The 57671-nt window shown below is 42.1% G+C and carries 55 protein-coding genes, 2 rRNA genes, 1 pseudogene and 2 riboswitches (2 of these 60 cut by a window edge); of the genes and pseudogenes, 45 read left to right on the forward strand and 13 right to left on the reverse strand.

Going from position 1 to position 57671, the window contains the following annotated elements:
• From ABC374_RS00040 to purD, 15 genes are all read left to right on the forward strand, one after another.
• A 23S ribosomal RNA gene (locus ABC374_RS00040) occupies positions 1-150 on the forward strand (it extends 2783 nt beyond the left edge of the window).
• Between the two features lie 64 nt (positions 151-214).
• Positions 215-330 (forward strand): 5S ribosomal RNA (gene rrf / locus ABC374_RS00045).
• 578 nt (positions 331-908) lie between these two features.
• Positions 909-1109: an NETI motif-containing protein gene (locus ABC374_RS00050; protein WP_095390347.1), complete on the forward strand. Its 201-nt coding sequence runs from the start codon at positions 909-911 to the stop codon at positions 1107-1109.
• A 74-nt stretch (positions 1110-1183) separates the two neighbouring features.
• A riboswitch (purine riboswitch) is annotated at positions 1184-1285 on the forward strand.
• A 180-nt stretch (positions 1286-1465) separates the two neighbouring features.
• A complete protein-coding gene (gene purE, locus ABC374_RS00055; protein ID WP_101225050.1) occupies positions 1466-1954 on the forward strand; it encodes a 5-(carboxyamino)imidazole ribonucleotide mutase in 489 nt (162 codons plus the stop codon).
• Positions 1938-3098, forward strand: a complete 1161-nt coding sequence (gene purK, locus ABC374_RS00060; protein ID WP_413015099.1) for a 5-(carboxyamino)imidazole ribonucleotide synthase — start codon at positions 1938-1940, stop codon at positions 3096-3098. The genes purE and purK overlap by 17 nt, the downstream gene beginning before the upstream one ends.
• Positions 3095-4387 carry an adenylosuccinate lyase gene (gene purB / locus ABC374_RS00065; protein ID WP_034306123.1) on the forward strand — a complete coding sequence of 431 codons (1293 nt, stop codon included), beginning with the start codon at positions 3095-3097 and terminating at the stop codon, positions 4385-4387. The genes purK and purB overlap by 4 nt, the downstream gene beginning before the upstream one ends.
• Positions 4388-4490: 103 nt before the next feature.
• The gene (gene purC, locus ABC374_RS00070) at positions 4491-5210 is read left to right on the forward strand and encodes a phosphoribosylaminoimidazolesuccinocarboxamide synthase (RefSeq protein ID WP_048680630.1); all 720 of its coding nucleotides are present in this window, start codon (positions 4491-4493) and stop codon (positions 5208-5210) included.
• On the forward strand, positions 5203-5457 hold the full coding sequence (purS, locus tag ABC374_RS00075) for a phosphoribosylformylglycinamidine synthase subunit PurS (protein ID WP_034306118.1): 255 nt from the start codon (positions 5203-5205) through the stop codon (positions 5455-5457). Before purC ends, purS begins: the two co-directional genes overlap by 8 nt.
• Complete coding sequence (gene purQ, locus ABC374_RS00080) at positions 5454-6140, forward strand: phosphoribosylformylglycinamidine synthase subunit PurQ (protein ID WP_048680628.1); 687 nt, start codon at positions 5454-5456, stop codon at positions 6138-6140. The genes purS and purQ overlap by 4 nt, the downstream gene beginning before the upstream one ends.
• Positions 6124-8343: a phosphoribosylformylglycinamidine synthase subunit PurL gene (purL, locus tag ABC374_RS00085; protein ID WP_413015101.1), complete on the forward strand. Its 2220-nt coding sequence runs from the start codon at positions 6124-6126 to the stop codon at positions 8341-8343. Before purQ ends, purL begins: the two co-directional genes overlap by 17 nt.
• Positions 8328-9743 (forward strand): amidophosphoribosyltransferase, encoded by a 1416-nt coding sequence (gene purF, locus ABC374_RS00090; RefSeq protein ID WP_350301011.1) that lies wholly within the window; start codon positions 8328-8330, stop codon positions 9741-9743. Before purL ends, purF begins: the two co-directional genes overlap by 16 nt.
• Before the next feature lie 42 nt (positions 9744-9785).
• Positions 9786-10811, forward strand: coding sequence for a phosphoribosylformylglycinamidine cyclo-ligase (purM, locus tag ABC374_RS00095; protein ID WP_034306111.1), 1026 nt, complete (start codon positions 9786-9788; stop codon positions 10809-10811).
• Positions 10811-11386: a phosphoribosylglycinamide formyltransferase gene (gene purN / locus ABC374_RS00100; protein ID WP_063595368.1), complete on the forward strand. Its 576-nt coding sequence runs from the start codon at positions 10811-10813 to the stop codon at positions 11384-11386. Before purM ends, purN begins: the two co-directional genes overlap by 1 nt.
• 18 nt (positions 11387-11404) lie before the next feature.
• Entirely contained in the window at positions 11405-12940 is a 1536-nt protein-coding gene (gene purH / locus ABC374_RS00105; RefSeq protein ID WP_413015103.1) for a bifunctional phosphoribosylaminoimidazolecarboxamide formyltransferase/IMP cyclohydrolase, read from the forward strand.
• 19 nt (positions 12941-12959) lie between these two features.
• Entirely contained in the window at positions 12960-14234 is a 1275-nt protein-coding gene (purD, locus tag ABC374_RS00110) for a phosphoribosylamine--glycine ligase (protein ID WP_413015105.1), read from the forward strand.
• Between the two features lie 49 nt (positions 14235-14283).
• Here the strand turns inward: purD and ABC374_RS00115 are convergent, their stop codons facing one another.
• On the reverse strand, positions 14284-14550 hold the full coding sequence (locus ABC374_RS00115; protein WP_350301015.1) for a YgaP-like transmembrane domain: 267 nt from the start codon (positions 14548-14550) through the stop codon (positions 14284-14286).
• Between the two features lie 146 nt (positions 14551-14696).
• Here ABC374_RS00115 and ABC374_RS00120 point away from each other — a divergent pair, with 146 nt between their 5' ends.
• The 18 genes from ABC374_RS00120 to ABC374_RS00205 all read left to right on the forward strand — a co-directional run bounded on the left by ABC374_RS00120 (position 14697) and on the right by ABC374_RS00205 (position 35453).
• On the forward strand, positions 14697-16442 hold the full coding sequence (locus ABC374_RS00120) for an adenine deaminase C-terminal domain-containing protein (protein ID WP_350301016.1): 1746 nt from the start codon (positions 14697-14699) through the stop codon (positions 16440-16442).
• A gap of 43 nt (positions 16443-16485) precedes the next feature.
• Entirely contained in the window at positions 16486-17523 is a 1038-nt protein-coding gene (locus tag ABC374_RS00125; RefSeq protein WP_413015108.1) for a DUF3048 domain-containing protein, read from the forward strand.
• A 26-nt stretch (positions 17524-17549) separates the two neighbouring features.
• On the forward strand, positions 17550-17864 hold the full coding sequence (locus ABC374_RS00130; RefSeq protein ID WP_034306094.1) for a YerC/YecD family TrpR-related protein: 315 nt from the start codon (positions 17550-17552) through the stop codon (positions 17862-17864).
• A 215-nt stretch (positions 17865-18079) separates the two neighbouring features.
• Entirely contained in the window at positions 18080-18763 is a 684-nt protein-coding gene (gene pcrB, locus ABC374_RS00135; protein WP_413015110.1) for a heptaprenylglyceryl phosphate synthase, read from the forward strand.
• Positions 18764-18824: 61 nt separating this feature from the next.
• Positions 18825-21071 carry a DNA helicase PcrA gene (gene pcrA, locus ABC374_RS00140; RefSeq protein WP_350301018.1) on the forward strand — a complete coding sequence of 749 codons (2247 nt, stop codon included), beginning with the start codon at positions 18825-18827 and terminating at the stop codon, positions 21069-21071.
• Between the two features lie 101 nt (positions 21072-21172).
• On the forward strand, positions 21173-23179 hold the full coding sequence (gene ligA, locus ABC374_RS00145; protein WP_350301019.1) for an NAD-dependent DNA ligase LigA: 2007 nt from the start codon (positions 21173-21175) through the stop codon (positions 23177-23179).
• An 11-nt stretch (positions 23180-23190) separates the two neighbouring features.
• Complete coding sequence (locus tag ABC374_RS00150; RefSeq protein ID WP_350301020.1) at positions 23191-24360, forward strand: CamS family sex pheromone protein; 1170 nt, start codon at positions 23191-23193, stop codon at positions 24358-24360.
• 351 nt (positions 24361-24711) lie between these two features.
• The gene (gatC, locus tag ABC374_RS00155; protein WP_350301021.1) at positions 24712-25002 is read left to right on the forward strand and encodes an Asp-tRNA(Asn)/Glu-tRNA(Gln) amidotransferase subunit GatC; all 291 of its coding nucleotides are present in this window, start codon (positions 24712-24714) and stop codon (positions 25000-25002) included.
• 12 nt (positions 25003-25014) lie between these two features.
• A complete protein-coding gene (gatA, locus tag ABC374_RS00160) occupies positions 25015-26475 on the forward strand; it encodes an Asp-tRNA(Asn)/Glu-tRNA(Gln) amidotransferase subunit GatA (RefSeq protein WP_350302768.1) in 1461 nt (486 codons plus the stop codon).
• Positions 26476-26487: 12 nt separating this feature from the next.
• Complete coding sequence (gene gatB, locus ABC374_RS00165) at positions 26488-27915, forward strand: Asp-tRNA(Asn)/Glu-tRNA(Gln) amidotransferase subunit GatB (RefSeq protein ID WP_076372752.1); 1428 nt, start codon at positions 26488-26490, stop codon at positions 27913-27915.
• Positions 27916-28068: 153 nt separating this feature from the next.
• Positions 28069-28611, forward strand: a complete 543-nt coding sequence (locus ABC374_RS00170; protein ID WP_350301022.1) for an RNA polymerase sigma factor — start codon at positions 28069-28071, stop codon at positions 28609-28611.
• The gene (locus ABC374_RS00175; RefSeq protein ID WP_350301023.1) at positions 28608-29075 is read left to right on the forward strand and encodes a hypothetical protein; all 468 of its coding nucleotides are present in this window, start codon (positions 28608-28610) and stop codon (positions 29073-29075) included. The genes ABC374_RS00170 and ABC374_RS00175 overlap by 4 nt, the downstream gene beginning before the upstream one ends.
• Positions 29068-30132 carry a hypothetical protein gene (locus ABC374_RS00180; RefSeq protein WP_413015114.1) on the forward strand — a complete coding sequence of 355 codons (1065 nt, stop codon included), beginning with the start codon at positions 29068-29070 and terminating at the stop codon, positions 30130-30132. Before ABC374_RS00175 ends, ABC374_RS00180 begins: the two co-directional genes overlap by 8 nt.
• A complete protein-coding gene (locus ABC374_RS00185) occupies positions 30129-31055 on the forward strand; it encodes a LiaF transmembrane domain-containing protein (RefSeq protein WP_350301025.1) in 927 nt (308 codons plus the stop codon). Before ABC374_RS00180 ends, ABC374_RS00185 begins: the two co-directional genes overlap by 4 nt.
• A 180-nt stretch (positions 31056-31235) precedes the next feature.
• Positions 31236-32150 (forward strand): diacylglycerol kinase, encoded by a 915-nt coding sequence (locus ABC374_RS00190; RefSeq protein ID WP_241590133.1) that lies wholly within the window; start codon positions 31236-31238, stop codon positions 32148-32150.
• A gap of 62 nt (positions 32151-32212) precedes the next feature.
• A complete protein-coding gene (locus tag ABC374_RS00195) occupies positions 32213-32788 on the forward strand; it encodes a GNAT family N-acetyltransferase (RefSeq protein WP_413015117.1) in 576 nt (191 codons plus the stop codon).
• A gap of 452 nt (positions 32789-33240) precedes the next feature.
• The gene (rlmD, locus tag ABC374_RS00200) at positions 33241-34611 is read left to right on the forward strand and encodes a 23S rRNA (uracil(1939)-C(5))-methyltransferase RlmD (protein ID WP_350301027.1); all 1371 of its coding nucleotides are present in this window, start codon (positions 33241-33243) and stop codon (positions 34609-34611) included.
• Positions 34612-34931: 320 nt separating this feature from the next.
• Positions 34932-35453: a YitT family protein gene (locus ABC374_RS00205; RefSeq protein WP_413015119.1), complete on the forward strand. Its 522-nt coding sequence runs from the start codon at positions 34932-34934 to the stop codon at positions 35451-35453.
• Between the two features lie 9 nt (positions 35454-35462).
• Here ABC374_RS00205 and ABC374_RS00210 read toward each other — a convergent pair whose 3' ends face one another.
• The 4 genes from ABC374_RS00210 to ABC374_RS00225 all read right to left on the reverse strand — a co-directional run bounded on the left by ABC374_RS00210 (position 35463) and on the right by ABC374_RS00225 (position 38238).
• Positions 35463-36323, reverse strand: a complete 861-nt coding sequence (locus ABC374_RS00210) for a DUF421 domain-containing protein (RefSeq protein WP_413015121.1) — start codon at positions 36321-36323, stop codon at positions 35463-35465.
• Between the two features lie 30 nt (positions 36324-36353).
• Positions 36354-36560 (reverse strand): DUF1657 domain-containing protein, encoded by a 207-nt coding sequence (locus ABC374_RS00215; protein ID WP_101225000.1) that lies wholly within the window; start codon positions 36558-36560, stop codon positions 36354-36356.
• 235 nt (positions 36561-36795) lie between these two features.
• Complete coding sequence (spoVAD, locus tag ABC374_RS00220; protein ID WP_413015124.1) at positions 36796-37800, reverse strand: stage V sporulation protein AD; 1005 nt, start codon at positions 37798-37800, stop codon at positions 36796-36798.
• A gap of 234 nt (positions 37801-38034) precedes the next feature.
• A complete protein-coding gene (locus tag ABC374_RS00225; protein WP_101224998.1) occupies positions 38035-38238 on the reverse strand; it encodes a DUF1657 domain-containing protein in 204 nt (67 codons plus the stop codon).
• 528 nt (positions 38239-38766) lie between these two features.
• Between ABC374_RS00225 and ABC374_RS00230 the strand changes: the two genes are divergently transcribed.
• From ABC374_RS00230 to ABC374_RS00240, 3 genes are read left to right on the forward strand one after another with little or no spacing between them, the layout of a single operon-like run.
• Positions 38767-38943 (forward strand): hypothetical protein, encoded by a 177-nt coding sequence (locus tag ABC374_RS00230; protein ID WP_241663407.1) that lies wholly within the window; start codon positions 38767-38769, stop codon positions 38941-38943.
• A complete protein-coding gene (locus ABC374_RS00235) occupies positions 38940-40217 on the forward strand; it encodes an ammonium transporter (RefSeq protein WP_413015127.1) in 1278 nt (425 codons plus the stop codon). The genes ABC374_RS00230 and ABC374_RS00235 overlap by 4 nt, the downstream gene beginning before the upstream one ends.
• A gap of 48 nt (positions 40218-40265) precedes the next feature.
• Positions 40266-40493: a hypothetical protein gene (locus ABC374_RS00240; RefSeq protein ID WP_350301032.1), complete on the forward strand. Its 228-nt coding sequence runs from the start codon at positions 40266-40268 to the stop codon at positions 40491-40493.
• 328 nt (positions 40494-40821) lie between these two features.
• On the opposite strand, the gene ABC374_RS00245 is transcribed toward ABC374_RS00240, so the two are convergent.
• Positions 40822-41154, reverse strand: coding sequence for a hypothetical protein (locus ABC374_RS00245; protein ID WP_350302769.1), 333 nt, complete (start codon positions 41152-41154; stop codon positions 40822-40824).
• Positions 41155-41508: 354 nt separating this feature from the next.
• On the opposite strand from ABC374_RS00245, the gene ABC374_RS00250 reads away from it, so the two are divergent.
• The 5 genes and pseudogenes from ABC374_RS00250 (at position 41509) to ABC374_RS00270 (ending at position 45947) form a co-directional block, all read left to right on the forward strand.
• Positions 41509-42165: a 5-bromo-4-chloroindolyl phosphate hydrolysis family protein gene (locus ABC374_RS00250; protein WP_350301033.1), complete on the forward strand. Its 657-nt coding sequence runs from the start codon at positions 41509-41511 to the stop codon at positions 42163-42165.
• Entirely contained in the window at positions 42162-43334 is a 1173-nt protein-coding gene (locus ABC374_RS00255; RefSeq protein WP_309079306.1) for a toxic anion resistance protein, read from the forward strand. Before ABC374_RS00250 ends, ABC374_RS00255 begins: the two co-directional genes overlap by 4 nt.
• An 11-nt stretch (positions 43335-43345) precedes the next feature.
• On the forward strand, positions 43346-43915 hold the full coding sequence (locus ABC374_RS00260; protein WP_350301034.1) for a nitroreductase family protein: 570 nt from the start codon (positions 43346-43348) through the stop codon (positions 43913-43915).
• A gap of 623 nt (positions 43916-44538) precedes the next feature.
• Positions 44539-44616 (forward strand): annotated as a pseudogene (locus ABC374_RS00265) (SEC-C metal-binding domain-containing protein); the annotation flags it as partial.
• A gap of 332 nt (positions 44617-44948) precedes the next feature.
• Positions 44949-45947, forward strand: a complete 999-nt coding sequence (locus ABC374_RS00270; RefSeq protein ID WP_034306043.1) for a S8 family peptidase — start codon at positions 44949-44951, stop codon at positions 45945-45947.
• 46 nt (positions 45948-45993) lie between these two features.
• Here ABC374_RS00270 and ABC374_RS00275 read toward each other — a convergent pair whose 3' ends face one another.
• Together ABC374_RS00275 and ABC374_RS00280 are read right to left on the reverse strand one after the other, a co-directional pair.
• Positions 45994-46656 carry a YcnI family copper-binding membrane protein gene (locus ABC374_RS00275; protein ID WP_350301036.1) on the reverse strand — a complete coding sequence of 221 codons (663 nt, stop codon included), beginning with the start codon at positions 46654-46656 and terminating at the stop codon, positions 45994-45996.
• An 18-nt stretch (positions 46657-46674) separates the two neighbouring features.
• Positions 46675-48309, reverse strand: coding sequence for a copper resistance CopC/CopD family protein (locus ABC374_RS00280; RefSeq protein ID WP_413015131.1), 1635 nt, complete (start codon positions 48307-48309; stop codon positions 46675-46677).
• A gap of 301 nt (positions 48310-48610) precedes the next feature.
• Here ABC374_RS00280 and ABC374_RS00285 point away from each other — a divergent pair, with 301 nt between their 5' ends.
• Complete coding sequence (locus tag ABC374_RS00285) at positions 48611-50101, forward strand: cadherin-like beta sandwich domain-containing protein (RefSeq protein WP_413015133.1); 1491 nt, start codon at positions 48611-48613, stop codon at positions 50099-50101.
• Between the two features lie 51 nt (positions 50102-50152).
• Here the strand turns inward: ABC374_RS00285 and ABC374_RS00290 are convergent, their stop codons facing one another.
• From ABC374_RS00290 to ABC374_RS00300, 3 genes are all read right to left on the reverse strand, one after another.
• The gene (locus tag ABC374_RS00290; RefSeq protein WP_413015135.1) at positions 50153-51784 is read right to left on the reverse strand and encodes a PAS domain S-box protein; all 1632 of its coding nucleotides are present in this window, start codon (positions 51782-51784) and stop codon (positions 50153-50155) included.
• A 114-nt stretch (positions 51785-51898) separates the two neighbouring features.
• Complete coding sequence (locus tag ABC374_RS00295) at positions 51899-52555, reverse strand: TVP38/TMEM64 family protein (RefSeq protein ID WP_413015137.1); 657 nt, start codon at positions 52553-52555, stop codon at positions 51899-51901.
• A gap of 123 nt (positions 52556-52678) precedes the next feature.
• A complete protein-coding gene (locus tag ABC374_RS00300; protein ID WP_048686195.1) occupies positions 52679-53164 on the reverse strand; it encodes a QueT transporter family protein in 486 nt (161 codons plus the stop codon).
• A 6-nt stretch (positions 53165-53170) separates the two neighbouring features.
• Positions 53171-53215: riboswitch (PreQ1 riboswitch) on the reverse strand.
• A gap of 170 nt (positions 53216-53385) precedes the next feature.
• Between ABC374_RS00300 and ABC374_RS00305 the strand changes: the two genes are divergently transcribed.
• Positions 53386-53907 (forward strand): YbaK/EbsC family protein, encoded by a 522-nt coding sequence (locus ABC374_RS00305; RefSeq protein ID WP_413015139.1) that lies wholly within the window; start codon positions 53386-53388, stop codon positions 53905-53907.
• A gap of 137 nt (positions 53908-54044) precedes the next feature.
• Positions 54045-54857, forward strand: a complete 813-nt coding sequence (locus ABC374_RS00310; protein WP_350301042.1) for a hypothetical protein — start codon at positions 54045-54047, stop codon at positions 54855-54857.
• Positions 54858-54938: 81 nt separating this feature from the next.
• Here ABC374_RS00310 and ABC374_RS00315 read toward each other — a convergent pair whose 3' ends face one another.
• Positions 54939-55235 (reverse strand): DUF3892 domain-containing protein, encoded by a 297-nt coding sequence (locus ABC374_RS00315; protein WP_101224982.1) that lies wholly within the window; start codon positions 55233-55235, stop codon positions 54939-54941.
• 275 nt (positions 55236-55510) lie between these two features.
• Between ABC374_RS00315 and adhP the strand changes: the two genes are divergently transcribed.
• Complete coding sequence (adhP, locus tag ABC374_RS00320; RefSeq protein ID WP_413020205.1) at positions 55511-56524, forward strand: alcohol dehydrogenase AdhP; 1014 nt, start codon at positions 55511-55513, stop codon at positions 56522-56524.
• A 42-nt stretch (positions 56525-56566) separates the two neighbouring features.
• Here adhP and ABC374_RS00325 read toward each other — a convergent pair whose 3' ends face one another.
• A protein-coding gene (locus ABC374_RS00325; protein WP_413015142.1) for a sigma-54-dependent transcriptional regulator crosses the window boundary here: on the reverse strand, positions 56567-57671 show its 3' portion. The gene runs 326 nt beyond the window's last position; the window shows 1105 of its 1431 coding nt (coding positions 327-1431); its start codon lies beyond the right edge, outside the window; it ends in the stop codon at positions 56567-56569.

Below are 57671 nucleotides of genomic sequence, written 5' to 3' on the forward strand. Positions count from 1 at the left end.
AGCATCTAAGCATGAAGCCCCCCTCAAGATGAGATTTCCCATGGCGCAAGCTAGTAAGATCCCTGAAAGATGATCAGGTTGATAGGTCAGAGGTGGAAGCATGGTGACATGTGGAGCTGACTGATACTAATAGATCGAGGACTTAACCAACGCTTTTAAAAAAATGAAATACCTTCTTATTATCTAGTTTTGAAGGAACAACGTTCCTCATATGTTTGGTGGCGATAGCGAAGAGGTCACACCCGTTCCCATTCCGAACACGGCAGTTAAGCTCTTCAGCGCCGATGGTAGTTGGGGGTTTCCCCCTGTGAGAGTAGGACGCCGCCAAGCCATTTATTAAGATCAGCCATTCGGCTGGTCTTTTTTTGTATTGCAATATTTTCAGCTTTCAGGCAGGAGTGACGTAAATTAACATCTAATCGACCTGCAGCCTAACTTTTTCGACCTAAAATGAAATAAATCGACCCACAGGCTAATTAATTCGACCTAAAATGAAATAAATCGACCCATAAGCCAATTAATTCGACCTTCGTTAAATCCTCTCAAATTACAACAGCTGACTTATATAATCGTTCTTACTTGAATTGAAATAGTTCGCGAGAGCAAGATACGAATATGGAGCAGAGTTTAATTTCAAGAATCAGGCTATAGTAATTCAGAGGGGAAGAAGGGTAGGATATTGAAGGGGATGTATAATTTATGGGTGCAGGTGCTTTTACGGAAGAAAGGAATATCATAATCTGAGACATTGTGGAATTTCCATTATAAAGTAATCGATTTTATTTACATGCATTGTTGTCTTTACTTATTCTTTTCATTATAATAGGAAGAATTTATTATTGATAATATGCAAGTTGGATGGGTAAGGAAGAAGGCAGGCAAAATAGAACCATGAAGGGATCGGTATTGTGAGTAAAAAGAGTAAGGAAAAGTTTGAAGTTATCGAAGGCGAGACGATCGATGCATGTTTAGATCGAATTAAAGCGGCAGGTTACTTTCCTGTAAGGCGAACGGAAGAGCCTATCTTTGCCGAGAGAATCGAGAATGGTAAAGTCCATTATGTGCCAGTAGATCGAAAAATTGTATTCGAAGCAAAGTTAATCGAGTAAAACACGAACGATTAATTAATATCATGTAAAAATATTCGATTTTAACTTGACATTAAAATGGCCGGAAGGTAAGATGAAGTTACATTAATACATCTCATATAATCATGGGGATATGGCCCAAAAGTTTCTACCTGATGACCGTAAATCATCGGACTATGAGAAAAGCATCTGACTATTTCGGAAACTAGCCAAGTCTTTTTGTGATTTTCAAAAGGGCTTTCTTTTCCGGACAGGTTGCTTTCTCGATGAGGAAGCAACCTGTCCGGTTTTTTAATTTACATGTTATAGATAAAAATGATAAGCGTCCGTCTGCATACCCGGGACGCCATAATATGAGTGTTGGAGGGAATGATGATATGAAACCGCAAGTTGGGGTTATTATGGGAAGTGTCTCGGATTGGGAAACGATGAAATACGCTTGTGAATCATTGGAACAGCTTGAGATTCCCTATGAAAAAAGAGTCGTTTCCGCCCACCGGACGCCGGATTTACTATTTGAATATGCAGAGAGTGCAAAAGATAGAGATATTAAAGTGATTATTGCCGGAGCAGGCGGGGCTGCACATCTTCCAGGTATGACCGCCGCTAAAACGATTGTCCCTGTGATAGGCGTGCCAATACAGTCGAAGGCATTAAATGGAATGGATTCGTTATTATCGATTGTTCAAATGCCTGGTGGCGTACCGGTTGCAACGGTTGCTATCGGAAAAGCGGGCGCAGTCAATGCCGGTTTGTTTGCGGCTCAAATATTAGCAGCTTTTGATTCTGACATTGCTGATAGGTTAGAGGCTTTACGAGACGAAACGAGAGAAAAGGTGTTACAGAGCAGTGAACAACTTAAATAATACAATCATTTTACCGGGACAGACCATTGGAATAATCGGCGGTGGACAATTGGGCAGGATGATGGCCTTATCGGCTAAGGCATCGGGCTTTAAAATAGCGGTCCTTGAGCCGACTGCAGAAGGCCCATGTGCTCAAGTGGCGGATATTGAAATCATTGGTGCTTATGATGATATCGAAGCATTGAAAAGGTTGGCTGACGTCAGTGATGTCATAACATATGAGTTTGAAAATATCAGTTCAGAAGCACTGGATTGGTTAAAGCAACATGCATTTCTTCCACAGGGCTCAGAATTATTAAAGCTGACACAGGATAGGCTGACGGAAAAAAAAGCCATATCAGATGCAGGAGCTTCCGTTGCTCCATATCAGGAAATACAGGATATTTCAGAAATTTACCTTCATATAGAGAAATTAGGGTACCCTAGTGTGTTAAAAACGACGCGGGGCGGTTATGATGGAAAAGGGCAGTTGGTCATTAAGGAAGAAGCCGACATCAAAAAGGCTGAATCCCTGCTCAAAACAGGTATATGTGTGCTGGAAGCCTGGATTCCTTTCGTAAAAGAAATATCCATTATCGTGACGCGTAAGGCAGATGGCGAGACAAGTCATTTTCCGATTGCAGAAAACATTCATGTTGAAAACATTCTTCATAAAAGCATTGTTCCCGCCCGTATTAGTCAACAAGCTGAACGGAAAGCTATTAATGAAGCTTTACAGCTTGCAGAGAAACTTGATTTGGTGGGGACATTGGCGGTCGAGATGTTTTTAACCGCTCAGGATGATATCATCATTAATGAATTAGCGCCAAGACCTCATAACTCAGGTCATTATACAATGGAAGCATGTGAGACTTCACAGTTCGAACAGCATATAAGGGCTGTCTGCAATTGGCCGCTCGGAAATACGGAGTTATTGAAGCCTGTGGTAATGATAAACATCCTAGGTGAGCATGTCAGGCCCTTAATGGATGAAATTCCGACGCTTTCAGATTGGAAGGTTCACCTTTACGGTAAGAAAGAAGCCAAGCTTAAGCGGAAAATGGGTCATGTGAATATTTTACGTCCAACGATTGAGGAAGCTCTTTTGGAAAGTGATCGAAGCAAAATATGGAATCAACAGGTTGAAACGGAGGAAGTAAAATGATTGAACGTTATACCCGCCCAGAGATGGGAAACATTTGGACAGAAAAGAACCGCTTTAATGCGTGGTTGGAAGTTGAAATCTTAGCTTGTGAAGCATGGTCTGAGCTAGGTGTCATTCCTAAAGAAGATGTGAAGCTTCTTCGTGAAAATGCTACATTCGATGTAGACCGTATCAATGAAATCGAAAAAGATACACGCCACGATGTTGTTGCTTTTACACGTGCGGTTTCTGAAACGTTGGGTGAAGAACGGAAATGGGTCCATTACGGACTGACTTCCACTGATGTGGTGGATACAGCTCTTTCATATGTGATAAAGCAAGCGAATGAGATACTTGCCAAGGATTTAAATAACTTCGTGGAGATCCTGAAAAATAAAGCGAAAGAACATAAATACACGGTTCAAATGGGACGTACACATGGAGTTCATGCTGAACCGACCACTTTTGGGTTGAAACTGGCTCTTTGGTATCAAGAAATGAAACGCAATGTCGAACGTTTTGAAGAAGCTAGAAAGAACATTGAGGTTGGGAAAATCTCTGGAGCTGTCGGAACTTACGCGAACATCGACCCGTTCGTTGAAAAATTCGTTTGTGAAAAGCTTGGCCTTGAAGCAGCGCCAATTTCAACACAAACATTGCAGCGCGATCGCCACGCACATTATATGAGCACATTGGCTTTAATTGCGACATCAATTGAAAAATTCGCAGTGGAAATTCGCGGCTTGCAAAAAAGTGAAACACGCGAAGTGGAAGAATTCTTTGCAAAAGGACAAAAAGGATCTTCGGCAATGCCTCATAAACGGAATCCAATCGGTTCTGAAAATATGACGGGTATGGCTCGTGTCATCCGCGGTTACATGATGACAGCATATGAGAATGTGCCATTATGGCATGAACGTGACATTTCGCATTCTTCTGCTGAGCGCATCATCTTGCCGGATGCAACGATCGCATTAAACTACATGCTGAACCGTTTCAGCAACATAGTGAAGAACTTGACCGTTTATCCAGAAAATATGAAACGCAATATGGACCGTACGCTTGGATTGATTTTCTCACAACGTGTACTGCTTTCCCTTATCGATAAAGGACTTGTCCGTGAAGAAGCTTATGATACGGTTCAGCCGAAAGCGATGGAAGCATGGGAGCTTCAGGTTCCATTCAGAAGCCTGATCGAAAAGGATGATAAAATCACAAGCTTGCTTACGAAAGAAGAACTTGATGATTGTTTCGATCCTACACATCACCTGAAAAATGTTGATGTAATCTTTGATCGTTTAGGTTTATAAAAGTGAAGGCGGCAAACATGGCACCTCTAAACGGTGATATGTTTGCCAAGCCTGATCAATGGCAGGAAGATTCATAATATTCACAATGTGGGGGTCTGGACAGATGGAAAAACGAGAATTGTTGTATGAAGGAAAAGCGAAACAGATTTTTGCAACGGACAACAGTGAAATAGTTTGGGTGGAATACAAGGATTCGGCAACAGCATTCAATGGTGAGAAGAAGTCAGAGATTGCCGGAAAAGGTAAGTTGAATAATCAAATTACTAGCTTACTATTTTCAAAGCTTGCCCAAGAGAATATCCCGTCCCATTTTATTGAAATGCTTTCCGAACGGGAGCAACTGGTCAAAAGGGTATCCATCATTCCGCTAGAAGTCGTTGTCAGAAATACGGCTGCCGGCAGTTTTTCTAAAAGAACTGGCATTGAAGAAGGCCAGCCGCTCAAGAAAACGCTGATTGAGTTTTACTATAAAGACGACGAGCTCGGCGATCCTCTGTTAACGGAAGACCATATTGAAGAATTGGAACTTGCAAGCAAGGAAGATGTAGCGATTTTAAAAGAAAAGGCACAAGAAATCAGTATCGTCTTAACGTCTTTCTTTAAAGAGTTGGACATTAAATTGATTGATTTTAAATTAGAGTTCGGCAAAACCCCGAATGGAGACATTCTGCTGGCAGATGAAATTTCACCTGATACCTGCCGATTATGGGATATTAACACGAACGAAAAATTAGACAAAGATGTATTCCGCCGTGATTTAGGAAGTTTAACAGATGCTTACGAAAAAATACTAGCAAAGTTGGAGGGCACTCAACATGTATAAGGTTAAAGTATATATCACACTACGCGAAAGTGTATTAGATCCACAGGGAGCAGCAGTGCAACAATCACTTCATAGCTTGACTTATAACGAAGTTAGTGATGTTCGAGTGGGGAAATACATTGAACTTACAATTAAGGATACGGATCGTGATTTAGATCAACTTGTGAAGGAAATGTGTGAAAAACTATTGGCCAATACGGTAATTGAAGCTTACCGTTATGATGTTGAGGAGGTTATCACCCAATGAAATTTGCTGTCATAGTTTTCCCTGGCTCCAATTGTGATGTCGATATGTACCATGCGATAAAGGATGCATTGGGGGAAGAAGTGGAGTATGTTTGGCACTCTACAGACAATCTAGATCAGTATGATGGGATTCTCCTTCCTGGAGGTTTCTCTTATGGAGACTATTTACGCTCTGGAGCAATTGCACGCTTTTCGAATGTAATGGCTGAAGTCGTAAAAGCGGCACAAGCAGGAAAGCCTGTCTTGGGTGTCTGCAATGGTTTTCAGATTTTACTTGAAGCAGGACTTTTACCTGGAGCGATGCGCCGTAATGAAGGCTTGAAATTCATTTGCCGCAATGTAGGACTGAAGGTTGAAAATAACCAATCGATGTTCACGACAGGATATGAATTAAATGAAACGATTACGATCCCTGTGGCACATGGTGAAGGGAATTACTACTGCGATGATGAGACATTGGCTGAATTAAAACAAAATAACCGCATCTTGTTCACGTATGATGGTGAAAATCCAAACGGAAGCTTGGAGCAAATAGCGGGAATTACAAATGAACAAGGAAATGTCCTCGGAATGATGCCTCATCCCGAACGTGCTGTTGATTCGCTGCTTGGCAGTAAAGACGGCTTAAAGATTTTTCAATCCATCGTGAAAAACTGGAGGGAATCACATGTTATTACAGCTTGAACCAAGTCCGGAAAAAATTAAATCGGATCGATTGTACGCAACAATGGGACTATCCGATGATGAATTTGCAATGGTGGAGAAAATCTTAGGCAGACTGCCGAATTATACGGAAACTGGATTGTTTTCGGTTATGTGGTCAGAGCATTGTTCCTACAAAAATTCAAAACCCATCTTAAGGAAGTTCCCGATTACAGGGGAGAAAGTGCTGCAAGGTCCTGGTGAAGGAGCAGGTATCGTTGATATCGGTGACGATCAGGCTGTCGTTTTTAAAATAGAAAGTCATAACCACCCTTCGGCAATTGAACCTTATCAAGGTGCTGCTACTGGTGTCGGCGGTATTATCCGTGATGTTTTCTCCATGGGTGCCCGTCCAATCGCGATGTTGAACTCGCTTCGCTTCGGTGAGCTAGATAATGATCGTGTGAAATATTTATTTAAAGAAGTGGTTGCAGGGATTGCAGGATACGGGAATTGTATCGGCATTCCGACTGTCGGCGGAGAAATTCAATTTGATCCATCGTATGAAGGAAACCCTCTAGTCAATGCCATGTGTGTCGGTTTGATCGACCATAAGGACATAAAAAAAGGCCAAGCGCATGGAGTGGGCAACACAGTGATGTATGTGGGTGCCAAAACAGGACGTGATGGCATTCATGGAGCAACATTTGCATCTGAAGAGCTATCAGAGTCTTCTGAAGAAAAACGCCCAGCCGTACAAGTAGGCGATCCATTCATGGAGAAACTGCTTTTGGAAGCATGCCTTGAATTGATTCAAAATGATGCCCTTGTCGGCATTCAGGATATGGGAGCAGCGGGTCTTACAAGCTCATCTGCCGAGATGGCGAGTAAAGCTGGCTCAGGAATAAAAATGAACCTTGATTTGGTACCGCAGCGTGAAACGGGAATGACAGCATATGAAATGATGCTTTCTGAATCACAAGAGCGGATGCTGATCGTTGTCACTAAAGGACGCGAGCAGGAAATCGTTGACTTGTTTACGAAATATGACCTAGAAGCGGTTGCTGTTGGAGAAGTAACGGATGATAAAAACCTAACACTTTCCCATCAAGGTGAAATCGTTGCTGAGGTTCCTGTTGATGCACTGGCTGAAGAAGCTCCGATTTATCACAAGCCATCTGCAGAACCGCAATATTTCCGTGACTTCCAAAGCATGACGGCAGAAGTGCCGGTCATTGAAGATTATACAGAAACATTGGTATCACTATTGAAGCAACCGACAATTTCGAGCAAGGAATGGGTCTACGACCAATATGATTACATGGTCCGCACGAATACAGTCGTTTCACCTGGATCGGATGCGGCGGTAGTGCGTGTACGGGGTACAAATAAGGCTCTTGCCATGACGACGGATTGCAACTCCCGCTTTATTTATTTAGATCCTGAAACAGGCGGCAAAATCGCAGTGGCTGAAGCTGCCCGTAACATCATTTGCTCGGGTGCTGAACCTTTAGCGATCACGGATTGCTTGAATTTTGGAAATCCAGAAAAGCCTGAAATATTTTGGCAATTGGAAAAAGCGGCAGACGGTATGAGCGAAGCGTGCAGAAGCTTAAGTACTCCTGTAATTGGCGGAAATGTCTCCCTTTACAATGAAACGAATGGTGAAGCGATTTACCCGACGCCTGTAGTTGGGATGGTTGGACTAGTCAGTGACCTTCAACACATCACTACACAAACATTTAAAAATGAATCCGATTTGATTTACGTGGTCGGTGAAGCGAAAGTTGAATTCGGAGGCAGTGAATTACAGAAAATGCTCGAGGGTAAAATCTTTGGACGCGCTCCAGAACTTGATTTGGCCGTTGAACAAAAACGTCAGCAGCAAATTCTGACTGCAATCCAAAAAGGACTTGTTGCATCTGCCCATGACCTTTCGGAAGGCGGTTTGGCAGTGGCTTTAGCTGAATCTTTATTCGGGGCTAGCAAACTTGGGGCTAAAGTGAATATATCCGGCGAACCGGTATCTGAATTATTCAGTGAAACGCAATCACGATTCCTACTGTCCATCAGTCCTGAAAACCAAACGGCATTTGAAGCACTGGTTGAAGATGCGAGATTAATAGGCTCAGTAACGGCTGATAATAAATTAGTCGTGGCAACAAGTGATAGCAAAGTATTGGAAGCGGACGTTGAAGATTTACAAACAGCTTGGAAGGGAGCCATACCATGCTTGCTGAAATAAGAAGCCTAAACGAAGAGTGTGGTGTTGTTGGAGTCTGGGGACATCCCGATGCTGCACAGCTTGCTTACTACGGTTTGCATAGCTTGCAACATCGTGGTCAAGAGGGAGCGGGCATCGTCGTGACGGATGGTGAGCAGATGTCCATTTCTAAGGGCGAAGGACTTGTCACAGAGATATTCACTGCCGAAAAAATGCAGGCACTTTCCGGTAGCGGTAAAGCGGCAATCGGCCATGTCCGTTATACAACGGCAGGCGGCGGCGGGTATCAAAATGTTCAGCCTTTCCTGTTCAATTCGCATACAGGAGGGCTGGCCCTTGCTCATAATGGGAATATCGTCAATGCCCATCAATTAAAAGCACAGCTTGAAGGACAAGGAAGCATTTTTCAAACGACATCTGATACGGAAGTTCTGGCACATCTGATTAAACGCTCCGGCTACTCGGATGTAAGAGATTCCGTGAAAAACAGTTTAAGCATGCTGAAGGGAGCCTATGCCTTTGTCATCATGACCGAAAACCAAATGATCATGGCAAGAGATCCGCATGGCTTCCGTCCGCTTTCCTTGGGGAAAATAGGCGATGCATATTTCGCTGCATCAGAAACATGTGCACTTGATATTGTAGGTGCAGAATTCATCCGCGATATTGAGCCGGGTGAACTCGTTGTCATTAATGATGAGGGAATCACATCCGAATACTTTTCGCTTTCCAGCCAACAGGCAATGTGCACGATGGAGTATGTGTATTTCTCCCGTCCGGATAGCAATATTGATGGTATCAATGTTCATACGGCACGAAAAAACCTTGGCAAGCAAATGGCAATGGAAACCAAAATTGAAGCCGATGTAGTTACAGGTGTACCTGATTCCAGCATCTCGGCAGCGATTGGCTATGCTGAAGCTGCAGGCATTCCCTATGAAATGGGTTTAATAAAAAATCGTTATGTTGGACGGACTTTCATTCAGCCATCACAAAGTCTGCGTGAACAAGGCGTGAAGATGAAACTATCACCTGTAAGAGGGGTAGTGGAAGGCAAGCGGGTCATAATGGTTGATGATTCAATCGTCCGTGGGACAACGAGCAGAAGGATTGTCCGCATGTTAAAAGATGCCGGAGCGAAAGAAGTGCATGTAGTAATCAGCTCACCACCGATCAAGAATCCATGTTTTTATGGCATAGACACGTCCAAAAAGGAAGAACTGATTGCGAGCTCTAAATCGGTGGAGGAAATAAGGGAAATCATCGGTGCTGATTCCTTAACTTTTTTAAGTGTCGAAGGTATGGTCGAAGCTATTGGACGACCGTTTCCTGGAGAAACGCGCGGTTCATGCCTAGCTTGTTTCACCGGAAATTATCCGACTGAAATTTTTGAATACGAACGAGAAAAAACAAAATGTTAATCAAGTCGGCAATGATGATTGATTTTCGGAGGAGGATTTCAAATGGCTAATGCATATAAACAGGCTGGTGTGGATATTGAGGCTGGTTATGAAGCGGTAAATCGAATGAAAAAACATGTAAAGCGCACATTTCGTCCAGAAGTAATGAATGGTCTGGGCGGTTTCGGCGGCATGTTTGATTTATCTTCCTTGAACCTTAAAGAACCTGTGCTCATTTCTGGTACGGATGGTGTGGGTACAAAACTTTTGTTGGCGTTCATGATGGATAAACACGATACAATTGGAGTGGATTGTGTAGCTATGTGCGTCAATGATGTTGTCGTTCAAGGTGCTGCACCTTTATACTTTTTAGATTATATTGCATGCGGTAAAGCAGATCCTGAACGAATTGAAATGATCGTCAAAGGAATTGCAGATGGCTGTGAGCAGGCGGGCTGTGCTTTAATCGGCGGAGAAACCGCTGAAATGCCAGGCATGTATGAGACGGAAGAATACGATGTGGCAGGTTTTACTGTAGGTGCCGTTGAAAAATCACGTCTGATTACCGGTGAAGCGATCTCGGCGGGGGATGTCGTCATTGGACTCGCTTCAAGCGGCATCCACAGTAATGGGTATTCCCTTGTTCGTAAGATCCTTCTTGAGGACTCAGGTATGGGGCTTCATGACTTCGTACCGGAACTGGATTGCAAGTTGGGAGAGGAATTATTAAAACCGACAAAAATCTATGTGAAGTCCGTTTTATCGACGTTGGAAAAATTTGAGGTTAATGGCCTTGCCCATATCACCGGTGGAGGATTCATCGAGAATATTCCGCGTATCCTTCCTGAAGGATGCGGTGTTGAAATCGAGCTTGGAAGCTGGGAAATTCCAACCATATTCTCATTCCTTGAAGAAAAAGGGAACCTTGTAAAAGAGGAAATGTTCAATATCTTCAATATGGGTATTGGAATGACGGCCGTCGTCAAAAAAGAAGTGGCATCGGATGTGCTGGCCCACCTAAAGTCTTGCGGTGAAGAAGCCTCAATTATTGGAACGATCGTGGATGGAAATGGAGTGTCGTTCAAATAATGAAACGCCTTGCTGTCTTTGCATCAGGTAACGGTAGTAATTTTCAATCAATTGCTGAAGCAATAAAAAGTGGAAAGTTGGAGGCGGAAATCTGTCTTGTCGTTTGCGATCGTGAAGACGCATATGTGCTTGAGAGAGCAAAGCTTGAGAATATTGACTCTTTCTCCTTTTCAGCAAAGAATTACTCCAACAAGACTGAATATGAATCGGAAATCCTGGAAAAACTTCGCCAGTATGAGATAGAATTCATCATTCTTGCTGGTTATATGCGTTTGATCGGTCCGACATTATTACAAAAGTATTCACAGAGGATTGTGAATATCCACCCTTCACTTCTGCCTAGTTTTCCAGGCAAGGATGCAATTGGCCAGGCTTTTGATGCCGGAGTGAAGGAAACGGGGGTAACGGTTCATTATGTTGATGATGGAATGGACACAGGACCGGTCATTGCCCAAAAGGCAGTGCCAATTCTTGAAGGGGATACGAAAGACATCCTTCAGAAAAGGATTCAGGAAATGGAGCATGACTTGTATCCGTCAGTTTTGCAGGAGCTATGCCACAAGAAACTTACTTAATGGAGGGACCAACATAACATGAAGAAACGTGCATTAATTAGTGTATCGGATAAAACAGGTATCGTAGAATTTGCTCAAGGTTTAATTGAAGCAGGTTTTGAAATCATTTCTACAGGCGGTACCAAAAAAACGCTGCAGGATAATGGTATTGAGGTAATTGGAATCAGTGACGTCACCGGTTTCCCGGAAATATTGGATGGACGTGTTAAAACGCTTCACCCGAATGTCCATGGAGCAGTGTTGGCAAAACATGATGACAAAAGTCACGCAGCACAGCTTGCTGAGCATAATATTGAACCCATTCAACTTGTCTGTGTGAACCTATATCCATTCCAAGCGACTATTTCCAAACCGGAAGTCACTGTGGAAGATGCTATTGAAAACATCGATATCGGTGGGCCGACAATGCTTCGTTCTTCTGCTAAAAACCACGAATATGTGACTGTTATCGTTGATTCCAATGATTATCCTACCGTATTGGCTGAGCTGAAACAAAACGGCGGGGTAGCAAAAACCACGAATCGCCGCCTGGCTGCAAAAGTTTTCCGTCATACGGCAGCATATGATGCAGTTATTTCAGAGTATATGACAGAGCTAGCCGATGAAGAAAATCCTGAATCATTGACTGTTACCTATGAATTGAAACAGTCGCTTCGTTATGGGGAAAATCCACATCAAAAAGCCGCATTCTATAAAAAACCGCTTGGTTCCGTTTTCTCAATTGCAGAAGCGAATCAATTACATGGAAAAGAACTTTCATACAACAACATCAATGATGCTGATGCAGCACTTCAAATCGTTAAAGAATTCAATGAGCCGGCTGCAGTTGCAGTCAAACATATGAATCCTTGCGGCGTCGGTGTCGGTGCGACCATTTTGGAAGCATATGAAAAAGCTTATGAGGCAGATTCCACCTCCATTTTCGGTGGGATCATCGCTTTGAACCGTGAAGTCGATAAGGAAACTGCGGAAAAGCTTCATGAAATTTTCCTTGAAATCATCATTGCACCTGGGTTTACACAAGAGGCAGTGGAAGTATTGACAAGCAAGAAAAACCTACGTTTATTAACGATCGATTTCAACGCGGTTAAAAAGCCTGAACGTAAATTGACATCCATTGAAGGCGGATTACTTATTCAAGATCGGGATGCACATAGCTTAAAGGATGCAGAGGTAAAAGTGGCAACGAAACGTGAGCCTACCCCTGAAGAATGGAAAGCCATGGAACTTGGCTGGAAAATCGTGAAACATGTCAAGTCGAATGCAATAGTGGTTTGTAACGATCAAATGACATTAGGTGTTGGCGCAGGTCAAATGAACCGTGTTGGAGCTGCAAAAATTGCTCTGGAACAAGCTGGGGAAAGAGCGACAGGAAGTGCATTGGCATCAGATGCTTTCTTCCCAATGGATGATACTGTAGAAGCGGCAGCAAAAGCGGGCGTCACGGCAATCATTCAGCCTGGTGGATCTGTTAAAGATGAGGATTCAATCAAGAAAGCTGATGAATATGGGATTACAATGGTGTTTACAGGAATTCGTCACTTTAAACATTAATCAAAAACGAGGTGCGATAATGAATGTACTAGTAATTGGCCGGGGCGGCAGGGAGCATGCCATAGCCCGCAAACTATTTGAAAGTAAACGGGTTGGGACTGTTTTTGCAGCACCGGGAAATCCAGGGATGACCGATGTGGCGACTCTTGTTCCAATTGATGAAAACAATCACGGGGAATTGGTTGCCTTTGCCAAAAAGAATGCAGTTTCATTAACGGTGATCGGGCCTGAAACCCCATTGTTGAATGGACTTGCCGATGATTTTGCGGAGGCAGGATTACAGGTGTTTGGCCCTAATGGCCGTGCTGCAGTCATCGAGGGAAGTAAATCCTTTGCTAAAGATTTAATGAAGAACTACAGCATTCCGACAGCGGAATATGAAACATTCTCTGATTATGATTCAGCAAAGGCATATATCGAAAAAATAGGTGCCCCCATCGTCATAAAAGCGGATGGTTTGGCTGCAGGAAAAGGTGTCGTAGTTGCCATGACGATGGAAGAGGCGTTAGACGCCATCCATGATATGCTTGTCGGTGCAAAGTTCGGGGAAGCATCTGCCAAAGTCGTTATTGAGGAATTCCTTGATGGCGAGGAATTTTCATTGATGGCATTCGTTAATGGGGAAAAAGTGTATCCGATGGTCATTGCTCAGGATCATAAGCGGGTTTTTGATGGAGATCAGGGTCCGAACACAGGTGGAATGGGTGCATACTCACCAGTGCCGCAAATTTCCGATGAAATGATTCAGACTGCAGTCGAAACGATTCTTAAGCCCACGGTAAATGCGATGATTTCTGAGAATCGGAGTTTTACAGGAATATTATATGCCGGGTTGATCGCCACTGAAAAAGGCACAAAAGTCATTGAGTTCAATGCTCGTTTTGGCGATCCGGAAACGCAAGTTGTTTTACCGCGCCTAAAAACAGATTTCGTAGACACGCTTGAAGCGGTTCTTTCTGGAGAGGATTTACAACTTGAATGGCATGAAGAAGCCGTGCTTGGAGTGGTCGTCGCAGCCGATGGATATCCAGGGGAATATAAAAAGGGATCTATCATTAAAGGCTTGGAAAAGATTAATCCGAAAGCCCATGTTTATCATGCTGGAACGGCTCTCGATAATGAAGGGAACTTCATCTCGAATGGCGGACGTGTACTTCTGGTTGCTGCAAAAGGGAAAGATTTGGCCTCTGCCCAAGCTGAAGTATATAAAGAGTTAGGGCATATTGAGAAAGACGGCTTATTTTGGCGAACGGATATTGGCTACCGAGCAATAAAATACAATTTTTCATCATAATATAAAGAAGCTGACTCTAAGCGGAGTCAGCTTCTTCTTTAGAAAAAACTTAATATGATTCAGATTGATTAGATTCATTTTCCTGTTTTGGTTCACTTTTCATCAAGTTCTGTCCGTTTTCCATCGCATCGACGACAGGACAATAGCGGAGTATGCCTTCGCCTATTTTCATGGCAGAAAGCATCACCACGATTATGTAAGATTGGTTTTTCCATGGTTTTTTCACCATTTTAGCCATAGCCCATGTTAAAAATGTAAAACCACAGGTAATTCGCATTAATGCATTTATTATACTGATATTTTGTTTAAACTTCATTTAAAGTCCATCCCTTCACAAAAATTTAACAATATTCTGGATAACATTACTGTTCTAATGGGGCAAGTATGTTACTATGAAATAAAATTGGATTGAAAATGGTTTTTTTCATACATCTGTTTCTAATAACTTATGGGGGAATGTTTATGCTTGAACAGCGCTATAGATGGAAAAATAAACATCTTAGAGAACATATAGATGTGCTGGATGGCAATAGGGCACCACACATTCTGCTTAAAAATACGACTTATTTAAATCAGGCATTACGAAAATGGGTGAAGGCGAATATATGGATATATGAGGATCGCATCATATATGTTGGCGATAAGCTTCCTGATAATATAGACCGCTGTGAAATGGTAGACTGTACAAACCAGTACTTGGTCCCGGGTTATATTGAGCCGCATTCACACCCTTCTCAATTATATAATCCCCTTTCTTTTTCACGTTATGCATCTCATTTTGGCACAACGACATTGATCAATGATAACTTGCCGTTTCTATTGCAGTTAGATAAAAAGAAAGCGTTTTCTCTTTTGAAAGAATTACGTAATATTCCTGTAACAATGTATTGGTGGAGCCGTTTTGACGGACAAACGGAATTGATCGATGAAGATATGGTCTTTTCCCATGGAGCCGTTAAATCATGGCTGGAGCATGATGCCGTATTACAGGGCGGGGAACTTACTGGATGGCCGAAGCTTCTCGATGGGGATGACATGATGCTGCACTGGATTCAGGAAGCCAAGCGAATGAGGAAGAAAATAGAAGGACACTTTCCAGGTGCCTCAGAGAAGACTTTAGCAAAAATGACCTTGTTCGGCGCCGATTGTGATCATGAGGCAATGACAGGTGATGAGGTCATGTCGCGCTTGCTGCAAGGCTATTATGTATCATTAAGACATTCTTCGATCCGGCCGGATCTTCCTAAGATGATTTCTGAAATCCATGAACTCGGTATTGATCATTACGACAAATTCTTTTATACGACAGATGGATCGCCGCCTTCTTTTTATGAAGATGGATTCATAGATTGTTTAATAAAGATTGCAATAGAGCATGGTGTTCCGGTCATAGATGCTTACAATATGGCAACTATCAACATCGCACGATATTATAATATTGAATACCTTCATGGCAATATTGCCACTGGAAGGGTAGCGAACATCAACTTCCTGACCGATGTAAAGGAACCTGCACCGGTTTCGGTAATGGCAAAAGGGAAATGGGTTAAAAGGGATGGTGAAATCATTCCGGATAAACAGGAAATCCAATGGAATGATTTCGATTTTAAACCGCTCGATCTTGATTGGGATCTTAGTTTAAAGGAAGATTTTGAATTTTCCATGCCGTTTGGAATTGAATTGGTCAATAATGTAATTACGAAACCGTACTCGCTTGCCAATGATGTTGGTCATGAAGAACTGAACTTTGAGGATGATGAATGCTTTTTCATGCTTATCGATCGGGAAGGGAAATGGCGCATCAATACGATATTAAAAGGGTTTGCGGACAAATTATGCGGCTTCGCCGGCTCTTATACAAATACAGGTGATATCATATTGATCGGTAAAAGGAAAAAGGATATGCATTTGGCATTTAACCGGCTGAAGGAAATCGGCGGTGGAATCATTTTAACGGAACAAGGCAAGGTGATCCATGAACTTCCTCTGAAATTAAAGGGAGTCATGTCCACCAAGGAGGTTCCTCAACTGATAGAAGAAGAAAATGAATTGAAACATTTGCTGCGTGAGAGAGGTTATCGCTTCGCCGATCCTGTGTACACCCTTTCATTCTTTTCGACAACCCATCTGCCATATATAAGGCTAACCCAGCGAGGAGTATATGATGTAATGAATAAAACTATACTCTTTCCTACTATAATGCGTTAAAATATAAGAGAAGAAATGGCTAATAAATCAGAGGAGTGGAAAGATGAACCTTAAGAGAGTTCTTTTCATCGTTATTGCTATTTTACTGCTGGCAGGCTGTTCGACGAAAGAAGATCCTGCATCGGATGACAATAAGCCGAAAGACCAAGCTGTCATCAAAAATACAGATGTGAAAAATGAACCTTCCAATGAGTTTCCACTAACAGGTATAGCCACCGATGCAGGCAGTGAGCGCAGGGCTGCAGCAGTGATGATTAATAATCATCCGGAAGCACGCCCACAATCGGGCCTCTCAGAAGCCGATATGGTCTACGAAATGCTCGCAGAAGGTGACATAACCAGATTTTTAGCTATCTTCCAAAGTGAAATGCCAAGCCAAATCGGTCCGATCCGGAGTGCAAGGGACTATTATATCGAATTGGCTAAAGGCCTTGATTGCATCTATGTCTGTCATGGGAACAGCCCCGAGGCAAAAACCATGCTGGACAAAGGGTATATTGATAACTTGAACGGATTATATTATGATGGTACTTTGTTTCAACGTTCGGCAGATCGAAAAGCACCGCATAATTCCTACACCTCCTTTGAGGATATCCAAAAAGGTGCGAAGGAAAAGGGATATGAGTTGAATGGTGCACCGGCGCCTTATGCTTTCCTTACAAAGGAAGAGGCAGCTGGACTTCAAGGGGAACCGGCATTGAAAACCGAGGTTTCCTACGGATCAGACGAGTATGATGTACAGTATGAATACGAAGCCACGGAAGAGAAATATAAACGTTATTCGAATGGAAAGCAAACAGTCGAGCATAAATCGAATAAACCTATTTTACTGGATAATATATTGATCATTGAGGCTGCTCATCAAGTGATCGATGATAAAGGGCGTCGTAAAATCGACTTGAAAAGTGGCGGAAATGGTTATTTACTTCAAAAAGGAAAAGCGAATGAAGTAGAATGGGTTAATAAGGATGGTCGGATTATACCAGTGAAAAACGATAAAGAAGTAGGGTTGATTCCAGGGAAAACTTGGATCAATATTATTCCGGATGAACCTGGTTTAGTAGGAGACGTCTCATTTTGATACCCATGAAATTGAGGGGGAGTAACATGCAAATTGATAAGTTAAGGGGAAAAGAAACGGATCAGCTGTTTAAGTCGATCCTTTCCTTGCGTGATTTGGACGAATGCTATCGATTTTTTGATGATTTATGCACAGTTAATGAAATTTCATCACTGGCACAGCGTCTTGAAGTAGCCCGCATGCTTGAAGAAGGAAAAACCTATCATAAAATCGAAACGGAAACGGGTGCAAGCACAGCTACTATTTCCAGGGTCAAACGCTGCTTGAATTACGGAAATGATGCTTATTCCATGGCACTTAACCGTATTAAGGATAACGTTGAGGAAACAACTGAATCCTAATCGATCAAAATAAAAAGCCGGGGAATTCATTTCCCGGCTTTTTATTTTGAGTTCAGGACTCTCTTTGCCGGCTGTCTTTCAACCGTATCCGTGTTATATTGGATTTTAGATTCAGAGGTTCCATTTGGTAATAACATTTTATCGATACTTCTCTTTTTTAATGAAAAATCTTAATGCTATAATGGTGTAATGGGAAGTGTGAATGGAGGATTATAATGTACGATTTTCGCGAGTGGAAACATGTTTTCAAACTCGATCCAAATAAAGAAATAAGTGATGAGGCCCTAGAGAAAGTCTGTGAATCCGGTACTGATGCAATCATGGTCGGGGGAACGGATGGAATCACGCTAGAGAATGTGCTTCATTTAATGGCACGTGTCAGACGATATACCGTCCCATGTGTGATGGAAATTTCTTCTGTTGAAACGGTGACGCCAGGGTTTGATTTATATTTCATTCCGAGTGTCCTGAATAGCACCAACCCGGATTGGATGATGAAACTGCATCAGCAAGCAGTCAAGGAATACGGATACCTTTTGAATTGGGATGAAATTTTCGTTGAAGGGTACTGTATCCTGAATCCTGAGTGCAAGGCGGCCCAGTTGACGAAACCCAATACCGATTTGGATATGGATGATGTGGGTGCATACGCGATGATGGCAGAAAAGATGTTCAACCTGCCGATTTTTTATTTGGAATACAGCGGTGATTATGGCGATGTCCAGATGGTGGAAGCGGCCAAAGAGAGTTTGGAGGATACCGTACTATTCTATGGCGGTGGAATAAAATCGGTTGAACAGGCCAAAGAGATGTCCAAAATTGCGGATGTCATCGTTGTCGGCAATGTGATTTATGAAGATTTGAAAGTGGCACTTGCAACAGTTTCGGCAGTTAAATGAAAACATGTAATAATTATAGTATACTAAAACAGAAACGAATGTTCGTATAGGTGGTGTGATAATGCAATATTTAGCGGAAAAATTACTAATAGGTTTGAATGAACAGCAACAAAAAGCAGTGAAAGCAACTGATGGCCCACTTTTAATCATGGCTGGGGCAGGAAGTGGAAAGACGCGTGTGCTGACTCACCGAATAGCTTACTTGATGGTCGAGAAGGAAATAGCGCCTTGGAACATCCTTGCAATCACGTTCACCAACAAAGCGGCACGTGAGATGAAGGAGAGGATCCGTGCCATACTTGGCGGTGCGTCCGAAGATATCTGGATTTCGACTTTCCACTCGATGTGTGTCCGTATTTTACGAAGAGATATCGACCGTATCGGATTTAATAGGAACTTCTCGATATTGGATACGACGGATCAGCAATCGGTCATAAAACAAATCATGAAAGACCGTAATATGGATACAAAGAAATATGATTATCGTGCCATTTTAGGTAGCATCAGTTCAGCGAAAAATGAATTGGTCGGGCCGGAAGAGTACCTGAAGACGGCGTCTGATTACTTCACTAAAGTAACTGCCGATGTATATACAGAATACCAAAAACGGCTACGTAAAAATTCAGCGCTCGATTTCGATGATTTGATCATGATGACGATTCAATTGTTCCAACTCGTACCTGAGGTGCTTGAATATTATCAGCGTAAATTTCAATACATTCATGTTGATGAGTACCAAGATACGAACAGGGCTCAATACATGCTTGTTAAACTATTGGCTTCACGCTTCCGTAATCTCTGTGTTGTCGGAGATTCCGATCAATCGATCTATCGTTGGCGCGGTGCGGATATTGCGAATATCCTTTCATTTGAAAAGGATTATCCGAATGCCAACATGATTTTCCTTGAACAGAATTACCGCTCGACGAAAAAGATTCTTGCAGCGGCGAATAAAGTCATCGATAACAATCAAAACCGGAAGCCGAAAAATCTTTGGACCGAGAATGCAGATGGCAATAAGATATTCTATTACCGTGCGGACAATGAACAAGGGGAAGCGCAATTCGTAGCCGGAAAGATAAATGAGTTAGTCCAGGATGGCAGCCGGAAATATTCAGATATAGCAATACTTTACAGAACAAATGCACAATCACGTGTCATGGAGGAAGTTCTGCTTAAATCCAATATAAATTATGCGATAGTCGGGGGCACCAAGTTCTATGACCGTAAAGAGATTAAGGATTTACTTGCCTATCTTCGCCTTATTGCGAATCCTGATGATGACATCAGTCTTCGCCGTGTAATCAATGTACCAAAACGCGGAATTGGTGCAACTTCAATGGACAAAGTGGCAGATTATGCAGATCAATATGATGTCTCCATTTATAAAGCACTGGAATCTGTGGAAATGGTAGGGATAAGCGGGAAGGCTACCAAAGCGGCAAGGGAATTCCATACGCTGATCACTAACTATACGAATCAGCAGGAGTACTTATCCGTGACGGAACTTGTGGAGGAAGTCATTAAGAAAACCGGTTACCGTGAGATGCTGCAGGCAGAAAAAACGATTGAATCACAAAGCCGCCTTGAAAATATAGATGAGTTTTTATCTGTTACGAAAGCATTCGAAGATAACAGCGAGGACAAATCATTGGTGGGCTTTTTGACTGACCTTGCGTTGGTTGCCGATATAGACCAACTTGACGAGAATACTGAAGAAGCTACAAATACGGTAACGTTGATGACGCTGCATTCAGCGAAGGGACTTGAATATCCGGTGGTCTTTCTATTGGGCCTTGAAGAAGGGGTATTCCCTCACAGCCGCTCGCTTATGGATGAAGAGGAGATGGAAGAAGAACGCCGTCTGGCTTATGTGGGAATTACAAGGGCTGAAAATGAACTATTCATAAGCAATGCCCAAATGCGGACATTGTATGGACGGACGAGCATGAATCCCGTTTCACGTTTCATTAGTGAAATACCTGAGGAACTTCTTGAAGATCTAAAACCGAAACCGGCCCCTAGAGCTAGGCAAACACCTTTCAGTTCTTCGAGAACCGGATCTCCTTCAACTGCTTCAACAAGAAAAGTGCCTGCCTTCGGAAAAGCTGTTTCTGCGCCATCCGCAACGGGCGGTGAAGAGATCGGCTGGGCTGTCGGTGACCGTGCCTCCCATAAAAAATGGGGTATAGGAACCGTGGTGAGCGTAAAAGGGGAAGGCGAAGGGAAGGAATTGGATATAGCCTTTCCAAGTCCAATCGGCATCAAGCGCTTATTGGCGAAATTTGCACCAGTTGAAAAAGCTTAAGATTAATATGTTTCCACTGGTAAAGAATAGGGATATCTGACTTTAGACACCGCTCTTCTATAAGAAGTGCGGTGGAGTCTTCTTTAGAAAGGATTGAACGTATGGACTTACAAGCTGCAGAGAAGAAAGTTCTGGAACTGCAAACGTTGTTGAACCAATACAGCTATGAATATTATGTGATGGACCAGCCATCAGTACCTGATGCTGAATATGATCGTCTGCTCCGTGAACTTATTGAGTATGAGGAGAAATTTCCGGAACTGCAAACGGCGGACTCACCGACACAACGGGTCGGTGGCGCCATTTTGGATATGTTTGAAAAAGTGGAGCATACCACACCAATGCTTAGTTTAGGCAATGCCTTCAATGAAAGTGACTTACGGGATTTTGACAGAAAGGTCAGACAATCTGTAGGTGACGATTTTTCCTATGTATGTGAATTGAAAATTGATGGACTTGCCGTCACTCTTCAATATGAGAATGGATATTTCGTAAGAGGGGCAACCCGTGGAGATGGAACGATCGGTGAAGATATTACCGCTAATTTAAAAACGATCAAGTCGATTCCATTGAAGCTGCGGGAGCCGGTTGCCATAGAAGTGCGCGGTGAGGCCTTCATGCCAAAAAAATCATTCGAATCATTAAACAAGGCAAAGGAAGAACGCGGTGAGGAACCATTTGCAAACCCAAGAAATGCAGCTGCCGGCTCGTTAAGGCAGCTTGACCCAAAACTTGCTGCGAAACGGAACTTGGATATTTTCCTTTATGCGATTGCCGATTTGGGCGAAACAGGGGTCCGTTCCCACAGTGAGGGTCTGGATTTATTGGATCGACTCGGGTTTAAGACGAATCGGGAAAGAAAAAGATGCTCGAATATAGAGGAAGTGCTGGCCTATATAGTAGAATGGACGGAACAACGTCCGAACTTAGCCTATGATATTGATGGAATTGTCGTAAAGGTGGATTCCCTTGAACAGCAGGATGAATTAGGTTTTACTGCAAAAAGTCCGCGATGGGCGATTGCTTATAAATTCCCAGCTGAAGAAGTCATTACAACCCTAAGGGATATCGAGCTGAATGTTGGCCGTACGGGTGTATTGACCCCGACCGCCGTTTTGGATCCCGTTCGGGTAGCGGGTACCACTGTACAGCGGGCTTCACTTCACAACGAAGACTTAATCCGTGAAAAGGACATCAGAATCGGAGATCAAGTGGTCGTGAAAAAAGCGGGTGACATCATTCCAGAGGTAGTCAATGTACTGGCAGAGCGCCGTACAGGGGAAGAAGTCGAGTTCCAGATGCCGACTGAGTGCCCGGAATGCAGCAGTGAACTTGTCCGGCTGGACGGGGAGGTTGCTTTACGCTGCATCAACCCGAAGTGTCCTGCACAAATACGGGAAGGCTTGATTCACTTTGTTTCCCGTACAGCAATGAATATAGACAGTCTTGGTGAAAAAGTGATTAGCTTATTATTTAAAGAAGAACTCATACAAGATGTGGCTGATATTTATAAGCTTACATACGATCAACTGATTGCTTTGGAAAGGATGGGGGATAAATCCGTCAATAAACTTCTTCAAGCGATTGAAGCTTCAAAGACCAACTCGTTGGAAAAATTACTATTCGGGCTGGGCATTCGCCATGTTGGTTCAAAAGCTGCCAAGACGCTTGCGAGGGAATTCGGGACGATGGAAGCCTTAAGTAAGGCGAGCCGTGAAGAACTAACGGCCATTAATGAAATAGGCGATAAGATGGCTGATTCCATCGTAGCTTATTTTGAGTTGGAAGAAGTCCATGCATTATTGAATGAGCTGGATGCAGCCGGTGTGAATCTTACTTTCAAAGGGCAAAGAGCTGTTGCTATAGAAGATATCGACTCCATTTTTGCCGGTAAAACAGTCGTTTTAACGGGAAAACTGCATCAGTTAACACGTAACGAAGCAAAAGAGAAATTAGAGGCGCTAGGAGCTAACGTTGCTGGAAGTGTCAGCAAGAAAACCGACTTGGTCGTAGCTGGCGAAGATGCCGGTTCCAAACTGGCAAAAGCTGAAAGCCTAGGCGTCATGGTATGGGATGAAGAGAGACTGATTGAGGAACTAAATAAATAAGAGGTGTAGCTATGAGGAAACTCTCTATTTTGGGGATGATTCTTATACTGCTTCTTGCTGGATGTGCGCCTAGTTTTGAGGATAAGCAAGAGGTAGTCCAAGACTCCAAAGACAAAAAAGAAACGGCAATTATTCCGAAGTATAAAATTTCGGAAGAATATTATCAAACAATCCTACCGTTTGAACCATCAAAAGCACGCGGTTTGGTCGTATCCAATCTAAATACCCGATATGACATTGAAGAATTCGAAAATGGATTGATGCGGTTGGCCCAAACCCAATTCGACCCGGAAGATTACCTGTTTCAAGAGGGGCAAATACTAAATAGTTCCGAGATATCTTCTTGGCTGAACAGAAAATATACCGATAGTCAGTTGAAAGAAAAGGACATGAAAGCCTCCAAGAATCTTGGCTTGAATCCGGTTGATCCAGGTAAAGGTGACATTGATAAGCGGAATGAAGATAATCCGATCTATCTTGCCCATGTTTTAGAACATAATTACTTGGTAAAAACAAAAGATAATTCAGTGAGCCTTGGCGGAGTTGTAATAGGTCTTGCGCTGAATTCAGTGCATTACTATCAAAAAGAGGCATTTGGTGCCACATATGAAAAGAAAATCGATAGTAAAAAGCTAAAGCAAGAAGGGGAGAAAATTGCTGCAGAAGTCTTAAAAAGGCTGCGTAAAAAGGACAAGCTGAAAAATGTTCCGATTACGATTGCCTTATTCGAGCAAAATGAAAAATCTTCAGTGGTCCCTGGGAATTTCATTTCCTATACAAATATCGATAAAAACTCTGACAACATTGGAAAATGGACGGACTTGAACGAAGAGTATTTCCTATTTCCTTCAGCTGGTGCTGAAAAAAAATACCGTGATGACGTCAATACTTTCACGAACTTTAAAGAAGATGTTGAAGAATACTTCCCTAACTTTAACGGAGTCATCGGCAGGGCGTTCTATATGGATGATCAATTGCAAAGTCTGAACATCGATATCCCCATTCAATTTTATGGGAACTCTGAAGCCATCGGCTTTACCCAATATGTTGCTGGGCTTATAATGGAACGTTTCCCGAACTATATTGCCGTACAGGTATCCATTACCTCTGTAAATGGACCTGAAGCGCTCATAGTCCGTGAAGCAAATCAGGACGAACCAACCGTGCATATATACGAATGAAAAAAGATGAAGCTTAACGGCTTCATCTTTTTTGTGTCCCGCTTTTAAATGGGAATGTATCCTAAATAACCTTTAACCAGGAAGTAAACCCTTCCATTTTAGGGAGCAACTGCTTTTAAAAAGGGAACATTTGTCGAATTTTAAAGGACTTATTGTCATTTCCCCGGAAATTCCGGCAGCTTTCCCATATTTCCCGGAAAATATCTCTTTTTCCTTATGAAATAATTGAATTTCGACATTGTATCTCTTGTTGCTTTACTGTGTAATAGTTTGATATGATTTAAACGATGATTATATGGAGAAAAGCGACGAAATTCAGTCGATTTGGATATTTTTTCGGAGGTGAAGAGAATGTCACGTATTTCTATGGAACAAGTTAAACACGTTGCCCATTTGGCTCGTTTGGCCATTACGGAAGAAGAAGCACAACAGTTTCAGCATCAGCTTGACCAAATGATTTCATTCGCGGAGCAGTTGAATGAGCTTGATACGGATCAAGTAAACCCGACTTCTCACGTTTTGGATATGAAGAATGTTATGCGCGAAGATGTCGCAAAACCGGGATTGCCAGTAAAAGAAGTAGTTAAAAATGCACCGGATAGCAAAGATGGATATATCCGTGTACCATCTATAATTGAATAAGGAGGGACAATGATGTCGTTGTTCGAACAAAAGGTTTCTGAGCTTCATGAACGCTTACATAAGAAAGAGATAAGTGTCACTGATCTTGTTAACGAATCGTATAAGCGAATCGGACAGGTAGAGGACAAGGTGAAGGCATTTTTGACACTTGATGAAGAAAACGCCCTCAATCAAGCAAAACGATTGGATGATCAATTGGTAAAAGGCGAGAACGAAGGCGCTTTATTTGGTATGCCGATCGGAGTGAAGGATAATATTGTCACTAAAAATTTGCGTACGACTTGCGCGAGCAAAATTTTGGAGAACTTTGATCCAATCTATGATGCAACCGTTGTTCAAAAGCTACAGAAGGCAGAAACGGTTACGATCGGGAAATTGAATATGGATGAGTTTGCGATGGGTTCTTCCAATGAGAACTCCGCGTTTCAGGCAACACGCAACCCTTGGAACACGGAATATGTGCCAGGCGGTTCTTCGGGTGGTTCAGCTGCATCTGTCGCTTCCGGTGAAGTCCTATTCTCTTTAGGTTCCGATACGGGTGGATCGATCCGCCAACCAGCGGCATATTGTGGAGTTGTCGGCTTAAAACCTACATATGGACGGGTTTCCCGATACGGACTTGTAGCATTTGCGTCTTCACTGGACCAAATCGGTCCGGTTACAAGAACTGTTGAAGACAACGCTTATTTGCTTGAAGCGATTTCAGGTGTGGATCCAATGGATTCGACCTCTGCTAATGTTGACGTGCCGAATTTTGTGAATTCATTAACAGGCGATGTTAGAGGATTGAAAATAGCTGTGCCTAAAGAATATCTTGGCGAAGGCGTTGGGGAAGAAGCACGTAATTCCGTACTTGAAGCGTTAAAAGTATTAGAGGGGCTTGGAGCTGAATGGGAAGAGGTATCCTTGCCGCATTCCAAATATGCTTTAGCTGCCTATTATCTGCTATCTTCATCGGAAGCTTCGGCTAACCTTTCACGTTTTGACGGTGTGCGTTACGGACACCGTACAGACAATGCAGAAACACTTATAGAAATGTATAAGCAAACCCGTGCAGAAGGATTCGGTGACGAAGTGAAACGCCGTATCATGCTTGGAACTTTCTCCTTAAGTTCAGGTTATTATGATGCTTATTATAAAAAGGCTCAAAAAGTACGTACGTTAATCAAAAAAGACTTTGAAGATGTCTTTGAAAAATACGATGTCATCGTTGGACCGACTACACCTACGCCTGCATTTAAAATTGGTGAAAAAGTCGACGATCCATTAACGATGTATGCGAATGATATCTTGACGATTCCAGTCAATCTTGCTGGTGTACCGGGTATATCCGTGCCATGTGGATTCGCAGCGAATGGGCTTCCGCTTGGACTGCAAATGATTGGGAAGCATTTTGATGAAAGCACGATTTACCGCGCGGCTCACGCATTTGAGCAAGCAACAGATTTTCATAAACAATTTCCTAAGCTGTAAGGGGTGAAAAAAATGGACTTTGAAACGGTGATTGGTCTAGAAGTACACGTAGAATTAAAAACGGATTCTAAAATTTTCTCAGCGAGCCCAAATCATTTTGGTGCCGCTCCAAATAGTAACACGACTGTAATCGACCTAGGCTACCCAGGTGTATTGCCTGTCGTCAATAAAAAGGCTGTTGATTTTGCAATGAAGGCTGCAATTGCCCTGAATTGCGAAGTGGCGGAAATTACGAAATTCGACCGGAAAAACTATTTTTACCCGGACAATCCTAAAGCATACCAAATTTCACAGTTCGATCAGCCGATCGGTGAGCATGGTTGGATTGAGATTGAAGTGGGCGGCAAGAAAAAGAAAATTGGCATTACCCGCATTCATATGGAAGAGGATGCTGGAAAGCTGACACATAAAGGGAACTATTCACTTTGTGATTATAACCGCCAAGGTACGCCTCTAGTTGAAATCGTATCCGAGCCGGATATCACTTCCCCGGAAGAAGCTTATGCATATCTGGAAAAATTGAAATCCATCATTCAATACACCGGCGTTTCCGATTGTAAAATGGAAGAAGGCTCACTTCGCTGTGATGCCAACATTTCCTTGAAACCTGTCGGCCAAAAAGAATTCGGTACGAAAACCGAATTGAAAAACTTGAACTCATTCAACTTCGTCCGCAAAGGGTTGGAGCATGAAGAAATCCGCCAAGCGGAAATCTTGAATGAAGGCGGCATAATCGAACAGGAAACACGCCGGTTTGATGAAGCTACAGGCAGAACGGTACTAATGAGAATTAAGGAAGGCTCCGATGATTATCGTTACTTCCCGGAACCGGACTTATTGACGATCCATATCGATGAAGAATGGAAAGCGCGTATCGCTGCCGAGATTCCGGAACTTCCGGATGCCCGGAAAAAACGCTATGTCGAAGAATTTGGCTTACCGGAATATGATGCAGCCGTTTTAACGGTAACGAAAGAAAGTGCTGATTTCTTTGAAGCGACAGTCGCTTCAGGCGCGGATGCAAAACTGGCATCTAACTGGATCATGGGCGAGGTTTCCGCTTTCTTGAATGCAGAAGGTAAAGAGCTGCATGATGTCAAATTGACTGCTGAATCGTTGGCTGGAATGATCAAGCTTATTGAAGATGGCACAATTTCTTCTAAAATCGCTAAAAAAGTTTTCAAAGAATTGATTGAAAACGGCGGGGATGCAGAAACGATCGTCAAGGAGAAGGGACTAGTCCAAATTTCCGATGAAGGCGCATTGCGTACAGCCGTTGAAGAAGCATTGAATAATAACCCGCAATCAATTGAAGATTTTAAGGCCGGTAAACAAAAAGCAATCGGCTTCCTTGTCGGGCAGATCATGAAAGCAACAAAAGGACAAGCCAATCCACAGCTTGTTAATAAAATTTTGGTGGAAGAAATCAATAAACGTTAATATTGACCGTATCACTTTTAAAGTGGTACGGTTTTCTCTTGATTAAGTGTGAAAAAGCCGGAAATATTTTTGATTTTTTTTGAGTTATCTGTAGGGGTAACTCCTTTTTGTGCGTCTATTACATGAATGACTAAAAGGAAAGGAGGAAGAGAAGTGTCGGATGAGTTAGTTGAGAAGGTAAGGGCTGGGAATGATCATGCATTCCGAATGTTGATTGAAACATATAAACAGACGATTTATAGGACCGTCTATTCCGTCTTGCGGAATCAAAAGGATGCAGAAGATGTTACCCAGGAAGTCTTTATCAAAATCTACACCTCTCTTCCTCAATATAAGAACCAAGGTTTCAAAACCTGGATTACCCGAATTGCGGTCAATCATGCAATCGATCTAAAGAGAAAGAGGGAACGCCAAAAGGAAGAATTACAGGACGAACATTCATCGGAAGTTAATTTGGGCTTAACTGATGATGTCGAGGCCGTATTCTTTCGGAATGAAAGGCGAAAGCAAGTATTACGGAAGCTGAATGACCTTCCAGAGGGATATCGGGAAGTTGTATATAGCTATTACATAAAGGAAAAGACATTCAAGCAAATTGCAGAGGAACAGCATATTCAAGTGAAATCTGTCGAGGTAAAGCTATATCGGGCAAGAAATTGGATGAGAAAACATTGGAAAGAGGAGGATTTTTCATGAATCATGTTCCTGAAGCAGAATGGGTTGCATATTTGGCAGATGAAATACCAGAGGCTCTAAAAATTGAATATGAAAATCATCTATACTCCTGTGACAAGTGTTTGTCCGCCTATATGGAAGCGATGGAAAAAGAAGAAAACAGTCTGGACATCGAAGGATTTGATATTGCAGGTCCGGTCATGGACTCGATTAGCCGATTGAAAGAAGGTTCTGGTGAAGAGGCTAAGCAACACCGAAAAGAAAAATCGCTTCGGACGATTACAAGACATTACCTTATTGCGGCCGGGTTTACGATTTTATTGATGGCAGGCGGAGTATTTCAATCATTGACGGAGTACGTGGATTCTGTGGAATCAAGCAGCGGAAAGGAAACGCAGTCCTTAACCGATGGGCTTATTGATAAAACATTTAATTGGATGGACACAATCGAGAAGAAAAATAAGGAGGGGTTTAGAAATGAATAAAAGTCCGGTATTAGCTTTTTTATTATCGTTTCTGCCAGGTTTCGGACATTTTTACCTAGGAAGGAAATATAAAGGGTTATTTTATTTTCTTGCCACGGCTGGATTGGGGCTTGGAGGTCTATTTCTTTCGTTGATCAGTCAATCGGATGCGTTTCTGGCTTTTTCCGTTATTGGAATGGTGTTTTATTTCATCAGTATATTTGATTTGGTGGTCACCTCACTGAGGAATCCTAAAAGTGAAGAGAATGTAGGGGCCGATCAGCCGGAGGCGGAAAGATTTTATGTAATCATCCTTTCATTCGTTCCAGGATTAGGGCATTTTCAGCTGGGTCTCATGAATCGGGGACTCATTTTTCTCATCGGCTTTTTAGGCCTTGGCATCATGGTGGTATTCATCAGTGTGATGACACAAATGGAAGGTCTGTTAATATTCATGGCATTATTGCCTGTTATCTGGATTTACAGCTTTTTTGATTCTGTTCAACAGCTGAATAAAAAGCAAAGAGGTGAGGAGCTTATCGATCGGACCGTTTTGGAAGATTTCGAGGAGAGAAGGGAATCCGGGAAGAAGAGTAAATCGGTTGCGACTTTATTCGCCATTTTTCCTGGTGCAGGTCACTTATATCTGGGGCTGCAAAAACGTGGGATTCAATTGATGGCAGGCTTTTTATTCGCCATTTACATACTGGATTTACTCCGGTTAGGTTTCTTCTTTTTCCTTATCCCGATTATCTGGTTTTATAGTTTTTTTGATGGATTGCAAAAAGCCTCGAAAATGGAAGAGGGTCCAGTAGAAGATACGCCCATCATTTCGGGTATGGTCAATCACCAAAAATGGCTAGGATTGGGGTTGGTGGGAATTGGAATCTATTTCTTGGCCAGTAATATAATCGTCCCGGCCATTGCCCCTCATTTAGATGAATGGATTGGAAGCAACTTGGAGTATTGGTTTAGAGATTATTTTCAAAAAGGACTTGTATGCATCCTTCTCATAGGCGGGGGAATCAAATTGCTATCGGGAAGTAAAAAAGGGAGAGTCGAGGAGGAGACAAAATGAGAACATGGAGAGTCGGAACGATTTCAATGGGGATCTCCCTGGTTGGTTTGGGTTTGGTTTTACTCGTTTCTCAAATTGCGGATATGAATTTGACGACGATTCTGCTATCGTGGTGGCCGTTGCTGTTCATTATCTTGGGTGCAGAGATTCTCTTTTATATTTATTTTTCCAGAAAAGAAAGTTCTTTTGTAAAGTATGATATTCTTAGCATTCTTTTCGTGGGATTGCTTGGAACGACGGGAATAGTTTTAATTCTGCTTACATCCAGCGGATTGATGGATCAAGTTAGGGCTGCCGTTAATAGTGAAGAGAAAACGGTCAATTTGCCTGGTTTCAATCAAAAGGCAGGGGAGGGCATACATAGAGTTGTCCTGGACACTGGCTCATACCCATTGACAATTGAAAGTGGTAAGGACGAGGAAGTTTCCGTTTTTGGAACATATGGTGAGCGGGTACTGGAAGATGCTGATTCGTTGTTGAAAAAGGCGGAAGATTATTTACTTGTTGAGAGAAATGGTGATACTCTTTATATTAGCTTCAAGGATTTACCGAGTCAAAATGGACTTTTAGACAGTGGTACAAGGAATCTTAAGGCAACCCTTATAATCCCTGCTGAGTTGGCAGTGGAGATAGACGGACAAAGTACCGATCTTGTCTTGAAGCCTAGAAAGCTCTTGAATGACTGGAGTGTGAAGGACAGCGGAAATCTAAGTGTAGTCCTTCAGGATAATAGTGATATAAAGATAGATGCCAGAGGGGTCGAGGAACTTGAAGGCCCTGAGAGTGGCTGGAAGATGACTGAAGTGAAAAAAGGAACAAGTGATGAAGGCATTGTAAAAAAGAATGGGATATTCAATACTGGTGATGGGAAACATACTTTAACGGTTACCGATACATTTAACGTGAATGTTCAATATCCATGATTGAAATCATTTACTAGAATAAAATTGTAAAAAGCATTATAATTTTCCCTGATAAGATTTCTAGTAAAATGTAAAAGATATGGACCGAAATACGGTCCTCTTTTTTTCGAATATTGCTTTTCATGTAACGAAGGATTAAGATGTAAATTATGGAATCAATATGTATAAGGATGATGGGAAATGAAAAGAGCAAGGTTGATTTACAACCCGACTTCGGGCCGGGAAGCCATTAAGAAGAGCCTGCCAGGTGTGCTAGCAAAACTTGAAGAAGCTGGTTATGAAGCTTCTGCACATGCGACGACCGGTGCCGGGGATGCGACGAAAGCGGCTAAGATAGCGATTGAACGCGGCTATGATGTAGTTATTGCAGCAGGGGGCGACGGTACGATTTATGAGGTTGTTAATGGACTGGCCACTGCAGAGAAACGTCCGAAACTAGGAATCATTCCGACGGGAACGACCAATGATTTCGCCCGGGCGCTGCATTTACCGAAGTCGATCGAAGGGGCGGCCGAAATTATTGCAAGTGGGCATACGATGCCGGTCGATATCGGGAAAATGAATGATAAGTATTTCATCAATATTGCTGGCGGGGGCAGATTGACCGAATTGACCTACGACGTGCCGATCAAGCTGAAAACCATGCTTGGTCAGCTAGCGTACTATATTAAAGGAATTGAAATGCTTCCTTCAATTAAGCCGACGGAAGTTTCTATTGAATATGATGGAAAGCTTTTTGAAGGAGAGATCATGCTTTTCTTGGTGGCTAACACGAATTCGGTCGGCGGCTTCGAGAAACTGGCCCCTGACGCCTCTTTGAATGATGGGATGTTCACGTTGCTTATTTTGAAAAAGGCAAACCTCGCTGATATTGTCCGTGTCGCAACATTGGCAATGCGCGGTGAACATATCCATGATAAAAACGTCATTTATGAAAAAGCCAATCGAATTAAAGTACATGCCAAAAAGGACATGATGCTTAACTTGGATGGGGAATTTGGCGGGATGGCCCCAGCTGAATTCGTAAATCAGTACCGCCATTTTGATGTATTTATCCCGCAAGGAATACTGCCGGACGATCCGGCAAATAAATAGGTTGAAGAGGCCACTGAATCTGGTGGCCTTTTCAGTTTAATGAAGCAAGGAGAATTACAAACATGTATATCAGGAAAGCGACACCGGAGGATGCGGAAAAGGCAGCCGTATTGACCCGGTTAGCGATTAAGGAAATTGCAGAGGTTTTGACAGGTGAAACGGAAGAAGAAAGGATACTTTCCGTTCTTGCCGATTTGTTCAGGAAAAGTGGGAATCGGGTCAGCTATGAAAATACGCTTGTCAGTGAACATGATGGACAAGTATCTGGATTGATCATTGCTTACCATGGCAAGGATGCCGAAAGCTTGGATGAACCGATAGTGAATCAATTAAGGATGAAGATGAAAGACCCAAGCGTTACGCTCGATAAGGAAGCGGAAATGAGAGACTTTTATTTGGATACAGTATCCGTCGACCCGGGTTTTCAAGGAAAAGGTATTGGCAGTGCACTGATTCAATATGTTGAGGGATACGCTAAACATAAGGGATATCCAAGGGTTTCTTTAGTCGTTGAAAAGGAAAATGAAGCGGCGAATCGTCTCTATGGCAGATTGGGGTATGTGGAAATTAAAACCATTTTGATTAGCGGCCATGAATTTCGCTATATGGTAAAGGAAATAGAAGAACCTCCTGTTTAACAGGGGGTCCTTTTTACTCATTTGAAATTTGGCACTGTATGCGATTACATTTGCTGTCCATTCATGGCGGCCCAATCAGCGTAAGCACCGGTGCCATTACAGCCGGGACAGTCGTGTATATCGGAAAAATGATATTCCGTAGGTACGAAGGAGCTGTATCCACGTCCGTAACAATCCGGACAGAGGCCTTTTTCCTCCATACTTGCACGATGTTTTTCTAACCTTGTAGCATTCCAGGCCGATATAGAGTTAAATAAACCCATTTCCTCACCTCATCTGTTTTTCCTTATTTTTCTTTTTTTAGTGAACTTTTATTCATGGAACTATGAAAAATCCGTAATTCCTTCCACTATATTTTTATGAAAACCAAGGTAAATTGGTGAGTGGTTTTGTGACAAGGCCTCTATTGTGGTAAAATACAGGCTAGCATAAAAAAGAAAAGAGAAGATGATATGAAAAAAACAGCACCAGTTGCTAAAAATGATATTATAGAGGTTTTATTTGAAGATTTAACACATGAAGGGGCTGGCGTCGCTAAAGTCGATGGCTACCCGATCTTTGTTCAGAGCGCCCTTCCAGGTGAAAAAGCAAAAATTAAAGTGATGAAAGCTAATAAGGGTTATGGCTTCGGCCGCTTGATGGAGATTATCGAAAACAGTCCTTACCGTGTTGAGGTCACGACCGAAGATTACCCTAAATACGGTGGTTGTCAGCTTCAGCATATGAGCTATGAAGGACAGTTGGAATTCAAGGAAAAGCAAGTGCGTGAAGTGATGACACGCATCGGGAAACTTGAGGATGTGAAGGTTCACCCAATCATCGGGATGGAGAATCCAACCCATTATCGCAATAAAGCGCAAGTGCCTGTTGGTGAAAAGGATGGCAAGCTAATAGCAGGGTTCTTCAAACCGCGGACACATGAAATCGTTGAAACGAAAGAAAGCATTATCCAAAATGAAGTGATCAATGAAGCCGTTCAAGTTGTTAAAGAGATTTTCAGTAAACTTGGTATCCCTGCTTATAATGAAGAGGCACATAAAGGTGTTTTGCGGCACATCATGGCCCGTTATGGCAAGCAAACAGGCGAATTAATGATTGTTCTTGTTACAAGAACGAAAAGTATCCCTTTCATCGAAACCATCGTGAAGGAAATCGTTGAACGTCTTCCACAAGTGAAATCCATTGTACAAAACGTGAATTCCAAGAAAACGAATGTTATCTTGGGCGATAAAATGACTGTACTATGGGGCGACGAAGTGATCCATGATATGATCGGTGATGTGAAATTTGCGATTTCAGCAAAATCCTTCTACCAAATCAATCCAGACCAAACGAAAGTCCTTTATGATAAAGCTCTTGAATATGCAGGACTGACCGGTGAAGAAACGGTGATAGATGCTTATTGCGGCATTGGAACCATCTCTTTATTTGTAGCTAAAAAGGCGAAAAAAGTGATCGGTGTCGAAGTGGTCGAAGATGCGATTGAAGACGCACGCCGCAACGCTGAATTGAATGAAATCTCAAATGCAGAATTCATGGTCGGCGACGCAGGTAACGTTATTGCTGAATGGTATCAAAAGGGCAACACTGCGGATGTCATCGTTGTGGATCCGCCTCGCAAAGGTTGTGAAGAATCCCTTCTGAATACGATCATCGAGATGAAACCTAAAAAAGTCGTATACGTATCATGCAACCCAGGCACTTTAGCGCGTGATCTTCATATATTGGAAGAAGGCGGATATAAAGCAGTTGATATCCAGCCTGTCGATATGTTCCCAATGACGACACATGTTGAAAATGTAGTGTTATTAGAGTTGAAATGATTGAGTGTGGGCCCGGTCTAATTGACTGGGCCTACAGTTTTTTTATGGCTTGTACAATTTGGACGTTGATTTCCGTTCAAGGCACTCGCTTTCCGCGGGTCTCCCTAGACTCGCTTTTCCCTACAAACTGTGGTCCCGGTCTAAATGACCGGGACCTTTTTACCGTAATTAGTTTGAAGGGAAGGGAGGGAGATTTTTTTTTTGCATGTTTATTCTTGACGCTTTGACTTGGACATATAGTAAGAAATATATGAATTGGGAGGCAAGGTGATTTTATTAATTTTCAAAAAGCGGTGGCTGTAATCGTTGGTAGCTTTTTGGTGGGCATTGGAATCAATGGTTTTTTAGTTCCCCATCATTTAATAGATGGCGGCGTTATTGGGATTGCACTTATCCTTCATTATTTCTTTGGTTTTCAAACGGGGCTATCCATGTTGATCCTTAGTATTCCAATATTTTTATATGCCTGGTACTATGAACGGTCTTTTTTCTATAGCAGCGTTCACGGATTGCTTTTGACATCCCTTTTTATGGATTGGCTTAATCCATTGAAAAAGGTCTTTTCCATTTCGATACTTACAAGCTCTTTGATTGGCGGTGCCATCATAGGGATGGGCATAGGACTCATGCTTCGATATGAGACAAGCAGCGGGGGAACGGATATGTTAGCTAAAATCATCTCAAAATCTACCTCCATGGATATTGCTTTGGCGATTATCGTCATAGATACACTAATCATTTCAGCTGCAGCATTCACCTTAGGTATCGAAATATTTCTTTTTTCATGTGTGACGATCGTCATCATTGGACTGATCACTTCGCTTATGAAAGTGAGGAAATGAAAAATATAATCAGTTCCTTAAGATATGGGCTACGTCATCTATTGCCCTTTGCAGCTTTTCGCTATTTTTGCTAAACATCTCTTTAGCTTCCTTTGATTCAGTTCCAAGGGCAAACAACTCTAAGTCCGCTTTGCATTTTTTCAAGGTCGCGAGCAAAAGAGGTTTTTCTTGAGGGGAAGGAACTTTAAGCTTATCATCATAAAGGTCCACAGTTAATTCTCCGTTAGAATTAGCTTGACCAAGAAACACATTTTCTAGGAGTACACCCAACTTATCCAGTTCAGTATGAAGCCAATTTCGGTTCAGACCAATCGTGGAAAGTGGTTCATCAAGTATGCTGCCGTCCATAATGATGGTTTGTGGCTCCTTTACTGCAGCTACAGACAAGTTAAGGTCCTTGGCTGTTATAGGTTGATTATGCTTCTTTAACATGACTGAAAAATCCCCGTTGGCTTCCAATAAGGCAAACTCAACTTCAGAAATATCGAAGACATCCTTCTTCCGGAGCAATCCTAACAATTCATCGATGGTATATTTCTCTTTTTTTAAATTATCTTCCATGACTTTCCCATCTTTGATGAATACCGTTGCTTTTCCTTCAATAAGGTCACGAAAAGTTTTACTTTTTAAGGATATTAATCCTGCAATGAAGGGTGCTATGGCAAAAACGAGAATGGACAGTACGCCATGTATAATATTGCCTTCCACTTTTGTAGCTAATTCTGCCCCAACATTACCAATGGTTATGCCCGTTACATATTCAAAAAAGGAAAGCTGGGACAATTGTTTTTTTCCTAACACTTTAGTGATCAAAAAAAGAACAATTAAAAAGAATAATGAACGTAAAACAATTTCTATCCAATCCGGCATTACCAAACACCCCCTGATTGATCATGGTTATTAAAAACCTTTATATTGCGGTTCTTCCCTTTCTAACTCGCCTACGCGCTTCTGTACATCCTTAATAACTTCATTCACCACCAGCATCGTTTCATGCAAGATGCGTTTAGATTCATCATCTTGTGTCCGTAGTGCTAAGCTGGATAAACCTGCTTCAACTCCTTTTAGGCTAGAGACACATTGTTTGACATTGGAAGCTATCGTCATGCAGCATCCTCCTAATCTTTAGGTCTATGGGTCGGAACACTCCAGGCTGTTATCCAGGCACTGGTTACTTCAAACATGCGAGCGACAACAGCCGAACAATCCATTCTTTTCCGCATCCGCTAACGCTTCCGAAACAATCTCCGCAGCCAAGAATGTTCATCCAGTATGAGCAGGCGTCTGGTTGAATACTTCAAACATTATCTGTCCCGTGACACAAGTAAATCATGGTTGTGGTTCACTCATATTCAATCGATACGGCATGGGCAATGCATGGTATCGTCTCACTTTGTTGAAAGGAAAGGGGAGATAATAGAGCACCTGTAGCCACGACGAGCAATCGCTTTAGTTCTCCCTTTTTCATGCGATTTAATAAGTGGCCATAAACGACCGTTGCGGAACATCCAGGGCCGCTTGCCCCGGCCAGGACCGGTTGACCATCCCTGTATATCATTAAACCGCAATCTTTATATTGCGCTTCTTTAATCGGCGTGCCGTGTTTATTAAATAATTCCAAAGAAACTTCATGTCCAATCTTTCCTAAATCCCCGGTCACTATTAAATCATAATAAGATGGATCGAGGTTTCTTTCTCTTAAATGGGCTTCAATCGTATCAACGGCGGCAGGGGCCATGGCACCTCCCATATTGAAAGGGTCAGTGAGGCCCATGTCGATGACACGGCCTATCGTAGCCGAAGTGACCCTTGGGCCTTCCCCGTCGCTGCTTAATAAAGCCACTCCGGCTCCCGTAACGGTCCATTGGGCTGTTGGAGGTTTTTGCCCCCCGTATTCAGTTGGGTAGCGGAATTGTTTTTCTACTGCGGCGTTATGACTTGATGCTCCTGTCAATAAGTACTCTGCTCCTTTGGTATTGACAAGGTAAGCACCAAGCGCCAATCCCTCCATGGAGGTGGAGCAGGCGCCAAATAAGCCGAGATAAGGTGTTCCCAGTGTTCGGCAGGCAAAACTAGTAGGCGTTATTTGATTGATAAGGTCACCTCCAAGGAAAAATTGAATCTGTTCCTTCTGAAGACCAGCCTTTTCGATTGCTTTTGTGCTCGCTTCTTCCAATAAGACTTTATGTGCCTTTTCATAGGTATCTTGATTTATCCATAAATCGGAATGGAGAAGATCGAAATCATCCGCAAGCATACCGTCTGCTTCAAATGGACCGCCGACAGTTCCTGTGGAGACGATGACAGGCTTTTGTTCAAACACCCATGTGCGATGCCCCGTAAGCATTATAAACCACCCCAATGTATGAGTATTGTTAGTGCTAAGGTAAAACCAAGTAATAACATAAATGCTTCTGCCAGTTTGACTATATTGGTGCCATTCCCTTACGGATATAGCTGCATTACCGCCAATTCAATACACCACAAGTCCGGTAAGGACGGAAAAACGCTTGATACAGAAAAGAAATGAATGGATATAAAAAAGGCTGGTTGCCTTAACCAACCTTTTTTATATGAATGATTATTGTTTATATTGAGGTTCCTCGTTTTGTATCTCTTCTATGCGAGGAGTGATGCTGTCCACAATCGTTTGTGTTTGTTGGGCAGCTTGCTGGTATAGTTGTTTGGCTTGCTCGTTATCTGTTGAAAGGGCGAAGGTTTCAAAGCTCGCTTGAGCGCTTTTCAGCCCGGCTAAAGTTGTTTTGACATCATTTATTACCGTCATATATGAACCTCCCTAGTTTGTAACTGCTTTATTAGAGTAAGGAAAAAATGATTAAATATACCTTCCAAAATTTCTCTAGGAAATGAAGTGTAATTTCATTATAAAACTTAGTTCTTCAATCTCATTCCATTAATCAAACGTTTGATTAATGAAGGGGAACAGGCAGAAGTGTTATTAATATTATCCGCGCCTTTTAGTTAAGCAAATCGGTTTTATTGTTTAATTATTGACTGAATTCAGAATTATTAATATAATGAGAAAACATAACGTGATTACGTGAGGTGATATGACATTTATATTCGTGATGATTTATATAGTAGGGTTGTTTTTGAAATTTCATCTGAAGAAGTTGTAAAAGGACTGCTATTCCACAAAAGCAAACAAGAGTCGGAAATTGAATCGATCAAAGGTAAAATTCATAAATATGAGCAAAAACGGAGAGCTGAGGAAGCTTGGTATCAATCCCTATCACCATTTAAACGTTTTTTTACAGGGCGTGCCCCAAGTCATCACCAGGCAGTTGAGCATTTGGTGAATGTTAAAGATAGATATAAACAAATCGAGAAAATAAAACAGAAGGTCGCTTTTTTAAATGAGATGATCGGTTTACTTGAAGCTGAACCGGAAAAACGGGAAATGAATTTACCATCAGACATCATTAAAGAAATAATGGCCTGGCAGAAAGCGGAGGGAACGCCAAGATGACTCTAGAAACGTTAAACGCTGGCTTGGATACGATTTGGGTGGTTCTGACAGCAGCCATGATTCTATTGATGGAGGGCGGTTTTGCTTTACTGGAGGCAGGGTTCGTCCGTACGAAGAATAATGTGAACATCATCATGAAGGTTTTTGCCGATATTACGATTGGAACGCTTTGCTATTTCGTCGTTGGTTTTGGCTTAATGTATGGAGCGGATGTATTTGGTATTATTGGAGCAAGCGGCTTTCTGCTGAAAGGTGATTTGTCGCATATCGACCTTACGATTTCCATCGATGCATTTTGGTTATTTCAAGGGGCATTCGTCATCGCCGTCATTTCCATCGTTTCGGGAGCCGTTGCAGAAAGGATCAATTTTCGGGCGTATCTTATTTTTGTCGTAATGATGACGGCATTCATCTATCCGATTGCCGGTCACTGGGTATGGGGTGGTGGCTGGTTAAGCGGGTTGGGCATGCAGGACTTCGCAGGGTCTGCGGTCATTCATGCACTAGGCGGTTTTTCTGCACTTGCGGCTGCCATTGTTATTGGGCCGAGAGCAGGAAAATTCACTTCACGGGGGACTAGCTCCATTTCACTGCCGAGCAATCTCCCACTGGCATCAGTTGGGGCATTTCTTTTATGGTTTGGCTGGTTTGGGTTTAATGCAGGAAGCACCTTGCAAGCTACTGATGGACGCATTGGCCATATTGCCATTGTCACGATGCTCTCAGCTGCATCAGGGGGAGCGGCGACCTTGCTTTATACACTTTTTAGATATGGACGTTCGGATGCACCTTCCGTCATCAATGGCTCACTTGCAGGTCTTGTCGGGATTACGGCTGGCTGTGCATTCGTTAGTGATCTGGCGGCATTGTTGATTGGTGCAGTTTCTGGAATGTTGATGTTAGCTGCGACGAATTGGCTGGAAGCCCGAAAAATCGATGATCCGGTTGGTGCCTTTCCTGTTCATGCGGCATCAGGGATGTGGGGTACGATTGCGGTAGGGCTTTTCTCCACTGAAAACGGATTGTTCGCCGGTGGGGGATGGCATTTGCTCGGAGTTCAAACATTAGGATTAGCGGTGTTATGTATGTGGGGCTTTTCATTGACATGGCTCGTTTTTAAAATTATAAATGTTTGGCTGCCTATTAGATCCACTGAAGAAGAAGAAGAACTCGGATTGGATATCAGTTATCATGGCATCATGGCCACACACACCTCGCCGGAGTTCATCAAGGTAGAGGACTACTATAAGCAGGATGAAGAATTGACAAGGTAATGACTATAATACAAGATAGAATCCAGATAAGTAAGAGGTGAATTTTAAATGGGTGCATGCAATCTTAATCATTCGCAGCAAGATGTCAGGCTGAAATTTGAGAGTCAAAAGACATTTTTACCAAGCGAAATAAGTCAAACATTAGATCGATATCTGGAAAAAGGGAATTCGCAGGAAACATTGAATGAACTTTTTCATCTATTGAAGAAGTATGACTTGTCTCCCCAGGAGGAACAGGAATCAAGAAACGAAAAGTTGAAACGGATAATGTTGTAAACGGGAAAGAACGGGAGTGCAAGGATGACTTCCGTTCTTTTTTTGTTTAAAACGATTTAAGGGATTGGGACCGGGAATCTGACTCCTATTTAATTTTTATTCAGTGCCATTTTTAAAGAAGATAGCAGGAATCATATTTAAGGCAGCGAAAACATGATTGTAAACGAAAAGTTGTTCTTTTAAGAGTTTAAGTAACGCGGACAAGGGTTTAGCGGACCTTTAAAGATTTAATCAATCGTTTGATTAAATCTCATGAACTGACTACCACCTTCAATAAAAGCATGGAAAAAATAAAAAAGCGGGAGCCCATAATGAGCTCCTGCTATCTTTAAAAACCATCATCTGTAGCGGTGAAGGGGATGTTTAGGTTTCTTTCCACTGCCCGAAGTCTTTGATTCAGCCTGTTTAACCTATTCGTATGTCGCTGGTCTGCTTGACTTAGCCGGGAGATTTCCTGGTTAATGCGGTTCACTTCCCGGTTTATCCGCGTGATTTCTTGGTTTTGCCGATTGAGTTCCCTCGTTTGACGCTCATTTTGACGCTCAAGTTCCCGGATTCTTCTTTCAAGTTGTTGAGGCTGCCTTTCAATATCGAATTGCTCAGGCACCTGGCTATATGGATTTTCTTGTACCTGCTGAAAGTTCCAATCTTGCTGTGGCATATAATCAAATCGTTCAGGCTGTTGGAAATATGGGTTAAAATTAGGCTCAAAGTACTGAAGATTTCCATTTTGTTGTGGATAAGGATAAAATCCGTATGAATTCATGGTCAACTCTCCTTTTTAAAATCAGGATGGATACCTTATAACTTATGTCAGTTCCGGTGAAGTGACTAGGCGTTAGCCCATATGAATGGGAAGAAGAGGTAATTAACAGAAAAAATTTCAATAAATTTGCAGAAACCATCCGGTTCCTATATCGTTTAGGATAGGAGAAATTCTTTTATCCATCTTGAAACCAATTCCAAGGATAATCCGTATATAAAGAAAAGAGTGTAAGTCAGGAGTGTAATGATAATGAATCGATTTCTTGCTGATTTTGTTCCGATATTGATTGCATTTCCAATGGTTTTGCCGGTTTGGATGATTAGCTATTTTGCATTGAATCAACCGTTTGCCCTGTCCGTTGTCATATCTTTAGCAGGAGGGGTACTTGCATACTGGCTAAGTTCCGTTTATTTTTCATCAAGATACCTCAAAAAACATGAATTGACGAGAAAAGAATATCAATATATAAAGAAAAATTTAACTGAAGCAAAACCGAAGATATGGCGGGTGCAAAAAGCACTAATCTCTGTCAGGCATATCTCTTCTTTCAAACAGAGGAAAGATATGATTAAAATGATCAGGAAAATATATAGTCTGACGAAAAAAGAACCGAAGCGGTTTTACCAGGCGGAACAATTTTATTACTCTCATCTGGATTCCGCCATGGAGCTTGCGGAGAAATATGTTTTTTTAGCACAGCAGCCAAAAAAGAATAGGGAACTCGAACTCTCCTTAACGGAGACTCGTAAAACCTTAAAGGAGCTCACTAATACGATAGAAAAGGATTTATATAAAGTGATTGCCGATGATATCGATAACCTTAACTTCGAATTGGATGTTGCTAAGCAGTCCATTAAAACGAGAAAAGAGTCACAAGTAATTGATGAAAGCAGGAGGTTAAAATGAATAACAATGATCCAAACCTGTTGAATAAAACGAATAATGCCAGTTTGATCGATGACCTTTTAGCCAATCCATTTGATGGGGTGCAGGAGCTTGAGAAAGTATCTTCCCAGGAAGCGAAACCGGTTAAACTGATTGATGTCATTCCTGAAGAGAACAGGGCAAAGGCTTATCAGCTTGCCGAACAAATCGACCCAACGAATCATCAGGCGATGATATCCTATGGTACACCCGCCCAATCAAAGCTCCTGACCTTTTCTAATTCGATGCTTGAGCATGTCCAGAAAAAAGATGTGGGTGAAGTTGGCAACATTATCAATGATTTAATGAAAAAGTTAAACGAGCTGAGCCCGGATGAGTTAAAACCGGATAAGCCCTCATTTTTTGCGCGTATGTTCGGGAAGCTCTCGGGATCTGTACAGGAGGTGCTATCCAAGTATCAAAAAACAGGGGCCCAAATTGACCGAATCAGCGTAAAACTCGATCGGAGCAAGAATATCCTGTTATCGGATATCGTAATCCTTGAAAAGCTATATGAAACGAATAAGGAATATTTCCAGGCATTGAATGTATATATTGCAGCTGGGGAAATCAAACTCGAAGAAATTCATGAGAAAACGATTCCGGAGCTAAGGAAGTCCGCTGAATCAAGCAATGATCAAATGAAGTTTCAGGAAGTCAATGATATGCTGCAATTTGCTGAACGGTTGGATAAAAGGCTTCATGATTTGAAATTGAGTCGTGAAATCACGATTCAAAGCGCACCGCAAATCAGGCTGATCCAAAACACGAATCAGGCACTAGTCGAGAAAATCCAATCTTCGATCATGACAGCGATTCCGCTTTGGAAAAATCAGGTTGCGATTGCATTGACCCTAATCAGGCAAAGGCATGCTGTAGAAGCACAAAAACAGGTTTCCAAGACTACAAATGACTTGTTATTGAAGAACTCCGAGATGCTGAAAACGAATACCATTGAAACTGCAAAAGAAAATGAGCGCGGACTTGTCGATATTGAAACATTAAAGAAAACTCAAGCTAACTTGATATCCACGCTTGAGGAGACCATGCGGATTCAAGAAGAAGGAAGGCATAAACGCCGGCAAGCCGAACAGGAATTGGCATCAATGGAAAATGAACTGAAACAGAAACTATTAGAGATAAAGGGATAAGGGGAGATAACATGGAAACTATCGAAGCTATAAAAACGAGAAGAAGCATTGGAATCGTTAAGCAAGATCCGGTACCTAAGGAAATGATTGAGCAAATCATTGAAGCTGGAACGTATGCACCAAATCATCATCGAACGGAGCCTTGGCGTTTTTTTGTATTGACTGGAGAAGGAAGAAATAAACTTGGCCAGGTATTCGAAGAAATCACAAGAATGGAAAATGCTGATGATACCCCTGAAATTTTAATCAGCAAGCTCGAACGGCAAAAAAAGAATCCATTAAGGGCTCCAGTCATCATCGCGGTGGGCATAGAGCCTAGTGATAAGAATAATGTCCTTGTGGCAGAAGAATATGCGGCAGTGAACAGTGCCATCCAAAACATGCTACTTGCAGCACATTCTCTAGGTTTGGGAGCAGTATGGAGAACGGGGAAAATAACGTATCATGAAAAGGTCCGTGATTTTTTCAATTTATCCTCTAAGGGAGAGGTATTGGCTTTCATATACTTGGGTTATCCTGACATGGAGCCGAAACCTGCCAAGAGAACATCGATTGATGAATTGACCACATGGATCGGATGAAAGATTGAGAGGGCTGCATCAGTTTATAGATACTGATGCAGCTTTTTTTATTGCCTTCAATAAGGCTTCCTTAAATCTGCATTTAATGAAAGCGATTTGGCTTTGTCAGGCTTCGTTTCAAGTGACGATTGATGAATTAGGTTGTACAATACATAGGAAGAATAAATTTTTGATGAATTAGGATGTGTCTATAGATGAGAACGATTGATCCATTTGAGATACTCGATGGAAAAGCGATAAAATATTTAGATGTATTTGGCGTTGAGGATGGCATTGCTTTAAAGAGTAAGTACGAAGATAAATCGTATTGGATATATGATTATTATTGCATGCATCAGACTTGTGATTGCCAGGAAGTATACCTTGAATTCGTTGAGGAGCTTAAAGGAAATAAACAGGCGGGACAGCATTTTGGAGTGAGGGTTTCTTTCGGGGATAATCAGTTTGTCCTGGAGGATTATAATATTTCCAAGCAAAAGGCGATGGATATCGCGGAAGATACGCTGAAGCACAGTAAAGATGTAATGGAGTTATTTAAACAGCGGTATCAGCAAATGAAGGAAAAAGGCACGCAAATTATCATGGAAAGTGCAAAGGCAGCTAAAATGCCGCATGTTCATGCAGAACCGATCATTGGCAGAAATGAACCTTGTCCATGCGGAAGCGGGAAAAAATACAAAAAATGCTGCGGTGCAGCTTAACATTTTGGAAGCTGACTCGATTCGGAGTCGCTTCTTTTTTAATTGGAAAAGCGCATGCTTGAAAAAAACTGAATAATGAATAAAAAAACGTGGTATTTATAGAACGCTTGTTCTATAATAAGAGTACCAGATAATAACACAAAAAGAAATAAAAACTAGTTATTTAGACGGAATTTTCCGAAAACTTCTTTTTTATTTTCATAAATCTGGTATATATAAGAGAGAAGAGTTTTTTGATCTCATCTCTTTCAACGGTAGACGGCAACCAGACGGGATGAAAATCCCCACACTGATGGCAGTTTAACTTATTGAACGAAGGAAGGGGTAATCAAATGACAAGAGAAAAAAGATTAATACCTTACAAAGTTCTTGAAGTAATGGAAACGGTGAAAGAGAAGATTCCTGAGGGTGTCGAACTTGTGAAAGCACCGGCGATTTGGGAAAAAAGCAGTTATGGTGAGGGCGTGGTAGTTGCCGTCATCGATACAGGCATTGACAAGGGACATCCAGACCTCAAGGAAAGAATCATTGGCGGGAAGGATTTTACCAATACCGGGGATTATCAAGATGATAACGGACATGGGACACATGTCAGCGGTACGGTTGTGGCTGCCATTAATAATGCTGGTGTAGTGGGAGTGGCTCCGAAAGCAAGCATATTAGCGTTAAAGGCCCTAAATGGTCAAGGACAAGGCGATATAGATTGGATTAATGGGGCTCTAGAGTATGCAATCAATTGGCGGGGACCTAATGAAGAAAAGGTTTCGGTCATTTCACTTTCACTTGGCGGACCTCCGGATGAGACTGAACACAAACTCATTCAAAAGGCCCTTCAGAACGATATCCTTGTTGTTTGTGCAGCTGGAAATAGCGGTGATGGGCGTCATGAAACGGATGAATTGGATTATCCAGGAGCATATCCCGAGGTAGTGGAAGTCGGAGCTGTGGATTTAAGCAGAAATTTAGCGGATTTTTCAAATACAAATGATGAAATTGACTTGGTGGCGCCAGGGGTTGATATTCTCTCTACGTATCCAGGAAATAAATATGCCAGGTTGAGCGGAACGTCAATGGCTACGCCTCATGTAAGCGGTGCAGCAGCTCTCTTGAAAGTGATTGCTGAAAAGGAATTTGAGCGCAATTTAACTGAAGCGGAATTATATGCACAGCTGGTGAAAAGTACGGAAGATCTGGGAATAAGCAAAAAAGCACAGGGAAATGGATTGCTTAATTTAACGATAACGGAACAAAGAGCTGAAAAATCAATTAAGATTACGATAGAATCAGAAAACCTTAAGTTACCGAGTAAATCGGTTGTCATGGAATATTAGAAAAGAAAAAGGTGCCTCAATAAATTGGGGCACCCTTCCATAATGATTATTTTTTAGTTTTCCTTAGAGCTGCTAAAAGCGCTACAATGGAAAGAATTAGTGATATGACAGCCAGGGTGATGATCAGCGTTTGGTTGCTATCACCTTCTGTTGTTGCTGACTCCTTTGAATTGTCAGTTGTCGTGGAATCATTAGTGTCAGCTTCATCTTTGTGACCATGGTCCGCAGGTTCTGCATCAGCCTTGGGCGCAACCGTAATTTCCGTTACAGAATGCGGTAGGTCTGAGCCTTCTTCACCGCTCCATTCAACAATTTCACCATCTTCGTAATATTGAAATGCATCCCAGGCAACATTCGTTTCTTCTTTAGGATTTTGTGCTACGAAAGAGAATTGCTGGAATTGTCCAGCTGCTATTCCTTCGTCAGTTGCTGCCCAAGTTACCGTTTTTACATGCCCATCTTTGTCACCTTCTGTCGTTACTTTCCATCCCGGTACAGGCTGATAGCTTTCAAAAGTAACTCCTTCAGGTACTTTTAAAGTCACCTTTGTAGTGGCAGTTTCTTTTTCGACGGGTACTTTAATTGTATAAGTTTCCCACGCCTCAGGTGCTGATGAACTAGGCTTGACTGTAACGTGAGCATACGCTGAACCGGAAAAAATGAATAGTGCAGCAAATGTAAAAATAAGAAGCTTTGAAATGTTTTTCATTGGTATTAATCCCTCCTGTTATGAATTTCCTATGAAAATTATAAAATCAGCATTGATTGAATCCAGGCTTTCAGTTAATCCGTGAACATGGATACTCCACTTTCCTGGCATGGTTAATAAAGACTTTGATGTAAATGTACCTGTGTTTTTCTCCTTCATCTGCAGCTTCATTTCACCATTTTGCGTATCCAATGGCTGCATTGTGATTGTAAGCTGCTCTATATCAGCAATTGGCTTGCCTTCATTGGAAAGGTTTACTTGAATCAGGTTATCCCCGACTTCATTGGGGGTCACCATTAATGTAACCTCATTATTTTCTTCAGTCAGTAACGTCTTTTCGATGGGCCCGGGAGATGACATGGCAGTTTGGACATTTGTCAGCAGAGCTGCAACGACAAGTATGACGATCCCTAAACCAAACTCGATTCCCACACTATAACCAAGTTTTTTCGTTTGCTTTCTCCCTCGGAGAAAATGAAGGCCTCCTAAAACGATCATGACTAACATGAGACCGATTTTCGCTAGTAACAATTGACCATATGTTGTGTTAAACAATGAATGGATAGTCGGTATATGCTGTAAACTGCTATATATCCCGCTGACAATCAGTATGATTACAAACAGAAATGACCATTTGGAAAACCTTGAAATGATCGACCAGTAAAACGTTCTCTTATCTTCTTGGACTGCCTGACGATTAGCTAGCCCAGGCAAAATCACCAATAAGGCCATAAGGCCACCGAGCCATAAAGCCATGGACAATAAATGAAGGAAATCCATCAAAACGGCCAGAACCTGATTAGGAACGGCTGCTGTATGTCCAGTTAAAGCCTTACAAATCATCAAGCAGGCAATTATGATGAAAGAAAGGTAAGGTAGTGATTTATTCAGGGTGTTCTCGAGCATGAAATAAATCACTAAAAATAGAAGCAGCAATATTAGAATTTCAATGATCCAGACCGATCCAAAGTTTGTAGCATTCAATACTTCTTTAATATAACTAACTTTAAATGCATCATTCCAACCTACGCCAGCATCAATCGTAACTTTTAAAGGCAGACTGCAGAAGATGGAAAATGCTAAACCTGCATATGAAAGCCAAAGGTATAGACGAGTTCTTCTGCTAGCTTCAAAAAGTCGAGAATCCTTCATTAACGATAATCTGAAAAAAAGGATTCCGGTTAGGGCAGCGAAGCATATGTATTGAAGACTTTGCAGGATTACATTGATGGAATTCGGAAAACTTGCACTCACTTCGGAATTTTCTTGGTCTGAAAGACCAGCTGAATCTCCGAATTGAAAGGGTATTGTTCCTTCGATGGGATGGCCATCACTCGAAACCACTCTCCATTTAATGTAGTAAATCCCTTCATCGATAGTGTCCTTCCACTTAGCTTCCAGTACTTTTTCACTTTGTTCCGAGATTGCACTGTCTTGGATTTGAATTTTGTCCCCATCTTGGCTGAATACCTCAAGCGAATGGAAGGCTGGTTGTATATTCTCACTGAATTGAATGCTGATTTTTTCAGGAAGAGCATCCATTGCTTCATTCGGGCTAGGATTAGAGCTTATTATTGTAGCATGACCAAAAGCCATTGCCGGGTTTAAAAGCAAAACGAACAGGCTGACTATCAGCCAAAAATATTTTTTCATCTTGGTGTGCCATCATCCTTTCATCAGATTATGTATGCTTATTATAAAAGGAAAATGTGAAAAAACAGTGAAAATAAATTAGTTATCTAAAGGCAGTTTAAGAGGTTCGCTAGAAAAGTGATAACAATAAGGTTAGATGACCTGCCTCCCTCCCTCCATTATAACCATAGTATTGGTTGGGGATTCCGCTTTGCACCAAAGCATTAATAGGTATCCTCCGAAAAATACATTAAGAAATAATTAAGGTTCCTTTGGTAACCTGGCCCTATCATGTTTGCAGGAATTATAGGAGGGATAGGCTTTGCTAAAGAAGGGGTTAAAAGAAAAAAGCGTTAAGGTGATCTTGGTTGGTTCTCTTGTGGGGATGGGGACATCCATTTATATGCCCGAGGCATGGGCGGCGGAAGGCGCGTCTGTCATTCAGGAAGAGGCACAAACGGTAAATAGTCTTTCAAAGCTAGAAATAGAAGGGATAGAACTGGATCAAAAATTTTCGGAAGATGTACACGATTATAGTTCGGCAGTGGGGAATGATGTGGAAAAGATCACATTGCTTGCAGCAAGCCCTAACGAGAATGCAGCCATATACGTGAATGGGGTAAAAATGACAGATGGTAAAGTGAAGGATTTAACTCTTCAAACAGGTCTGAATACATTTGAAATCACCGTCAGCGATGGGGAAAATGAAACGGTTGCCTATACTCTCAAGGTCGAAAAACTTGAAAGTGATGATAACCTTTTAACATCGATTGGATTATCAAAAGGCTCATTAACATTCGATTCTAAAGTGACAGCTTATAATGCTTCAGTTGAAAATGAAGTCCAGTCCGTTACGGTAACTCCGACATTGAGTGACAGTACCGCAATTGTAAAGGTGAATGGAAAGGATGCTACCAGTGCCGGTGTAAAGGTTAGCCTTCCAGTCGGTAAGACAACGGTGAAGATTGTCGTTACAGCAGAAAATGGAGATGAAAAAACCTATACGCTTACGATTACACGGGCTGCAGCCAAGGAAACCGAATCGAATGATGCTCCTAAAGAGAGCGAAGTGCAAAAGGAGCCATCAACAGAAACAAGTAAAGCTCAACCTTCCTCGGATAAGGGGAATAAATCATCTTTAACATCAGCAGAATCCTCGGATAAGGGGAGTAAATCACCTTTAACATCAGCGGAATCCTCCAATAATCTAAAACCAAGCAGTGGTGTCAGCCAAGTGCCGAAAGCACAGCAAATTGAAAGTAATTCAACACAAAAACTTAAAACGGATTCTATAGAGAAGGTAGCGTCAGCAGATTCTTTAGGCGAGGAAGGCAATAATGCACCAGTGTTGAACAATCTGACTGTATCAACCGGAGTATGGAACAAATCTTTTGAATCTAATGAGCATACCTATCATATCGAGGTCGATAATGATATTTCTTCAGTCGAAATGGATGCAGCGACAAATGCCAGCGGAGCAACGATTGAATATGACGGTGAGAGCAGTAAACAAGTGAAGATCAAGGATAAAGCGAAGACGGCCATTTCCGTTACCGTATCAAAGGATGGGGAGCGCCGGACTTACGTCCTTGTTTTCGAAAAGGATATGGAGGTGGAGATGGATGAGGAAGAAACCGTGGATGATGTCAAAACAAAAGAGGCGGAAGTTGAGGCAACACAAATGAGTACGGCTGGCAAGAAAGTGAGCGATACATCCAATGATACAGAAGGCCGGGTTAATGTGAAACAGCCTGTCGAGACTGTGTCATTCTTTGGGAATATAAAGGATTTCTTCACCTCCCTGTTTAAATAGGGTCGTTCTGAATCCTGCAAAAAAGGACAAGGTTTAGGCTTGTCCTCGGATTCATAATTTTATGGGCAACATGATTTGGACCTCGGTTCCATGGTTTAGTTCGCTGTTAAAGCGGACCTTTCCCCGATGCGCCTCGATGATTCGGCAACTGACTGTCAGTCCTAATCCGGTTCCTTTTTCTTTAGAAGAATAGAAAGGTTCTCCAAGATGCTTTATCCGGTTTTTTTCAATTCCGCTTCCATTATCTTTGATGGTGATGGAAAGGTTATTGTCCATGCGTTCGAAATCAATCCAAATGTGATCGGCGGATGCCTCCATTGAATTCTTGAGCATGTTTATGAAAACTTGTTTTAATTGGTTTCCCTCACATAATAGAAGCGGTATTTCGTTTTTAACAGATATTGATATTTGGGTGGGGTACGAGTCCGCCTCTGGTTTCAACAAGGTTTTGACATCATTCATCAGGTCGATGATTTGATGTTTGCTGAATGGAAGTTCCTGTGGTTTTGCCAGAACGAGTAACTCGCTTACAATAAGATTGATCCGGTCCAACTCACTTAACATGATTGTGTAGTATTGTTCATAGGGATGGTCGCTCTTTTTAAGCAGCTGGACGAAACCTTTTAAAGAAGTCAGCGGGTTTCGTACCTCGTGGGCCACACTTGCGGCAAGTTCGCCGACTATCGATAATTTTTCGGTTCTTCTTAAGCGTGCTTCGGTTTCCCGGATTTGAGTGACCTCTTTAGCATAAGTAATGATTCCGACTAAATCCTCGCCAACCATCATCGGGACAAACGTACAAGAAAGTAAGATGGACTTCCCGTACTTCGTCAGGAATTCTATATCTTTCCCTTTTTTGATCCCCTTATGGTTTTCCATGACATATTGGCAAGATGTACGGATCAATTCCGCGTCTTCTGCTGAGAAGTTCAAATTAATGAATGAGGCGCCATGTATTTCTTCCTGTTGAAAACCTGTTACCGTTTCAAATCTAGGATTCACGGTCGTGATCATTCCGTTTAAATCAAGCATCAGCATCGGATATGGGTTGTGTTCAAACAATGATTTATAGCGTTGTTCACTTTCGAATAATTGATTCTCCGCGACAACCCTTTCAGAAATATCCCTGCCAATGACGACTAAGCCTTTTCGTGAACCATCCTCATTGAACAGGGGAACTTTGATCGTATCAAATGTCTTGTGATTGCCATCGGGAAGAGGGATGATTTCCTCACACCGTGTGATTTCCCCTTTTACCCACGTTTCTTCATCGGAAACTTCACAGTAGATCAACGACTCTTTATAAAATTCCGAGTATTCTGCGAGCTCACTGTCTCTTTTTCCCTTATAATCTACATGCTCCAATTGAAATAATTGCAGCCCGAAAGTATTGGATTCAAGCCATCGGCCATCACCATCCTTGAAGTTAACGAAATCCACCATTGAATTGATGAGTGTACGCCGGCGTTGTTCCGCTTCTTTTAATCGTTTGAATTCTTCCCTTTTAGCTAAATAAAGATATAAGACCAAGCCTATTGATAAAAGGAAAACAAAGCCTTCCACTCTTTGAAGTTGAATAAAGACCTCTTTATTTTGGATATTTGTAGTTAAAAAATAGTCGAACACGACTAATGTAAGAATCCCGGATAGGATATATATTGCTAAGATGGAGCGTTTGGACATGGAGATTCTCCCTGATTTTAAGACATTTCAAAGGTAAAATTACATACACATTTTAACAAACTATCGAAAAAAAATATATGCAGAATCCTAAATAAAAAAACAGGGCCAATGTGGTCACCTGTTTTTTCTGAAGAAGGTAAGTTTCTTTTTCTTTTTTGCACGCTTATAGATAATGAAAAATAGTAAGAAGAGGAGTGCGAGTGCAGCTAGCGTATATTGGTTCATTTCAACAGATAGCAGTCCATAGGGAATCAGCGATAGGAAGAAAAAGTATATAAGGTTGCCAAGCCCCGTCGCTAATAAAAAATCCTTGAACGTGACAGTGCTGACTCCAGCTGCCAAGTTAATTAAGCTTGTTGGGATAAGCGGGAAAATCCTGCCTGTAAAAACGTACATGAAGCCATGCTCCACAACGGTTTCTTGCCATTTTTCGCCAACCTTCTTTAAGAGAAGCTCCTGAAACCAGTTTCTTGCTGCATAAAAAATGAATCCTGAGGCAACCACACTTGTAAACCAACTCCATAGATAGCCATATATGAATCCGAATATCGTGACATTGATAGTCAGGAGCAAAATTAAGGGGATGATTGTAAAAGAATTTTGTACAAACATCAATACGAATGTCACAATAAATGTAAGCAAAAGGTTTTCCTTCAATATGCTAATAACAGAATCTAGGTCACTTTTCCAAACTAATGTGAACAGCTCTGCATTAGAGTATATAAATATTGCAATTACAAGTAGACCGATTATGGTCAGGACTTTTTTCAAAGGGCCACCACCATTCTTACTAATAGTTTATCATTTTCGAGTTCATTGGTGAAAAAAAAGAGCTGCCGCATCATGCAGACAGCTCTTTTCCATTATAGTGGCTTAACGGCGCGAAGATTCCTTTTAAAGCCACTTTTCAAACTGAATTCTTTTGTTCATTCCATAAATGATTGGCGCTCCAATTAGGAGGACAACGAACTCACCGACAGCTGTAGTCATCCAGCTTAGCCAGAATGGCAAGCCAAAGGCAAGGTTCAGTTCAATTGCAATTAAAAACATTGTGAACGTGAAAAAGATAATCGTGGCGATCATCCGTCCTTTAATGCCTTTTATGAAACGAGATACATAAATGACAAGCAATAAGGCGAGCAGGGATTGCCCCACCCCAAAAATCAAATCATATGGTACCATCGGTGAAAAGAGCAGATTCGATATGAAGACTCCGCCAACGATACCGTAGATATACTTTTTATTGAATACAATCAGATGATTCAACATTTCCGGTACACGGAATTGGAACATCTCAAAAGCTATTGGTTTAAACACCAATGAGACCGCCACATACAAGGCAGCCAATAACCCGTTTATCACGAGTGTACGAACATTCATTTTACTCTCTCCCTAGTTTTTTATCGTGGGATGGTTACGAACCACGTGTAGGCGTTTACCCGATGTTTAATAGTATCTCATGTAAGCTTGTTTCGTCAATTTGTAAAGAATGGTTTTAATTTATTAGTTTCCAAGCAGGAGAAGTAGCACAATAGGATTTTGATTTATTGCAATGAAGGATGATATTATTTTAATATGTACGTCAAAGGAGTGAATATAAAATGTCGATCGAGAGTGTCAAAAGCCATTTTAAACAATGGAATCGGGAAGGCGACGTAAAGGAGTTCGAAACATCGAGTGCTACGGTGATTGAGGCAGCGGAAACCATCGGTGTTATCCCAGCGCGGATTGCTAAGACTCTTTCCTTTAAAGGGGAAGGTGAACCCGCAATTTTGGTAGTTGCCGCAGGGGACGCCAAAGTGGATAATAAGAAATTTCGTCAGACATTCGGTTTCAAGGCACGAATGCTTTCGCCTGAAGAAGTCCTTGCACAGACCGGTCATGCAATCGGAGGCGTTTGCCCGTTTGGTCTGGCAAACGATTTAGCTGTTTTTCTTGATGTATCGATGAAGCGCTTCGAGTCATTGTTCCCGGCTTGCGGCAGTGCGAACTCTGCAATAGAACTTACACTCGCTGAATTGTTTGAATATTCAGGTGCAAAGGATTGGGTGGATGTTTGTAAGGGTTGGGAAGAAAAGGAGAATGAGGAAACGGCGGTAGGCAATGCAGTTGATGGCATTTGATCAATGGGTGCCAAAAAATTAGATTAACATGATTGGGATTGAGTCCACTGCAGTGGACTTTATTTGTGGGGGCCGCATGCATTTCTATGATTAAAGCGGAAAACGGGCAGAAAGTGTTCCTGAGCGGAGGTTGAAAGATGTTAAATGGAAGCGAAAGAAAAAGCAATAGCAGCTATCTTAGTCTTAAAACTCTTTATGAAGAAAATATAACGGTTAAGAGCATTGCCCAGGAGCTTGAGTTTTGCCATAAAAATGATCTGGCTCTGGATATTCAGAAAGCATTGGAAAAAAAGAATTTTGATATATTGGCAGTCAAAGATCAAGGGGAAATCATCGGGTATATCGAAAGGGAAGAACTAGGTGAAGGAAGTATTTCTGAATATTTAAAAAGCTTTTCACCAAGGGAAATGGTTTCGGATTCAACCCCTTTGATCCAGCTTCTCCATATTTTCAAGAATAAAACAAGGGTGTTCGTATTAGAGAATAATTCAATTAAAATGTTGATTACCCATGCCGACCTTCAAAAGCCTCCGATCAGGATGCTGATATTCGGATATATTACCTTATTGGAAATGAGGATGAGTGATATCATCCTGGATAGATTCGGCGATGGCAGCTGGTATCCAATGATCAGCGAAGACCGTTTAGAAAAGGCAACCGAATTATATAGAAGGAGAATCGATAAAAATGAGGATATCAATATAATAGAGTGCCTGCAAATCAGTGATAAATTCGATATTATACATAAAGATAAAGAATTGAGGTGCTTCTTCCAAATCCCTTCGAAAAGTAAAGGGAAGAAGGATGCGAACGCCATCCGGAAATTACGGGATAAGATTTCCCATGCTAATGAACTGGGTCTGGACATGTCATGGATGGAAATCATCGAGGTTGTCGAGTCCTGCGGCCGACTGCTCGAAATCTCTGAATCCTATCCTTACGAAAAATAAGATCCGGCTAATCATGCTGGTTCTTTTTTAGCTCATCCAGACAGAAAAAAACTGCCCATATCAGGCAGTCTCCCCGAAAATTCAAAACTCCGGCAGTTGATCCAGGTTATTTTCCTTTATCCCATCGGGCTCACTCCGCAATATGTCACGTCCATATTTATGAAAGACGTCAACATTGGCCAGGTTGCCCGCCTTTGCTTCCGCAAGGGCTGTGGGGTAGTCGAGTTCGCGGCCGGAGTTCGTCTTGATGGCGATAATATTGTCCTCTTCATTTTTCCTTACGGCGATGATTTCTTCTTTTCCTGCTGAATCAGGTTGGTTTGCTTGCGGTGTTCCCTGCTGTTTATATGATTCATAGGCTTTTTCAAATTGGTCCATGTTTTGGACACCTCCTATTTATAGGGTGAGCCATTTTTTCTGCAATATACAAACCGGATTTCGTCCAACTTGAGCCGTTATTTCGTCCAAATGGGCCGATTTTTCGGCACTTTTTTTAAGTGAATGCTGTCTTCTTGGCCTGTTTGCAGTGGCATGGCACTTGCATCTTGTAAGTAGTAGCAAGAAATAATATCCACTGCATTAAGGGAGGAAAATGAATCATGAATGTAAAACAAGGGGCAAGCACTGTAAATGCAAAACAACAGGTCAAGACAATGAAAGCGGCGGTCGTCAATGAATTTAACCAAAAACTTGAGATTAAAGAAGTACCCATCCCGGAATTGGAATATGGTGAGATATTAGTGAAAATTAAAGCCTGTGGCGTGTGTCATACCGATCTACATGCGGTCCATGGTGATTGGCCGGTAAAACCCAAGCTTCCGCTAATCCCCGGACATGAGGGTGTGGGTATTATAGAAAAGGTGGCAGAAGGCGTAACTTCCTTGAAAGTGGGTGACCGTGTTGGGATCCCATGGCTTTATTCGGCATGTGGCGATTGTGAATATTGTCTGACTGGAAGGGAAACGCTTTGCTTGGATCAATTGAATGCAGGTTATTCCGTGGACGGCGGGTATGCGGAATATTGTAAAGCACCTGCCAAATATGTGGTGAAGGTTCCTGAAGGGCTTGACTTTGCGGAGGTATCACCGATTTTCTGTGCAGGTGTAACGACTTATAAGGCGCTTAAGGTATCAGAAGCAAAACCTGGTGATTGGGTAGCGATTTATGGAATTGGCGGATTGGGACATGTTGCCCTGCAATACGCAAAAGCGATGGGCTTTAATGTTATTGCTGTCGATATTCAAGATGATAAGCTTGATCTGGCAACGGAACTGGGGGCGGATTACACGGTTAATGGGCTTAAGACCGATCCTGTACAGGCCATAAAGGATAAGGTTGGCGGTGTGCAGGCATCCATTTCTGTGGCGGTTACGAAAAAAGCATTCGAACAGGCTTACAGTTCAGTCAAGAGGGGCGGTACACTTGTCGTAGTCGGATTGCCGAATGATGAACTTCCAATCCCGATTTTTGATACAGTGTTAAATGGGGTAACTGTAAAAGGGTCCATCGTTGGGACGAGAAAAGATCTACAGGAAGCTGTTCAATTTGCCGCTGATGGAAAAGTCAGAACGAATATTGAAACAAGAAGGCTTGATGAAATCAATGACGTGTTTTCCATGATGGAAAAGGGAGAAATCAACGGACGTATCGTATTGACGCTAGAATAGGAACAGAGGAGGAAGCCCTGGAACGGGGCATCCTCCTTTTTATTATGTCTGGCTCTTCTCATTTAATATATAGCGCAATTTCCTTATGGATATCTGCAAGCGTTTGGCAGCTTCATTCCGGTTGCCGTAGGTTTTTTGCAGTGCCTGCATGACGAGCTCCTTTCCAATTGTTGATTGAAGCTGTTTGATTTCCGTAAGGATTTCTTCAAGCATCAGTTCATCCTTCTCATTAAAGTCAGCCACCAGCCTTTTTCGCCACTCTTCAAGAAGGTTTTCAGTTGACTGAATCTCATTAGGTGACACAATTTTGTCAGGAGTGATCTGGCTGTTGGATAGTGAGATATCATTGGCGGTTATTACCGCCTTATTGTCTGCAAGAGTTAGCGTGCGCATGACCACATTAGAAAGTTCGCGTATGTTGCCTGGCCAGTTGTATTGCTGTAATTTTTCAATGGCTTCATTGGAAAAAGAAATATCCCCATGACCATTTCTCTCAACCAAGTGACCGACAAGCAACGGAATATCCTCTTTTCGGCTCCTTAATGGCGGGATATCCAGAGTCACGACGTTCAGTCGGTAAAATAGGTCTTCCCGAAATTTATTCTTGTCCACTGCCTGCTGCAGATTTTCATTGGAGGCCGCCACTAACCGGGCGTTCGTCCGTAATGTCCCGCTGCTGCCAACCCGCATGAATTCCCGTGTTTCCAAAACCCTAAGCAATTTGACTTGAATGGCGGGACTCGCATCCGCAATTTCATCAAGGAAAAGCGTCCCGTTCCCTGCAATTTCGAAAAAACCCTTTCGCAGCTGGGTCGCTCCTGTGAAAGCTCCCTTTTCATGACCGAATAATTCGCTTTCCAGCAGGGATTCAGAGATCGCTCCACAATTGATGCCGATAAAAGGTTCATGGTTCCGGGGACTGGCAATGTGGATGAAGCGGGAAAGCACTTCTTTACCACTTCCGGTTTCTCCTTCAATTAATACATTGACGGATTTTTGGGCCACCTTGAAAGCCATTTCAATCAAATTTTTCATTAAAGGACTTTCACTGACAATGAGTCCTGAATCCTCGGCTAGCTTATGGATGAAATGCTGATTTAAAGCTTCATTTTCATTCAATAGGTTGTCAATCTGCCTTTCCAGTACT

Origin of the sequence: Peribacillus phoenicis, from assembly GCF_047238085.1 — a bacterium.
Lineage (GTDB): Bacteria > Bacillota > Bacilli > Bacillales > DSM-1321 > Peribacillus.

Excerpts from the sequence above, each read along its gene's own strand:
- purE (WP_101225050.1), top strand. The coding sequence starts at position 1,466 with ATGAAACCGCAAGTTGGGGTTATTATGGGAAGTGTCTCGGATTGGGAA.
- purB (WP_034306123.1), top strand. The coding sequence starts at position 3,095 with ATGATTGAACGTTATACCCGCCCAGAGATGGGAAACATTTGGACAGAA.
- purC (WP_048680630.1), top strand. The coding sequence starts at position 4,491 with ATGGAAAAACGAGAATTGTTGTATGAAGGAAAAGCGAAACAGATTTTT.
- purS (WP_034306118.1), top strand. The coding sequence starts at position 5,203 with ATGTATAAGGTTAAAGTATATATCACACTACGCGAAAGTGTATTAGAT.
- purQ (WP_048680628.1), top strand. The coding sequence starts at position 5,454 with ATGAAATTTGCTGTCATAGTTTTCCCTGGCTCCAATTGTGATGTCGAT.
- purL (WP_413015101.1), top strand. The coding sequence starts at position 6,124 with ATGTTATTACAGCTTGAACCAAGTCCGGAAAAAATTAAATCGGATCGA.
- purF (WP_350301011.1), top strand. The coding sequence starts at position 8,328 with ATGCTTGCTGAAATAAGAAGCCTAAACGAAGAGTGTGGTGTTGTTGGA.
- purM (WP_034306111.1), top strand. The coding sequence starts at position 9,786 with ATGGCTAATGCATATAAACAGGCTGGTGTGGATATTGAGGCTGGTTAT.
- purN (WP_063595368.1), top strand. The coding sequence starts at position 10,811 with ATGAAACGCCTTGCTGTCTTTGCATCAGGTAACGGTAGTAATTTTCAA.
- purH (WP_413015103.1), top strand. The coding sequence starts at position 11,405 with ATGAAGAAACGTGCATTAATTAGTGTATCGGATAAAACAGGTATCGTA.
- purD (WP_413015105.1), top strand. The coding sequence starts at position 12,960 with ATGAATGTACTAGTAATTGGCCGGGGCGGCAGGGAGCATGCCATAGCC.
- ABC374_RS00115 (WP_350301015.1), bottom strand. The coding sequence starts at position 14,550 with ATGAAGTTTAAACAAAATATCAGTATAATAAATGCATTAATGCGAATT.
- ABC374_RS00120 (WP_350301016.1), top strand. The coding sequence starts at position 14,697 with ATGCTTGAACAGCGCTATAGATGGAAAAATAAACATCTTAGAGAACAT.
- ABC374_RS00125 (WP_413015108.1), top strand. The coding sequence starts at position 16,486 with ATGAACCTTAAGAGAGTTCTTTTCATCGTTATTGCTATTTTACTGCTG.
- ABC374_RS00130 (WP_034306094.1), top strand. The coding sequence starts at position 17,550 with ATGCAAATTGATAAGTTAAGGGGAAAAGAAACGGATCAGCTGTTTAAG.
- pcrB (WP_413015110.1), top strand. The coding sequence starts at position 18,080 with ATGTACGATTTTCGCGAGTGGAAACATGTTTTCAAACTCGATCCAAAT.
- pcrA (WP_350301018.1), top strand. The coding sequence starts at position 18,825 with ATGCAATATTTAGCGGAAAAATTACTAATAGGTTTGAATGAACAGCAA.
- ligA (WP_350301019.1), top strand. The coding sequence starts at position 21,173 with ATGGACTTACAAGCTGCAGAGAAGAAAGTTCTGGAACTGCAAACGTTG.
- ABC374_RS00150 (WP_350301020.1), top strand. The coding sequence starts at position 23,191 with ATGAGGAAACTCTCTATTTTGGGGATGATTCTTATACTGCTTCTTGCT.
- gatC (WP_350301021.1), top strand. The coding sequence starts at position 24,712 with ATGTCACGTATTTCTATGGAACAAGTTAAACACGTTGCCCATTTGGCT.
- gatA (WP_350302768.1), top strand. The coding sequence starts at position 25,015 with ATGTCGTTGTTCGAACAAAAGGTTTCTGAGCTTCATGAACGCTTACAT.
- gatB (WP_076372752.1), top strand. The coding sequence starts at position 26,488 with ATGGACTTTGAAACGGTGATTGGTCTAGAAGTACACGTAGAATTAAAA.
- ABC374_RS00175 (WP_350301023.1), top strand. The coding sequence starts at position 28,608 with ATGAATCATGTTCCTGAAGCAGAATGGGTTGCATATTTGGCAGATGAA.
- ABC374_RS00180 (WP_413015114.1), top strand. The coding sequence starts at position 29,068 with ATGAATAAAAGTCCGGTATTAGCTTTTTTATTATCGTTTCTGCCAGGT.
- ABC374_RS00185 (WP_350301025.1), top strand. The coding sequence starts at position 30,129 with ATGAGAACATGGAGAGTCGGAACGATTTCAATGGGGATCTCCCTGGTT.
- ABC374_RS00190 (WP_241590133.1), top strand. The coding sequence starts at position 31,236 with ATGAAAAGAGCAAGGTTGATTTACAACCCGACTTCGGGCCGGGAAGCC.
- ABC374_RS00195 (WP_413015117.1), top strand. The coding sequence starts at position 32,213 with ATGTATATCAGGAAAGCGACACCGGAGGATGCGGAAAAGGCAGCCGTA.
- rlmD (WP_350301027.1), top strand. The coding sequence starts at position 33,241 with ATGAAAAAAACAGCACCAGTTGCTAAAAATGATATTATAGAGGTTTTA.
- ABC374_RS00210 (WP_413015121.1), bottom strand. The coding sequence starts at position 36,323 with ATGCCGGATTGGATAGAAATTGTTTTACGTTCATTATTCTTTTTAATT.
- ABC374_RS00215 (WP_101225000.1), bottom strand. The coding sequence starts at position 36,560 with ATGACGATAGCTTCCAATGTCAAACAATGTGTCTCTAGCCTAAAAGGA.
- spoVAD (WP_413015124.1), bottom strand. The coding sequence starts at position 37,800 with ATGCTTACGGGGCATCGCACATGGGTGTTTGAACAAAAGCCTGTCATC.
- ABC374_RS00225 (WP_101224998.1), bottom strand. The coding sequence starts at position 38,238 with ATGACGGTAATAAATGATGTCAAAACAACTTTAGCCGGGCTGAAAAGC.
- ABC374_RS00235 (WP_413015127.1), top strand. The coding sequence starts at position 38,940 with ATGACTCTAGAAACGTTAAACGCTGGCTTGGATACGATTTGGGTGGTT.
- ABC374_RS00240 (WP_350301032.1), top strand. The coding sequence starts at position 40,266 with ATGGGTGCATGCAATCTTAATCATTCGCAGCAAGATGTCAGGCTGAAA.
- ABC374_RS00245 (WP_350302769.1), bottom strand. The coding sequence starts at position 41,154 with ATGCCACAGCAAGATTGGAACTTTCAGCAGGTACAAGAAAATCCATAT.
- ABC374_RS00250 (WP_350301033.1), top strand. The coding sequence starts at position 41,509 with ATGAATCGATTTCTTGCTGATTTTGTTCCGATATTGATTGCATTTCCA.
- ABC374_RS00255 (WP_309079306.1), top strand. The coding sequence starts at position 42,162 with ATGAATAACAATGATCCAAACCTGTTGAATAAAACGAATAATGCCAGT.
- ABC374_RS00260 (WP_350301034.1), top strand. The coding sequence starts at position 43,346 with ATGGAAACTATCGAAGCTATAAAAACGAGAAGAAGCATTGGAATCGTT.
- ABC374_RS00270 (WP_034306043.1), top strand. The coding sequence starts at position 44,949 with ATGACAAGAGAAAAAAGATTAATACCTTACAAAGTTCTTGAAGTAATG.
- ABC374_RS00275 (WP_350301036.1), bottom strand. The coding sequence starts at position 46,656 with ATGAAAAACATTTCAAAGCTTCTTATTTTTACATTTGCTGCACTATTC.
- ABC374_RS00280 (WP_413015131.1), bottom strand. The coding sequence starts at position 48,309 with ATGAAAAAATATTTTTGGCTGATAGTCAGCCTGTTCGTTTTGCTTTTA.
- ABC374_RS00290 (WP_413015135.1), bottom strand. The coding sequence starts at position 51,784 with ATGTCCAAACGCTCCATCTTAGCAATATATATCCTATCCGGGATTCTT.
- ABC374_RS00300 (WP_048686195.1), bottom strand. The coding sequence starts at position 53,164 with ATGAATGTTCGTACACTCGTGATAAACGGGTTATTGGCTGCCTTGTAT.
- ABC374_RS00305 (WP_413015139.1), top strand. The coding sequence starts at position 53,386 with ATGTCGATCGAGAGTGTCAAAAGCCATTTTAAACAATGGAATCGGGAA.
- ABC374_RS00310 (WP_350301042.1), top strand. The coding sequence starts at position 54,045 with ATGTTAAATGGAAGCGAAAGAAAAAGCAATAGCAGCTATCTTAGTCTT.
- ABC374_RS00315 (WP_101224982.1), bottom strand. The coding sequence starts at position 55,235 with ATGGACCAATTTGAAAAAGCCTATGAATCATATAAACAGCAGGGAACA.
- adhP (WP_413020205.1), top strand. The coding sequence starts at position 55,511 with ATGAAAGCGGCGGTCGTCAATGAATTTAACCAAAAACTTGAGATTAAA.